The organism is Halorubrum salinum (genome assembly GCF_024494575.1).
Lineage (GTDB): Archaea > Halobacteriota > Halobacteria > Halobacteriales > Haloferacaceae > Halorubrum > Halorubrum salinum.
On record NZ_JANHDO010000001.1, the window covers coordinates 391161 to 445669 of the forward strand.

Consider the following 54509-nt stretch of genomic DNA (forward strand, 5'->3'; position numbering starts at 1 on the left):
CACTGGTCGTCGAACTCGCGGAACGCCGCCGTGAGCCACTGCTCGTGGCGCGTCTGTCCCTCGATGTAATCGCGCAGACGACCCGACCGGATCCGCTCGCGGACGCGCCGAAGCTCGGCTCGCAGGGCGTTTTCGTTGTGCTCGGCACAGTCCGCACGGCCGAACGACTCGCGGGACTGCGCGCAGGCCGGACAGGCGCAGGGGAGTTCGTCGAGGTCTTCGAGGAAGTGTTCGGCGTCGCTCGTGAGGTACATCCCCTGCGTGCCCTTCGTCCGCGCGAGCGACGCGTCCACGAGGTCGACGCCGGCGTACGCGAGGAGCGCGACGTTCCGAGGGGTCGCAACGCCGGCGAGGCCGAGGGCGGTGTCGGCCGGCAGCGCCGATTTCGCGCGCACGACGGCGTCTCTGAACGCCTCGCCGTGGCCGACGAACCCGGTCGCGTCGGAGAGCAGGTACGCGTCGACGCCGATATCGCGGGCGCTCTCGCTGTCGACGACGGCCGCCGCCGGGAAGTCGACGTCGGGGTGGTCCACCGCGAACGACTCGCGGACCTCCTCGCGGGTGCCCGCCGGGAACGCGCGGTGCGGCAAGAGGGTGAGCGCGTCGTCGTCGCCGTCGGGCACCTCGCGGTCGGCGGCCCAGAGGCTCCCCGCGTCCGTGAGGAACGGGTCCGTGAGCGCCGGCGTCGTCACCGGCTCTGCGAGGCGAAGCTCGCCGAGCCGGGCCGCGCCGTCGCGCTCGTGGACCTCGAAGTACTCGGTCATACGCCTCCTCGCGCGGGGACGGTCAACTCTCTTGTGTTCCCGACTTCGCCGCCCACTCTCACGTCCGATACCGACGGAGCAAACGTTATGCCGTTCACCGACTTCGCCGTGACCGATGGGGAATCGGTTCGACACGCGGGAGGCGAGCGTCGATCGACTGCGAGAGCTACTGGAGGCGCTCGGGGTGACGGCCCCCGATCAGGTCGCCGAGACGCCGGAGGGCGGACCGGCCAGGGTCGCGGCCGCTCTGTTCGTCTCGCTGGCCGGGTTCGCGCTTCTCATACCGAACGTCACTCCGCTCGTGACGGGCGGAGAGCCGCCGATCGGCGTCGTCTTGTCCGTGCTCGGCACGGTGTTGTCCGTCGCGCTGATACTCGTCGGCGCGCTGTTGTACCGGAGCACGTTCACGACGCGAAACGCCGTCCGAATCGCCGTCTGGAGCCTGTTCGGGATCGTCGTTCTCGGCGGGATCATGGTCGGGATCATCCGGTATCAGGCGGCGCTCGGATCGCCGATGATCGCGCCGACGTTCACGGTCGCGAAGGTGCTCGCGATCGGCGCGGTCGCGCACGTCATCATCGGCGTCTACGACGCTCGCCGGGTCCGCGCCCAGCAGCTCGCGAAAGAGCAGCGCAAACTCGCCGTGTTGAACCGCGTGATCAGACACAACCTCCGCAACGAGACCACCGTGCTCGGCGGACACGCCTCGATCATCGCGGAGCGCGCCGACGACCCCGACCTCCGCGAGTCCGCGGAGAAGGTCGCGGAGAGCGCGGCGACCATCGGCGGGCTCGCGGAGGACGCGAAGCGGCTGCAGGCGGCCTTCGAGCGCCGCCCGGACGCGCGCGAGCCGGTGACGGTGGCTCCGGTCTTGGACGCCGCCGCGACGGCGGCCCGCGAGGCCGGGGCGGCGTCCGTCGAGGTCGACGGCGACGACGCGGTGGCGCTCGCCGACGACCGGCTCGCGACGGCCGTCGAGGAGCTCGCGACGAACGCGGTCGAACACGGGGCCGACACGGTGGCGCTGTCCGCCCGCGATCGGGGAGACGACGTCGAGATCCGGGTCGCCGACGACGGACCGGGGATCCACGAGGCCGAGAGTCGCGTCATCACCGGCCGCGACCCGGAGACCCAGCTCGAACACGCCAGCGGGCTCGGCCTCTGGATCGTGCGGGCCACCGCCGACGCGCTCGGCGGCTGGCTCGCGATCGAGACGACGCGGTCCGAGGACGCGGCGGACGGCGAGAGCGGGACGACCGTGACGCTCGGCGTGCCCGCGGCCTGAGACGCGAGCTGCGACGCGGCGTCCGCCCCGGGACCGGCACGGCGACGACGCCCCACGAGACCGCCGGAACCATTAGGCCGTTCCCGGCCGATCCGTTCACATGGAGATCACCGGCCCGTGGGATCGGGAACGTGTCGACGAGTTCCTGACCGACGCCCGGGTGCCGGTTCGGATCGGCTGTCGAACCCCGAATGACGCCCCGTGGATCGTCTCGCTGTGGTTCAGGTGGGACGGCGCGGTCCACTGCGCGACGAGCGCGAACGCCGACCTCGTCGACTTCCTCGCGTACGACGACCACGTCTCGTTCGAGGTGTCGACGAACGATCCGCCGTACAAGGGCGTCAGGGGACGCGGGCGCGCGACGGTCGAGCCCGACGAGGGGAAGGACCTGCTCTCCGCCCTCCTCGTCCGGTACCTCGACGGGGTCGACAACCCGGTCGGCGACCGGCTCCTCCGCCCGGAGCGCGAAGAGGTCCGGATCCGGATCGATCCCGAGCGACTCCACACGTGGGACTACAGCGAGCGCATGGGCGGCGGGGACGACGACTGACGGGGCGATGGTCCCGCCCACCTGTCGGACTACCGTCCGAGCGTTCGGAGGTCCTCGGTGTCGACGCCGTCGGGAACGCGTTCGAGCGCCGCGGCACACCAGCCGTCGTGGCCGAGCGTGATCGCCGTCTCCGGGTTGGCGTCGGCGAGGCTCGCGACGCCCGCCGCGGCCGCGACCTGCGCCGCGTCGTCGACCCGATCCGGGACCTCCGCGGTGAGCGGGTACGTCTCCGAGAGCGCCCGCGGGAACGGGCCGAACGGCGGTTTCACGCGCCAGACCGCGTCGTAGTCGTGCGAGGAGGGCGCGTTCGACTCGGTGAGGAGCAACCGGTCCGGGACCGCGAGCCGCGAGAGCCGGTCGTGGTGGCGGCTGACCTCGGGGCGTCGCGCCGCCTCGTGGGAACTGTAAAAGAACGCGTCCTTCGAGACCGGATCCGTCCGCTCCAGTTCCTCGGCGTGGTCGAGCAGCGCGCGGTACCCGTCGAGCATGGCGGGGTGGCCGCGAGCGCGGCGGTCGACCAGATCGAGGAGCGTCCCCGACCGGATCGCGGCTTTCACGCGGCGGATCTCCTCGAACGTGACGTGGAGGTTGTGCTCGGCGAGCAGCCGCTCCGTCTCGCCGCCGCCGCGCTCGCGGACGTCCTCGGGCGTGTGGTCCGCACAGACCGGACACGAGCACGGGAAGTACGTCATCTCGTCTAGGTGTTCGGTCCCCGAGACGGTGAGGTACCGCCCGTCGCGGGCCATCAGCGCGTAGGCGGCCGAGTCGAACAGGTCGCAGCCGGCCGCGACCGCGAGCGCGAACATCATCGGGTGGCCCGCGCCGAACAGGTGGACCGGCGCGTCGGGTGCGAGCCCGCGTTTCGCCGCCCGGACCTGCTCGACCACGTCGGCGTACCGGTAGGCGTTCAGCAAGGGTACCATCGCGCCGACCGGAAACACGTCGAGATCGGTCGAGGCCGCGTGTCTGCCCGCGGCCTCCCGCAGGTCCGGGAACGTCGACCCCTGCACGGGCGCGTTCACCAGCATCTCGCCGGTGTCCGCGTCCTCCGCGTCCGCGAGCGCCTGTTTCGTGGTCTCTAGCTCTCGTTCCGCGCGCTCGCGGTCGACGTCCGGCGGCGTGGGCACGTCGACGGGAGTCGCCACGTCGCTGCCGATACGGCGCTGGAAGTCGAGGATCTCCGCGGTGGTCACGTCGATGTCGCCGTACTCGGCGAGCTGGAACGACCCGGAGTCGGTCATGATAGCGCCGTCGAACCCCAGAAAGTCGTGTAACCCTTCCTCTAGGACTCGGTCGCGGATCCGGTCCGTGCTCCGGATGATGTAGGAGTTCGTGATCAGCATCTCCGCGCCGAACTCCTCGCGGAGCCGCCGCGGCTCGATCGTGAGCACGTTGGGGTTGACGACGGGCAGTAGCGCGGGCGTCTCGACAGTGACGTCCGCGCGCGGGACCGACAGCCGGCCGATCCGACCGGCCGCGTCGTGGTCCCGGATCTCGAAGTGATCGCGCATATCCGGTGTCCGCGGAGCCGAGCGGTAAGGGTTGCGTTCGGATTCGGGCCTAAGACCGCGCTGCGTCGCCCGGGTCACGCCCCGCTCACAGCCCCGTCGGGTGCGAGACGTACACCGTCTCCAGCCCCCACTCCTCGGAGAGCGACTGCAACGACCGCACGCCGAACGTCTCGGTGGCGTAGTGGCCGCCGAGGAAGACCGTGAGTCCGGCCTCGCGCGCCTCGTGGTACACCTTCCCCTTCCCCTCGCCGACGACGAGCGCGTCCGCGCCGCGCTCCGCCGCCTCGTCGAGCCAGTCGGCACCCGACCCCGTCACGATCGCCACCCGCTCGATCTCGTCGGGGCCGAAGTCGACGACCCGCGTCGGCGCGTCCTCGTCGTCCGGCTGGCCCTCGAACGCGTCGAGCGTCTCGCGGAGCGCCGCCGTCGACCGCGGCGTCGCGGTCTCCCCGATCGTCCCGATCGTGACCGGGCCGAGCGTGCCGAACGGCTCGCGGTCGCCGAGCCCGATCGCCTCCGCGACGCCGGCCGCGTTGCCGAGGTCCGCGTGGCCGTCGAGCGGGAGGTGTGAGACGTATAACGCGATGTCGTGCTCTGCGAGCGCCGCGATCCGGTCGTACGTCGCGCCCGTGACGCGGTCGATCCCGCCCCACGAGAGCCCGTGGTGGACGACCAAGGCGTCCGCGTCCGCCTCGGCCGCGGCCTCGATCGTCGCCGCGGCGGCGTCGACCGCGAACGCGACGCGCTCGATCTCGGCGTCGTCCGGACCGACCTGCAGGCCGTTCGCGCTGGCGTCCACGTCGGCGTAGGCCGCGGTGTCGAGCCGGTCGTCGAGTCGCCCTGCGTACTCGGAGAGTTGCATGCGCGGCGGTACGCCGCCCGCGACGTAAAGAGCCGGGAAACGTACAGGTGCGTCCGGCCCCGATCGCGGATCGATGGACGACCGAATCGCGGAGACGCTGCGCGCGGACCCGACCATGGCGTCGCTCGTCGACCGGCACGGCCCGCTGACCGTGGAGCCCGCGACGGACGAGTTCGCCCGGCTGTGCACGTCGATCGTGAACCAGCAGCTCTCGACCGCCTCGGCGACGGCCATCCACGACCGCTTTCTCGACCGACTCGACGGCGAGGTGACGCCGGAGCGCGTGCTCGCGGCCGACGAGGAACACCTCCGCGAGACCGGGCTCAGCGGCACCAAAGTCGAGTACCTGCGGTCCGCGGCGCGGGCGTTCCGCGACGACGACCGCGACCTCACGCGCGAGGGGTTCGCGGACGCGACCGACGACGAGGTCGTCGAGGCGCTCACCGCGGTCCGCGGGATCGGCGAGTGGACCGCGCGGATGTACCTGATATTCGCGCTCGGCCGTGAGGACGTGCTGCCGCTCGGCGATCTCGCGGTGCGCAAGGGGATCGGGCGGGTGTACGCCGACGGCGACGACCTCGACCGCACGGCGATGCGCGAGATCGCCGAGACGTGGCGGCCCTACCGGAGCTACGGAACGCGGTACATCTGGGCCGAGTACGAGTCGTGAGGGCGGGCCGGGTGACGATCCGCCCGCGACGCCGACCGAAATAATACCCATACGTTATCGGTGGCTCTCCGTCCGGTATGTGGATATAGTATTGTACAAAAATCCCAAAACCATTATCACCGCGCGTCCGCTACGGTCGGGTGTATGACCGAATCCGACCCGGTACAGCCGTGTGGCGTCGCCGTCTTCGCGGGGCCCGCGGCGGAGGGGAGTCGATGACGGGAACCGAACTGCTCCCCGGCGCGTCGCCGTCGGTGGCGGCGCTCGCCGTCATCGCCGTCGTCCTCGCCGAGGCCGCGCTCTTGTACGCCGGATACGGTTTCCTCGAAGACAGGCTCGGACCGACGCTGTTCGACCGGCTCAGGCGGATATAGATGTTCGGACTGCTCGGGTTGAGCCCCGGCCTGTTCGGCCTCTTCGTCGTCTTCGGCTTCATGGTCGGCGTGTTCTTCGGCTTCTTCGGGATGGGCGGCTCGTTCCTCGTCACGCCCGCGCTCCTCATCCTCGGATACCCGGCACCGGTCGCCATCGGCAGTTCGATGACGTTCGTCTTCGGGACCGCCGTGATCGCGACGCTGAAACACCACGACGCCGGACAGGTGGACTACCGGCTCGGCGGGCTGATGTTCGTCGGGATCACCGTCGGCATCGAACTCGGCAGCCGACTGGTGTTCGGACTGGAGGTGCTCGGGATCGCCGAGGCCGTCGTCGGGGCCGCGTACGTCGTCCTGCTCGCCGCCATCGGTGCCCTGTTCACCCGGAGCGCGATGGCCGACGAGGAAGACGACGGCGCTGGCGACGGACGCGAGCGCGCCACCGAAAGTGACGGGTCCGAGCGCGACGACGTCCCCGCGATCGCAAAGCGGATCCAGTCGTACGAGATCCCGCCGATGATGACGCTTTCCGACGGGAGCCGGGCCTCGCTGTGGACGATCTCGGGCGTGGGCGGCGGCGTCGGTCTGGTGTCCGGGTTCCTCGGCGTCGGCGGCGGCTTCGTCCGGATGCCGGCGATCTACTACGTCGTCGGGACCTCGCTCGCCGCGGCCGTCGGCACCAGCCTGTTCGGCGGGCTGATGTCCGGCGCGGTCGGCGCGTTCACGTACGGCCGGGCGGGCGTGATCGACCTCGGCGTCGTCACCGCGCTCCTACTCGGCAGCGCGCTCGGTGCCCGGATCGGCTCGGGCGCGACCGCCTACGTGGACGAGGACGACGTGACGATCTACTTCGGCGTCATGCTGCTCCTCGCCAGCCTCGCGGTCGCGCTCGGCGAGGCGGCGACGTGGCTCTCGATGCCGGTCTTCGACCGGATCAGCTTCGTGCTCCTCGTCGGATCCGCGCTGTTCGTCTGCGCCGTGATACTCTACCACGGCGTGCTCGCCGTGCGCGACGAGCGGCGGTCCGCCCCGTCGGCGTAACGCCGAGACACGCCTTCCTCGGCCGGTGCGAGCGGCGTCAGGATGCGTCGTCCGCCTCCGCGCGCGCCGACCGCCAGCTCTCGAAGGCCGCGCTCGCGGGGTGGTAGTCGGGCTCGACGCCCGGCGGCTCCGGCGCGACGAGGTCGCCGTCGGCGTCGGACGGCAGACGCTTCTCGTACCAGACGCCCGCCGGACCGCGGAACAGGTCGGTACACACGAGGAACCGGCGGTGCCAGTCGCGGAGCCGCGCGGCCGTCTCCGCGTCGCCGCGGGCGACCGCGCGCTCGGTCAGCGCCGCGGCCGCGCCGATCCCCTCGGCGAGCGCCCAGCCGTACCGGTCCTCGACGATCGGCGAGCCGTCTGCGCGATGCGTGTAGACGAACCCGTTCTCCGCCCAGCCGTTCTCGACGGCGGCGTCGAACAGGTCGAGCGCGCGCCCGTACCAGCCGGTGTCGGTGCCAGCGCCCCCCTGTCCAAGCGAGTTCGGGACGGCGGCGTCGTACCGGTCGAGCAGCGCGAGGAACTTCGCCCACTCGACGTGGTGGCCCGGCTGGTAGCCCGGCGGGCGGAACTGGTGGCGCGGCTCGTCCGCGTTGTACTCGAAGTCGTGCTCCCAGTCGGTCGTGTAGTGTTCCCACAACAGCCCATCGGTGTCGGTCGCCAGATCGACGGTGACGGTCTCGGCGATGTGGCGCGCGCGGTCCAGATACGTCGCCTCGCCCGTGGCCTCGTAGGCCGCGACGTACGCCTCACAGGCGTGCATGTTCGCGTTCTGCCCGCGGTACGGCTCCAGTTCGGACCAGTCGGGGCTGCAGTCGCTCCGGAGCAGCCCCGCCTCGTCGCGGAACCGGTCGTCGACGAGGTCGTGGGTCGCCGCGAGCCCCTCTCGCGCGCCGTCGACCCCGGCGGCGGTCGCGCGAGCGTACGCCAACAGCGCGAACGCGTGGCCGTACGCCGACCGCGTCCGGTCGACGGGCGTGCCGTCCGCCTCGACGACGAGCCGATACCCGCCGTCGTCGCTCCCGTGTGCCTCCTCGAGGAACGACAGTCCGTGTTCCGCGGCGTCGAGACACCAGTCGGGGCCGTCGGCGAGCGCCCCGGCCGCGAAGTTCGCGACCGACCGGCAGGTGGCGACGAGGTGTCTGCGGTCGCCGGTGTAGTGATCGCCCGTCTCTGGGTGTAACAGCCGGTAGCCGCGCTCGGCGAGCGCGTCGGGGTACTGGACGCGGAGCGTCGCGAGCAGCCGCGCGCGGCTCGTCCGCGCCCGACGCTCGGCGTCGGCCCGCGTCCCGGTCATACCGCCCCGTCGTTGCCCTGTCTGCGGGCCGCAGAGAGCAGGTCGGAGACCGGCTCCGTGTACTCGTAGCCGGGGATGACGCCCTGGACGTAGGTCCCCTCCACGAAGTCGACGAGCGCCTTGGCGTCGTCGACGGCGCGCGCCGCGTTCTCGTCACGTAACTCGAAGGTCACGGTGACCCCGCCGTCGTCGACCGCGACGCGCGGGTCGAACTCCCCGTCGCCGCGCGTGACACCGCCCACGTCGACGACGCGGCGCTCGAACGTCTCCGTCCATCCCTCCTCGACCACGTCGGCGACCGTATCGGCCGTCACGGCGGAGAGGGTGGGCACGGTGACGCGCACGGTGAACCGCAGCCGCTCCGTCTCGGTCGGGTCGGCGCTGACCGCGGCGTCGAAGGCGGTGGTCGCGACACGCCACGCGTCGTCTGCGGGCTCGAACGCGTCGTGGTCGGCGAACGCCCGGCGAGCCCGGTCCGGAGGCTCGGCGTCGGCGTCGGTTGCCGTCATACGCTATCGGAGGCGAGCCGCGAGTAAAAACGCGTTGCGTCGGCACCGAAGCGGTCCACTCGTCCGTCTCGCGGAGGTCAGGGCGCGCGAGCGACGACGGCGAACGTCTCCGTGCGCGTCGACGCGTCCTCGATCGTGAACCCCGCCGTCTCCAGCATCTCGACCGCGACGGCGGCGTCGTAGCGCTCGTCGACCGGTGGCCCGTCGTCGCCGTCGCCGTCGGCCGACCAGTCGAAGATCGCGAGCCGCGCGTCGGTCGCGAGCACGCGAGCGAGTTCGGCGACCGACCCGGGCGTCCCGAACTCGTGGAAGGTCATCGTCGAGAACGCGCCGTCGAGGTCGGCGTCGCCGAACGGGAGGTCGCTCACGTCGCTCGCGACGAGCTCGACGTTCTCCGGGACGCCCTTCTCGCGATAGAACTCGTGCATCTCGGCTTGCACGTCGACGCCGTAGACGGTCCCGACGTGCGGGGCGACGTCGTCGGTGTAAAAGCCGGTGCCGCTGCCGAGATCCGCCACCACGGCGTCCGCGGCGGGAGCGATCCCGCCGATCACCTCCTCGGACGACACCCAGCGGTAGCGGACGCCGGGGCGCTCCAGCCGCTCCGCCTGATCCGCGTCGAACGTGTGGAAACCCATGTCCTGTATTGCACACCGAGTGCTAAAACGCGTCCGATCTCACCGACCCCAGTCGCTCACCACTCTCCGTCGAGCGCCTCGACGAGCCGGTCGACCTCCGACTCCGTACAGACGGCGTGGACGGACGCTCGAACCGCGTCCGGGTGGGGAAGCGACCGAACCACGATGTCCTCCTCGGCGAGCCGCTCGACGGTCGCCTCGGGGTCGTCGACGTCGATCGTGACGAGTCCGGTCTCGTACTCGCGGGGGCTCAACAGTCGGTCGTCCGGAACCCCGTCTTTCAGTCGGTCGGTGAGCGCTTCGATCCGCGCTTCGATCGCGTTGAGGCCGACCGCGTCGATCGCGTCGAGCGCCTCGACCAGCCCGACGTGGGCGGCCGCCGTCGCCGTGCCGACCTCGAACCGCCGCGCGCCGTCCGCGTACGATATCTCGTCGGCACTGGGGTCGTCGACGCTGCGGTACCCGACCGCGCGCGGCGCGAGGTCGGCCGCCGCGTCGCGGTCGACGTAGAGGAATCCGGCCCCCCACGGACCCAACACCCACTTGTGGCCCGCCGCGGCGACGGCGTCGGCCCCCCACGCCGACACGTCCATCGGGACGTGCCCGGGAGACTGCACCGCGTCGACGAGGGTGAACGCGCCCGCCTCGTCGGCGATGTCCACGAGGTCTGCGACCGGCAGTCTGGTCCCGTGGGTCCACGTGATCGCGCTGAAGCAGACGAGCCGCGCGTCGGCGACCGCGTCGGCGTACGCCTCGCGGTCGACCCGGCCGTTCTCGGTCTCGACGACGCGGACCTCGACGCCCTCGCGTTCGAGCCGCTTCCAGGGGAGAATCCCCGCGGGGTGTTCGAGGTCGGTCCGGACGACCACGTCGCCCGGCTTCCAGTCGATCGCGCCGGCGATCCGCGTGATCCCGTCCGTCGTGCTTTCCGTCAGCGCGATCTCGTCGGGCTCGGCCCCGACGAACGCCGCGATCCGCTCGCGGACCGTGTCGTACGTCCCGAAAGCGTACTCGTACGGATCTGTCGTCGCCGAACCGAACTCGTGGTCCTCGACGAACGACGCGGCCGCCTCGACGACGTAGCGCGGACTGGGTCCGTGCGCGCCGAAGTTGAAGTACGCCGCCTCGGAGAGCGCCGGGACGTCCGCGCGGAGTTCCCGCGGCGTCATGCCCTCGACCTCGGTGTGGGCGTGCGACATTCAGGCGACGTGCTCTGTGACCGCGTCCTGAAGCGCCGACTCGGTCTGTGCGCCGACCATCCGTTCCGCCATCTCACCGCCGGAAAAGACGAGCAGCGTCGGAATCCCCTGGACGCCGTACTCTCCGGCGAGGGCCTGATGCTGGTCCACGTCGACCTTCACGACCGCCGCGTCGGTGTCCGCCGCGACCGACTCCACTGCGGGCTCCATCATCTGGCACGGCCCGCACCAGTCGGCGTAGAAGTCGACGAGGACGGTGTCGTGCTCGGCCACGAGACCGTCGAAGTCGGCGGCGTCGTCCAGCTGTATCGGTTCCGTGGGGACGGATTCGGTAGAACTCATCACTACGGGGTACGCCCCGCGAGGGGATAATAGTTTTGGACGTATCGCACAATACACTGCGTTCGGTCCGACTCGGGAGCCGCGGCCGATCACTCGTCGTCCGCGTCGGGGAGGGTCCGTTCGAGGCCGGTCGCCGGGAAAAGCGAGTCGACGTCGACGTCCGGATCGACGAGCCGGTAGCGGCCTCCGTCGCGCTCTGTGACGCCGGCGGCCGCGAGGTGATCGAGGTGTGCGAACGCCTCGCCCGGCCCGTGGAGGATGTGAATCTCGCTCAGCGCGCCGAAAAGCTCTGCGGACACCTCCCACGGCGTCGCCGGGCCGACCTCGGCGAGAGCGTCCACCACCCGCCGCGTCCGCGTTCGGTGGTGTTCGAGGATGGTCGCCGCGCGCATCGAGGGCTCGTCGATCCGGTCGCGATGGCCCGGATACGCGACCGCGAAGTCGCGCTCGATCACCCGGACGAGGCTCCGGGCGTACGCGGCCAGCGGTTCGTCGACCCGGACGTCTGCCCCGCCGACGTTCGGCGTGTACGTCGGGAGGACGGCGTCGGCCGAGAACAGCCCCTCGGACGCGGTCTCCGCCGTCGAATCACCCACAGGCAGGTCGAAGGCAAACCCCGTGAGCCCGGCGGTGTGACCCGGGAGGTGGACGGCTTCGAGCGTCACGCCCCCGACCGTGAGTTCGTCCCCGTCCGACAGTGTCGTCACGTCGGCGGGCGGTCCCGAGATGTCCGCGCTGACCGACGCGAAGAAGTCCGTCAGCTCCTCGCGGGCGTCGTCCGGCAGTCCCCACGCCTCGAACGTCTCGCGTTGCAGGTCGGCGTCCGCCATCAGCGGGGGAACGCTCCCGTCGACGAGGGGAGCGTCGGACGCGTGGACGAACACGTCGGCCCCGCTCTCGTCTTGGATCTCGCCCGCCAGCCCGGCGTGGTCCGGGTGCCAGTGTGTCACCACCACCTCGTCGACGTCGCCGAACGCGACCCCGTGGTCGGCGAGCCCCGACCGAAGCTCGTCGCGAACGTCGGGAAGCGCGACGCCCGTGTCGACGAGCGCCGTCGTCGGCCCGTCGAGCAGATAGACGTTGTTCGCGCCCTCGAAGACCGTGTTCCCGAGCTGGATACGGTGCACGCCTCCCCTTCGACGGCGGTCCGTTTGAGTATTTGCACCGCGGAACCGCGACCCGCCGTCGTGGGGCGCGCGACCACCGCCGTGGAACGCACACGACTCGCCGCGTTCACGCGCGATCGAGCGCGTGTCGCATCACCGCCGCTTCGGCCTTCCTGAGGTGTTCGGCCGCGGTGCCCGGAGCGATGTCGAACTCGGCCGCCACGTCGGACACGGTACAGGCGCGCGGCGAGTCGTAGTAGCCGCGCTCGACGGCGGCGGCGACGACCGATCGCTGGCGGTCGGTGAGCCGCGACGCCGCCGGTCCCGCTCGGCGGTGATAGGGACCGACCGACCGGACGCTCGCTCGCATACCGTCGGGGAGACTCTCGACGGCGGCGCTCACGTCGGCCGCGGGCCCCGCCACCGTCAGGTCGGTCGTGCCGTCGGGATTGAACCTGATCGGCGGGAGCACCACGAGCGACCCCCGGGCGACGGCACCGATGAACTCCTCGTCGGTCTCCGTCGCCCGCTCGCGCACGCAACAGTGGAACACGCCGTCTGACACCGGCGTGAGGCTGTATTCGACCGTCGACGGTCGCGACTCCAGCTTCGCGCGAAACGGGTCCGGATCCCCGCGGACGCGGAACACGAAGGTGTTCGTCTCGTCGAGGACCGTGTTCCAGTGACGCAGTTCGGCGCTGTCGATCCGGTCGTGTGCCATCTCGAAGGCGTGCATCGGATGGCGCGTCTCGGCCGTGTGGTGAACGCGCAGGCGGGCGTACTTCATCGGCGTCAGTTTGCGCCAGTATAAATAAAAACCTCATCCGTGAGGCAGCACGCCGGTCCGTTTCGAGCCGCAAGCACGACCCGTATGTCACCGACACGACTCGCGTTCGGCGTCGGCGTGCTCGCGGCCGTCGGCGTCACAGGCATGATCCTCGCGACGCTCGTCACCGATCGGGAGTGGTGGCCGCCCGGCGACACGACGCCGGCGTACTACTGCCACTGGACGCTCGTGGCCGCGTTCAACTGCTCGCTCGTTGCGACCGCCGTCCTCACGTGGGGCGATCTGGGACTCGGCGGGCCGGCGCGGGTCGCCGGCGGCGGTCTCACGCTCGTCGGGACCACCGTGTTCGCGTGGGGCGCACGGCCGATGGGCTCCGAGGAGACCATGGGCGTGACCGGCGACCTCTACACCGGCGGCCCCTACGCGTACACTCGAAACCCCCAGTACCTCGGCATGATCGCCGGCGTCACCGGCTTCGCCCTCTTGTCCGACTCGCTTCTCGTGGCCGCGCTCGCGGCGGCCCACGTCGGATGGGTGCTGCTTCTCCCGCGCGCCGAGGAGCCGCACCTCCGCGCGGAGTTCGGCGAGGCGTACGACCGGTACGCCTCCCGAGTGCCGCGGTTCGTCGGCCTGCGGACGGTCCGAACGGCGGTCGAACGACGGCTGCGCGACTGACGGACAGACGCTCCCGAGGCGGCCGCGACGCGTCCCATCGCCCGCCGCGCGAACCGTCATTCGTTTATAAATGGAGGCGAACGAGTAGGTATGAGCGAGACCGTCGACGCCGATCTCTACGCGCGGACGAAGGCCCTGCTCGAACCCGGCGACATCGACCTCGTCGGCTGTATCGTCCACACGGACCTCGGCGGCGAGGAGGACTTGGAGATGCACGAACTGACGGTCGCGGCCAACGACGTCATCGCCGAGCACGCCGAGAAGGGCGAGGCGTACATCGAAGCCGGAAACGACGACACCGATTTCTCGTCGAACCAGTTTCAGGGGCGCACCCTCGACGACGAGGCGTTCGTCTGGGAGTGCCAGCAGCTGCTCCGCGACGGCACCTTCGACCTCGTGTTCTACTACGAGGCGGGCGTCGACCAGGCGGCGCTCACGGACGAGCTGGCCGCACTGGACGGCGTCGACCGCGTGACGCAGGTCCCGTGACCGGCCCGCAACTACGACGCTCGGAGCCGCACGCGTGACCGACACCGTTCTCATTCCCGGCGGCCGCGACGTGCGCGCCAGCCTCGATACCGCCGCGAGCGACGGGAGCCGGTCGGACCGCGTCGTCGTCGCCTGCCCGCCGCACCCGCAACAGCGCGGCCACCGCGGCGACGAGCGACTGGTCGCCGTGAGCGACGCCCTGACCGATCGGGGGATCGACTGCCTCCGGTTCGATTACGGCGACTGGGACGAGGGGTACGGCGAGAGCACGGACGCGGACGAGGCGGTCGCGTGGGCGGTCGAGCGCTACGACCGCGTCGGGCTGTTCGGGTTCTCGTTCGGTGGAACTGTCGCGCTCGTTGCGGCCGCCTCACGCCCCGGACTGGCCGGCGTCTGCGCGCTCGCACCGACCGCGCGGCTGAATCCCGACGTCGACGCCGTGAGCGCGCTCGCGGAGGTCGACCGGCTCGGCGTGCCCGCGCGGATCTGTTATGCGACCCGAGACTCGACGGCCGACTGGAGGCCCGTCGTCGAGCGCGCGGAGGAGCTGGGGATAGAGACGGTCGCGTTCGAGTCCGACCACTTCTTCGTGGGGCGCGCCGGGGAGGTCGGCGAGGCCGTAGCGGCGTTTTTCCGACCGCGGCTGGGCGATGGGAGATAGACGGTTGTCGGTCGGCTGGTGGGATGTTCGACGGACGGGCCGGGCCCTCCGGACGTCCTCTGTGACTCGGCGTGGAGGATGGCTCGACGCCGATAGAGCCGTTCCTTCTCCGGTTCAGCATTTTCGAGGTGGAGCCCCCGACCTCAAGGAGCGAACGGAGTGAGCGAGTAGGTCGGGGAGGAAACCGACATGGGACGACACAACCGCCACACAGCGACCGACTGACTCCCAAGCGTATAAGTACCGTCGGGTACTCTCTGAAACTATGGGCGTGCGTCGAACCGCCGTCGTGAAACTCGCTGTTTCCGACGAGCAACGCGACGCACTCCACCGAACCGCCGAGCAATACCTGTACTGCGCGAACCGAACCGCCGACTACTGTTGGTCCGACACCTCCTACACTGAGTGTGAGACCAACAAGCGAGAGGTTCGTGACGCGCTCTATTCCGAACTTCGGGAGGAGACGGACCTACAGGCCCAACTTGTCCAAGCCGCTATCAAACGCGCTGTCGAAGCCGTCAAAGCGTGTGTCGAACGGTGGAAAAAGGGACAGCGCGTCTCTCAACCGACGTTCACCGCTGAAACGATGGACTACGACACGCGAAGCGCGACGTTCTACCGGAACAAGGTGTCGCTGGCAACTGTTGAGAGCCGAGTCGAACCGTCGTTCGTTCTCCCGGCAGACAGTCCGACGCCCTACGAGCGGTACGTACTCTCCGAGAACTACGAGTTCCGCGAGAGTACGCTTCGGTACGACGCGGCCACTGACGAGTTCTACCTCAACATTTCGACGCGGCGGATAGACAGTGACGATGAGGTTTCGGAAGATACCGGGCACTCCGACCAAACGGTCCTCGGTATCGACCTCGGCGTTAATAGCCTCGCCGTCTCCTCAACCGGTCGTTTCTGGCAGGGAGACGACTACGACCATTGGTGCCGCGAGTTCGAGAAGCGGCGTGGTGAGATGCAACAGCGCGGCACGCAGGCCGCACACAAGGCCCTGCTTCGCCTCGGGAAGCGTGAAGAAGCCTGGCGCAAACAGTACATCCACACGATCGCCAACGAACTCGTCTCGGAAGCTGTCGAACACGACTGCGACGTAATCGCGTTCGAGGACTTGAGCGACATTCGAGAGCGGCTTCCACAGGCGAAGTGGCACCACGTCTGGGCGTTCCGACGCCTGTTTGACTACGTCTCCTACAAAGCCCCTGAACAGGGAGTCTCCGTGGAGCAGGTTGAGCCGACCCATACATCCCAACGCTGTTCTCGGACGGACTGTGGCTTTACGCACGACGGCAACCGCCACGGCGAACAGTTCGAGTGCCAGAAGTGTGGGTATGAAGTGAACGCGGATTACAACGCCGCAAAGAATATCGGCGTGCGGTACGCTCGGAAGCGGCAACACAAACTCCGTTCCTCGCCCAAGTCGGGGAGCGGAGACGCACAAGTAGACGTGCGTGTGAATGGTGGGACGTTGAACGGTGAGAGTCACCAGCCTCTTGCTGGCGACTGATTGCCGGGAGTCCACATCAAAGCCCTACCCTCAAGGACCGAGGCGCGTAGCGCCGAGGGAGTAGGGTAGGGTAGTTTACTCGCTTCCCACTTTCGTTGTGACTCGGAATGTCTCCGGCGGGCTGACGATTCCGGCGACCGTCCCCATAGAGTGGATAACGGTGATCAGCGGGGCCAGCGGGACCGCGATCGCCCACTGGCGGTGCTTGTCGCCGTAGTAGCCGACGCCCAAGAGGAACCAGCCGATCGTACACAGCGCCAGCCCCATCGACGCCGCGAAGAACAGCCCGCTGTACGCGATCGTCACGCTCAACAGCGACAGCGGGACGACGAGCAGGGTGACGATCGGCGAGAGCGCCCACGCGTAGTTTCGCACCCTCGTCAACAGCTCGTACCGGAGCGGCAGCATCGCCGACGCCTGAAGGTTTCCTGCCGCCCAGCGGCGGCGCTGCTGAATGATCTCGTACAGCGAGGGCGGAGCCTCGTTCCGGCAGACCGCGTCCGACAGCGCGAACGTCACGTCGAGTTCCCGGAAGGCCGCCCAGACGAACGCGGTGTCCTCGACCAACGTTTCGCGGTCCCACGTCGTCGCGTCTTCCACCTCGGTGCGGACAGCGATGCCGCCGCCCCACGCGAACAGCGGGATCGAGAGACGCGCGAACGCGCGCTGTTCGATCTGAACGCCCATCCGGTACATGTCGGCCAGATAGCTGAGGTTGGACCCCGTGAGTCGGGGCTTCTCGCGGAGTTGAACGACGTCCGCGTCCGGCAGCCCGTCGAACGACTCGACGATGCTGTCTTCGTCGAGATAGAGGACGAACTCGGTCTGACAGTCCAGCGCCTGCCGGGCCCACTCCTGCGCGCGACCCTTGCGGACCGCGCGACAGGTGAATTCCTCAGGGACGGCGTGGACCGTTGCCCCGGTCACGTCAATGTCCGACTCCGCGATCACGTGGACGTCGTCGAGCCCATCGGGCAGGGAATCGACGGTGTCCTGAACGACCTCGGTGGCGTCGACGGTCATGATACGAACCTGTATCTCGTCGAGGCCGTACTCGTTCGGCGGGGGCTCGTAGCCCGCTCCCACGATCCCCGTGAGCACGAACCAGACGAGCGCGGTCGCCCCGAAGAGGAGCGTCACGCCCCAGAGCACGATTCCGAACAGCGACCCGAGTCCGCCGTCGGCGACGGCGGTGGTGGTCGCCGCTTGGGCGGGAGCGCTGCCCGGTCCGGAGACGACGGTCGGTGCGAAAAGCGTCGCGAGACCGCCGACGACGAGTGCCAGCGTGACCGCGACCAGTGCGATGCGTTCGGTGTTCATCGTGGCTCCCCCTCCCGCGCCGAGCCATATGAACCGCCGAAACGCTGTACCGGGATTGGGCCGCGTTTCGATCGGATTTACGACGGTAATCCGGACTAACTCGAATAAATCGATAGACTGCAAAGCCATGATGTGTGTTGGTGTGTGTCGAGGTATCGGGCTGCTCGATCAAGGAGTAAACCACCGATCAGGCGGGGCGACCACGTCGCGCGCGTCGGGGGGCCGAGCCGCTCCACCGCCAGCCGCCTGCCGCGGGGAGGCGAGCGCCCCCGTACGCAGGTGCGCCAGCGGCGCGACGGTGGATCCGCCCCGTTGGATCCACACCATCGAGCGCGGGGAACTGCCAGACGTGGACCTGCCAGTCGCCGGTGAGGTGATCGGGCGGGTGGACGAAGCCTCCACCCCGTGACCACTCCCCGTCGCGGTCAGTTGTAGCCGCGCCAGCGCCGTCCGCACTCTTTGCATTTAAAAAATCGCGTCGGCGGCTCGTCGGCCGCGCCCGTCTGTTTGATCGTGTACCACGCCTCGCCGTGGCCGCACTCCTCGCAGACGACGTCGGTCGCGGTGGGCTTCCCCTCGAAGTTCGCGCCCTCTTCCGTCTCGATCACCTCGTCGCCGGTCTGTTCGGCGGTGGATTCGAACTGCGCGGCGAGCTCCTCGTCGCGCTCGGTGGTCGCGCCGCAGTCGTCGTTTTGACACACCATCTCTCCTTCGACCGAGACCATCATCGAGCCACAGTCGTCACAGAACTGCATATGCGAGTAGGATACGGGATCGAGCGGTTTAGCTCCCGTGACTGCGCGCCGAACGAAGAGGGGCGGGCAGTGGGTGCTGGTGCGGTGACCTCCCGCAGTCTCACACCTCTCCAGTCTCACACCTCTCCAGCCTCACACCTCTCCAGCCTCACACCTCTCCAGCCTCACGCCTCCCCACCCTCGCGCTTCGCGCTCTGCGAGCGCTCACCGCGTCCAGCGAGAATCGAAGATTCTCTGGCAGCCGGCGCTACGCGCGGGCGACCACCCGGAGGCGCGCCAGCCGCGACCGGTTCTCGACATCCCTCCGTCTGTCACACACCGCGCTCCGCGTCGACGCGCTCCCACGCGAGGTGCGCGACCACGCCGAGCAGGAACGCCACGCCGAGGTTCGTCGCCAGCGCGAGGACGCCGATCCCGACCGAGAGCGCGAGGTTCCCGGAGTCGGTGACGTTGCGCGCGAGCGAGACGGCGACGATCGCGAGCAGCGCGCCGAGCATCGCCACGGGGAACGCGGCGAGAAGCGCGGGGGTCGCGAAGAGGGCGGCGGCGAGGTAGCCGGCCCCGAGAACGACGTTCGCGCCTCCCGTTCGCGCGCCGAACGCGTGCTTGCCGGCCACGCCGTCACAGCCGTGACACATGGGTATCCCGCCCATCGGAACCGCGAGCAGGTTCGTCACGCCCATGCTCGCCGATAGCTCGTCCGCCGTCACGTCGGCGTCGAACAGGTCGGCGAAAAGCAGGGAGGTCGCCAGCGCGGCGTTGCCGATCGTCATCGCGAGCTGGGCGAACACCCCGTCGAGCGTGCTCCGAGTGACGGCCGTTCCGAGGGCGGGCAGCGGCGGCGCGCCCGGCAGCCGGGGCGCGGGGACCCCCGCGGCGGCGAGCGCGACGACGACGCCGGCGACTGCCACCGCCAGCGCGCTCGCCTTCCGGTGTCCCGCGAGCGCGGCGGCGGCCGCGATCGCCACGCCGCCGAGCGCGAGGACGGGGTCGCCGAGCGCGAGGTCGACGCCCGTCTGGAAGAGGATCAGCCCGACGGCGAACTGCACCCCGCGGATCACGGGCTCGCCGATCCACCGCTCGACGCGCGCGAGCGTCCCGGAGAGTCCGATCACGAGCAAGAGGGCGCCGAGCGCGAGCCCGGCGAGCGCCAGCTCCGCGTACGTCAGCGCCCCGGCGATCGCGAGCGCCGCGAGCGCCTTCATCGGCTCGACGGAGACGGGCAACCCGTACCGCATACCCCAGACGACCTGAAAGACGCCGAACGCGACGAGCACGTGCGGCAGCGACACGTCGGTCAGGAGCGCGAGGGCGACGACGAGCGGAACGACAGTAATCGAATCTCCTATCGCTCCGGTCACCGACCCCCGATCGAATCGGATCTCGTGGTGTCGCTGCGTGACCGGTTCCAACACGAACGAGCGCCTCTCGGAGGCGAACACGCTTGAGTGTGTTCAGAAACCGAAGGCGACATCACCGCTGGCGTGTGTGTCCGATACCGGTTACGTGTCGCGCGCCGACTCGGCCGCCCGATCCGCCCTGGAGACCACCGGGCAGTTGCGAACGCGGAACTCGTCGACGTCGACGACTTCGACGATCTCCGTCCCCTCGTGCGTACAGGCGGCCTCGGGCGGCGCGGTGAAGTGCGGACACTGCTGGCAGTACGCGCGCTTGTCGACGGTGCGGTCGGCGCGCCCCGCGTCCGGCGCGTCGCCTCGACCCGGCGCGTCCGTCTCGCTCGGGCCGAACTCGGCTGCCGGACCGCCGACCCCGTCGGCGTCCCCGTCGAGCGACTCCCAGACGTCCCCGTCGCCGAGGTCGCCGACCTCCATCTGTTCGAACGCGTCGTCGAGGTCGTCGATGTCGCCCGCATCACCCGAGGCCGGACCGAGTTCGTCGAAGGGATCCGTCGCCCCCTCATTGAGAGGGTCCGCCGCTCCGTCACCGAAGGCGTCCGTCGCCCCGCCCGATCCCAACTCCGGGCCGGGTCCGTCGCGGTCGGGTTCGGTGAACTCGACCCCGTCGTCAGTGACGTCGTCCGCGCCGTCCGTGTCTGTGCCGCTCGTGTCTGCGCCGCTCGTGTCTGCGCTCCCCGCGTCACGTTCCGCCCCGTCGTCCCTGTCGGTCGGTCCGCCGTCGCCGTCGCTCACGGGTCTCCTCCGTTCTCGTCCGTTCCGTTCGCGCCGTCTCTAGCGCCCTCTGCGGTGTCGGCTCCGTCCACGTCGCCGTCGAGCGCCGGCCGGTCGGCGACGACGAGGCGTGAACTCTTGAAAAACCACGTCCGCGGGTCGATGTCGGCGAACGCTCGGCCGCAGTGGGGACACTCGGCGGTCGTCAAAAGCCCCAGTCTGACCGTCTCGCCGCAGTCGCCGCACGCCGCGGTCTCGACCCCGTGGCGGTTCGCGACGGTGGTCAAGGCGTCGAGCCGCTGGCGGTCGTCACGCTCGTCTTCGAGCGTCTCGATCCGGCGGCGGACGCGGAGGATCGCGCTCGCGACGCGAGAGAGCTTGTCCTCGACCGCGTCGACGTCGAGGTCGCCGACCTCCGCCTCCACGTCCGCGAGGCGGTCCTCCACGTCGGTCAGGTCGGTCGTGGCCGCATCGAGGTCGCCGGCCACCGAGTCGACCTCCGTCGCAACCTCGTCGAGACCGTCTTCGACCGAGCCGAGGTCGTCCTCGACCGAGTCGAGTCGGTCGACCGTCTCCTCGTGGACGTGGTCGGCAGGAGCCTTCGATTCGAGGTCGCGATACAGCTCCACGAACCGCTCTCTGAGGTCGGTCACCTTCTCGTCGACGTCGGCGTCGAGTTCGTCGAGCCGGGAGCGTATCGACGCCACCTCGTCCGCGTCCGGGACCGCGATCCCCTCGGACTCCGCGAGTCCGACGATGGCGCGTTTCAACGCCTCCTCGCGGTCGACGCCGACCTCGTCGGCCGCGGCCCCGACAGCGCGGTCACGCAGTTCCGCGTCCGACCAGCCGCCGGCGCTCGACTCGTCGCCGACGCCGGATCCGTCGCTGACGCTCGACTCGTCGCCGACGCCGTCGGCCGGATCGAGGTCGCTCATCGCGGATCCTCCGTCATCTACGGCTCGTAGAGGAGGGAGCCTTAAGTAATCTGCCGCGCCGTTCTCGGAATCGAGACTCGCGGCGTCACCTGATCTTCCGCACGTCGCTGATGTCGAACCCGCCGTCGTGGATCTCCGTCTCGAACCGGACGATGTTCTCCGATTCCAGCCGCGAGAGCACCCCGCGGAACTCGCGGACGAACATCGTTCGAGCGCGCTTCGAGCCGCCGCTCTCCCACGCGAACTGGAAGGTTCCGCCGGCGGCGTCGGTCAGCGCGCCGAACTCCCGATCGGTTATCGAGTCGGTGTTCACCAACACGAGGATGAGCCCGCCCCACTCGTAGGCCGCCTTCTTCAGCCCCTTCAACACCGTCGCGATGTCGCTCCACTCGGTGTCGCCGGAGACCATCGAGACGAGGTCGGTCACGGAGTCGATACAGACGAGGCTCCCCTCCGCGTTCGCGGACAGGTAGTCGCCGAACGCCGTGAGGACGTCCTCGTACTCTCCGCGGTCGCCCAAGTCCGTGATCGACGTCGTCTCGTCTTCGTACCAGTCTCGCGGGATCGGACTGAGTTGGAAGTACTCGGCAGAGAGGTCCCGAAACGCGATCTCGTCGATCGCGGCGTCGACGATCTCGTCGACCATCGTATATCCCATCTCCCGCGTGATCGGTCCCGTGCCGGCGGTAAACGAGAGGTAGTGCACCTCGTCGGGGAGCCTCGCCCCCTCCGGGAGGTCGCCGTAGTACAGATCGAACAGCTCCTCGTCGGCGCGCGCGAGCGCGTTCATCGCGGCGCTCGTGTAGAGGAACTCCCGCGCTCCGGCTCCCGACTCGCCGGCGAGCAGCACGACGCTCCCCGGCGGTGCGCCCCCGTCGAGTATCGAGTCGAGGCGGGCGACGCCGAACGGCAGGCTCGTCATGTCACTCATGGAGTCGCCGCTCCGCTTAGTGTTGTTGCTCGTCACCCCTCGCGTCGCCGCAGGTCATCCGTCGCGACTCGCGCGTCACCCGTCGAGCGACGCGTCACTCGCGCGTCACGCGCGCTCCCCGCGTCGCCGCTTCGACGACGGACACCGTCCCCTCGACGCCCGCCTCGTCGAGGGCGCGCTCGCCCGCGTCGGCGGCCGCCGCGACGTGATCCGCGTCGGTGACGCCGTAGACGGCCGGCCCCCACGAGGACTGCCCGGCACCGAACACGCCCGCGGCCCCCGACAGCGACGCCACCACGTCGCCGACCGGCGGGCGGTAGACCCCGCCCTGTTCGTCGGCGTACCACGCGCCGTTGAGCCGACCGATCTCCGCGACCGCGGCACCGAACCGCTCGGCGTTCCCGGTCGCGACGGCGGGGAGCACGCGCCGCGTGACGATCCCCCCGATCCGGTCGGCCAGCCCCGGTTCGGCCCGCTCGACCGCCGCGCGCATCGCGTCGTCTTCGCCGTCACCGCTCCGTCCGGGGTCGGCGTCCGGCCGCACGAGCAGGAAGCGCCAGTCGTCTGGCACCGCGTGTCTGGCCGCGACCGGCGGCACCGTCCACTCGCCGTCGTCGGGGCGGTCGGTCGTGAACCGCGCGGTGGGATGACCCGCGTCGAGGACGAACCCACCGTCCTCGAACGTCGCGACGCCGACGCCGGAGCGACCGCCTCGGCCGAAAAGCGGTGCGCGCTCGCGAACGCGGGCCGGCTCGCCGTGGGCGGCCGCGACGGCCGCGAGCGTCGCCGCGGCGAGTTGCGTCCCGCTCCCGAGCCCGGCGTGCCGCGGGAGCGACTCGCGGAGGACGACGCGCGCGCCGTCGACGCCGAGACAGTCGACGGCCGTGGTCGCGTGCGCACGGAGGTCGGCCGTCGTTTCCTCTCCGGCGTCGGACCGTAGCCCGTCAGCGCCGTCTGCGACCGCGACGCTCACTCCCTCGGCCGGCTCGGCGTCGACGACGACGCGCGGCTCGCGGAGGCCTAATCCGAGAGCCCCGTATAGACGCTCGTGTGAGAGGCTGAGGTTACAGAAACCGAAGTGGATCCGGGCTCCGGCGCTTGCGCGTGCCATTTGTGAGTCGGTGCTTCACGCCCGAATGCTAAATGGTGCGTGGCCGTGGCGGGCCTTGCCCGGTCCGGTCACAGACGCGTCGCCGTGGACCGGTCACGGACGTGTCATTACGGCCTCGGCGCGTCACCGCGACCCGATCACGCGTCGGCGGCCGGTCCGGTCTCTAAGTCGAACTCCCACTCCTCGTACCCGCCGGCCATGCTCGCGACGAGCACGTCCTCTTCGACGCCCTCGTAGCTCTGGATCAGCATCGCGGCCTGCTTCGACGACTGTCCGACGGGACAGGCACAGACCACGTCCGTGCCGTCCCAGTCGATGTCGGAGACGCGCGACGGGAGGTCGCCGAGCGGGACGTTGATCGCGCCGGGAATGTGGCCCTGTTCGTACTGCTCTGGCGAGCGCGTGTCGATGACGCGGACCTCGCCCGCCTGAACGCGCTCGTTGACTTCGTCGGGGGTGAGCTCTTCGACCATGATCAGTTCTTTCGCAGGAAGATCCGGTAGCGACCGTCGCCCGATTTCCACACCTTCGCGGTGGCGTCGTCGCCGACCGCCTTCGGGACGTTCTCGGTGCTCGGCACGTGGTCCGTCTTCTGGACGAGCACGTCGCCCGGGGAGAGCCCGGCGACGGCCTTCTTCGCTTCGACCTGCGGATACGGACACACCTCGCCGGTCATGTCCTGTACCTCGGTCGCGTCTTCGAGCAGTGCCTCGGCCGTCTCGTCGTCGAGCTCGTCCGGCATCTCGACGACGTCGTCCCACGATGGTTGGCTCATGGAGCCCGATAGGCCACTCGCCCGTTAACGGGTTACGTGACCGGCAGAGTTCTCCCGTATCTCTGACGAGCGATCCGACCGGTGTCGCCCGCGACGACACCCGAGACCGCCGTTTCCGTCGGACTCTTATCGGCCTGCGATCTACGGAGCGTATGAGCGATCACGCCGTCGACGAGTCGACGATCTTCGAGACGCCCCTCGTCGAGGTCGACCTCGGACTGCGGTCCGACGCGACCGTGTACGCGAAAGTCGAGTGGTTCAACCTCTACGCCGCCCCGCACGGCGGCGGATCGGTCAAATCGCGGATCGCGAAGGGAATGCTAGACGGTGCGGAGGCGCGCGGCGACCTCGAACCGGGCGACACCGTGATAGAGCCCACCTCGGGCAACACCGGCAGCGAGATCGCCCGGCTCGCGAGCGCCCGCGGCTACGACGTCGAGATCGTCATGCCCGACAACGCCGCTGGCGGGAAGGTCGAGGCCGTCCGCGACGCGGGCGCGGAGATACACTTCGTCGACGCCGACCTCGGCTACGACGCGGTGATCGAGCGCGCAGAGGAGCTAATCGCGGCCGACCCGGACGCCTACTACCGGCCGAACCAGTACGAGAACCCGGACAACCCCGGAACCCACGAGCGGACGACTGCACGCGAGATCCACGAGGCGACCGACGGGAAAGTGACGCACTTCGTCGCGGGCGTCGGGACGGGGGGAACGATCACGGGGACGGGCCGCGGACTGACCGAACTGACCGACGGCGGCGCGGCGATCGTCGGCTTCGAGCCGGACGAACCGCTCCACGCGATAGACGGGCTGAAATACCTGAAGACGGGCGACCACTACCACCCCGACACGTACGACGAGTCCGTGCTCGACCGACGGGAGTACGTCTCTACAGGCGACGCCTACGACCGGGCGCGGGCGCTCCGCGACCGGTATCAGGACGAGGCGATCCCGATCGCCGACCCCGGACAACACGACGCCGAGACAGTCCGCGAGCACCTCCGCGTCGGCGGCCAGTTCGTCGTGGGCACCTCCGCCGGTGCGGGCGCGGCCGCCGTGGCCGCGCTCGACGAGGCGGGCGATCTCGCGGACGACGACGTGGTCGTGTTCATGCTGTGCGACCGCGGGGACAAGTACGCCGACATCCCGCTGTGGGAGGAGTACCTGTAGGCGCGCGAGCCCGGCGAGACGACCGAGAACCGCCTACCGACCGCCGCTGGCCGCGGGGATGACGCGGACCTGCGCGTCGTCCGGGACCTCGGCGTCGAGCCCGTCGACGGGCGTGCCGTCGACGTAGACGTTGATGAACTCCTTGATCTCGCCGTCCTCGACGACGCTGTCTCTCAGTTCCGAGCCGTGTTCGGCGGCGTGGTTGTCGAACAGGTCACCGACGGTGTCGCCGTCGACTTCGACCTCGGAGGTCGACGACCCGCCGACGAGTACGGCCGGCAGCTTGATCGTAGCCATGTGCCCCGTTCGCGGTTCGGCACAAAAAAGCGTCCGCCGACGGCAACGTCGGCCACGGTCTCTGACGCCGGTGAACGGTGGCGTGTCCCCCGGCCGCCGCCCGGAGACTGACCGTTTGGTCCGACCGGGCGTCTCGCCGACCTGCGCGCTCTGCGCGCTCCTCCGAGATCGCGGCAGATCACACCGGTGGACGGCCGGCTTATGCGTCTGTAGCCGTTATGAGGGACAATGAGCGATCTCGATCTCGACCCGACCCAGCTTGACCGCTACTCCAGACACATCATCATGGACGACGTGGGCCCCGACGGACAGAAGGCCTTACTCGACGCGGAGGTGCTCGTGCTCGGTGCCGGCGGGCTCGGCGCGCCGATCATCCAGTACCTCGCGGCCGCAGGCGTCGGAACGCTCGGAATCGCCGACGACGACGAGGTGGAGCTGTCGAACCTCCAGCGACAGGTGATTCACGGGAACGACGACGTGGGGCGCAAGAAGGTGGACTCCGCCGCCGACTTCGTCGCCCAGCTCAACCCCGACATCGACGTGCGAAAACACGAGCTGCGCGTCACGCCCGACAACATCGAGGAGCTGATCTCCGGATACGACTTCGTCGTCGACGGCACCGACAACTTCGCGACGCGGTACCTCGTCAACGACGCGTGTACGCTCGCCGGGATCCCCTTCTCGCACGGCTCCATCTTCAAGTTCGAGGGGCAGGTGACGACGTTCGCGGGAGACGACGACTCCCCGTGTTACCGCTGTCTGTTCCCCGAGGCACCGCCCGCCGGGATGGTCCCGAACTGTGCGACCGCCGGCGTGCTCGGCGTGCTCCCCGGCACCGTCGGCTGTCTGCAGGCCACGGAGACGGTCAAACACGTCATCGGCGAGGGCGAGAGCCTCGACGGCTCCATGCTCTTCTTCGACGCGCTCGACATGGAGTTCGACAAAGTCGAGATCCCCAAGCGCGACGACTGCCCCGTCTGCGGCGACGACCCCGCCATCGAGTCGGTCCACGACGTGGAGTACACCGCCTCCTGTGCGATCGACGTCGGCGGCGACGACGAGTCCGAACCCGAGATCGAAGCGACCGACTGAGCCCCGACGCTCGGACCGCTTTGACGGTTCCGCGTTTCCGCGTTTCTGCGTTTCTCACGCGATCACTGACAGTGAGATCACATCTGAAAAGCGCGAGCGTCAGCGGCGACAGTTCGCACATAAATCAGTGCGGTGGCGCGTGCCCGTGAGCGGCCGCCCTCGGCGGCCGCGAACGGCACCGCGCGAGGGAGTCAGTCGCCGGAGCGAAGCGGCGGCGACTGACGAGGCTGGGGAGGCGTGAGGTGCTGTGCGGAGCGGTCGGGTGGGACTCGAGGGGCAGTCACGAGGACGAAGGCGACCCAGCGAGGTATCAGCAGACCGAATACCCGTTCCCGTGTTACCGCTCGCTCCGCACCGCGACCGTCTCCTGTTCGAATCCCGCGTCGTCGCCGCGCCAGCGCCACGATCCGACGAACGGGTAGCCGTCGAGCGCGCAGATGACGTACGAGTGGTCGGGCCACGTCGCCCGCGCCGCGTCCGTCTCGCTCGGGTGCGTCGGCCCGGTCGGGTGCGAGTGGTAGAAGCCGACCAGGTCGCGGCCGTCGCCTTCGACCGCTTCGATCAGTTCGAACTGCTCTTCGGGATCGATGAGGTAGCGGATCTCCGGCGTCTCCGCGACGTTCTCCGCCTCGTAGGTTTCGGTGACGACGCTCGGTTCGTCGCCGTCGCCGCGCGTGCCGGCGAGCACGCCGCAGATCTCGGCTTCCCCGCCGCTGTAGGCGTGATACACGATGTCGTCGTAGACCGCACGCGAGAGTTCGATCATGCGCGAAACGAGGGGCGTCCGCTCAATAAGTCCGTCCCGACCGGCAAAGGGTGTGCCGCGTCCGCGATAGCGGCAGGCGTTGTCCGGGCCGCCGCTAGCTCGACGCCTGCGGCGGCTCGGCCTGGTCGTACTTCTCTTCGAACTCGCGGATGAGCTGGCCCATCTTCGCGTACCAGTCGTTGAGCATCCGCTGCATCTCGTTCGTGATCTTCTCGGGATCGGTCGGCGAGTAGACGTGGTAGTAGCCGCCCTGGTCGTAGTTGATCTGCTCTTTCGTGATGAACCCGGTCTGTAAGAGCCGCTGGACCGAGCGGTAGGCGGTCGAACGCTCGCGGTCGACCGCCTCGGCGACGGCGTCGATCGTCATGGGTTCCTCGCTCTCGACGAGGACGGAGAAACACTCCCGGTCGAGCGGTTTGAGCCCGTGAAAACACTCCAAGAGCCCCTCACACTGCATGTCGCTCTGGAGCTGTTCGGACAGAGAGTCTGGCATTGTCTTACCGTGCGTATGTCGTACGCGCCTAAAAGGCTTGTGTGTGGATAATACAATTGTGCTTCGTTCTGATAACCGACACGGCCGACGCGCGAGCGTCCGCGTCGACGCTGATGGGCGACCGCGCCAGCGACTCGGCGCTCGCCGACCGCGCGCGTCGCGGGAGAGACGCTACGCCGACCGCGGCGGCGGAACGAGGAAGACGTTCCCGGTCGCCCGCGCGACCACCTCCTCGGAGACGCTGCCGAGGAGCAGCCGCCGGAGACGGCTCTGTCCGCGCGATCCGAGGAGAAGGGTACTCGGGTCGTGTGCCTCCTCGGCGGCGAGTATCTCGTCGGCCGGATCGCCGCGCCTGATCTCGGTTCGAGTGTCGATGTCCCACTCGTCGAGCCGCGTCGCGAGCTCTGACAGCCGCGATTCGGGGTCCTCGCCGGCGTCGTCTTTCGGCGACTCGACGTGTACTAGGGTCACTTCGGCGGTCGCGTGCCGGAGGTACTCGAACGCCCGAAATGCGCGCTCGGCGTTCTCGGAGAAGTCGGTCGCGAACAGCGTGCGCTCGAACAGGTGCCGCCGGATCGTGTCGGGGTCGTCGACCCCGCGCTCGATCCGATCGACGAGCAGCGGAACGACGGCCGTCCGCGCGAGGTTCCGCGCCGTCGACCCGATGACGCGGTTCTCGAGCGGGCTCTTCCCCCGCGACCCCACGAGGATCAGGTCGGCTGCGACCGAGTCGGCGATCCCGTTGATCCGTCGGTGCGGCGTCCCTCGGACGACGTGCGTCTCGACGGTGAAGCCGGCGTCTTCGACGCGCGATCGATAGCGCTGGAGCGCTTTCTTTCGCCGTTCTTGGAACTTCATTCCCGGCATTCCCGAGTGCACGTTCGAGGGGACGACCGTGACGAGGTGGATCCGGTCGACGCCGATCCGGGCGAGACAGTTCAACCCCGTCTCGGACTCGATCATCGACTCGCTGGCCGTCGACAGGTCCGTCGCGAGCACCGCCGACTTCCCGCGCGTGGCCGGCCCGTCGAACGCCGAGGCGCTGGCGCTCGGCCCGCCCGCCGTCATCGCCGGCCGCCCCCCGGCCTCTCTGCCGTCGCCCAGACAGTAATTCTCATATCACACAATACTCTCGGCGTGTTAATAAACCTCTCGGTCGGGAAATATAACCCACCCGGGACCGAACGCCCGAGTCATGAGCGACGACCCGATCGAGACGGCGGTCGAGCAGTTCCTCACCGAGGCCGGCTCCGCGCTGGACGACTACGAGCAGGGATACGCCGACGCCGACGCGACGCTGTCCGTGATCCGGTCCCGGATGGACGAACTGGAACACGCGGTGGACGAGGACAGCGGCGGCGACAGCGGCTGAGACACGCGGTGTCCGGAACACGGCACTCGGGGTGAGAACGGGCGAGCATGCGCCGCCCCGATCGCGGCTACTCGCCGGTCCCGATCAGGTCGCGGACGCGGGCGACGTGCTCGCCGAAGGCCGGATCGCCGCGCTCGCGGGGACGGTCGACGTCGACGTCGACGACCTCGCGGACGCGGCCCGGATCGGCCGCCATCACCACGATCCGGTCGGCGAGCGTCACCGCCTCGGCCACGTCGTGGGTGACGAAGAGCACGGTTTTCCCGGTCGATCGCCACACGTCGAGGAGTTCGCGTTGGAGCATCTCTCTGGTCTGCGCGTCGACCGCGCCGAACGGCTCGTCCATCAGCAGAAGCGCCGGGTCGACGGCGAGCGCCCGCGCGATGGCGACGCGCTGTTTCATGCCACCCGACAGCGACTTCGGGTAGGCGTCACGGAACTCGTCGAGGCCGACGAGTTCGAGCATCTCCGTCACCCGAGCGTCCCTGTCGGCCTCGGGTCGGTCGGTGCGGTCGAGGCCGAACCCGACGTTCTCTTCGACCGTGAGCCACGGGAAGAGGTGGTACTCCTGAAAGACCACGCCCATGTCGGTGGTCGGTCCCGTGACGGGCGCGCCGCCGAGCCGGACCGTCCCGTCCGTCGCCTCGATGAGCCCGGCGATGATCCGGAACAGCGTCGTCTTGCCACACCCGGAGGGGCCGACGAGACAGACGAACTCCCCGCGATCGACGGCGAAGGAGACGTCGTCGAGCGCGCGGACGGCGGTCTCGCCAGAGCTGGAGCCGGAGCCGCCGTACGTCTTTCCGACGCGATCGACCACGACCCCCTCGTCGGCCGCGCGTCGTCCGTCCGTCCCCGCGGTCGCGCCGCCGTTTTCCGTCCCTCCGGCGGTGTCGGTCGTGCCGCCGTTTTCCGTCCCTCCGGCGGTGTCGGTCGTGCCGCCGTTTTCCGCTCCTCCGACGTCGCTGGTCGACGCGCCGTCGCCGTTCACGCCTGCCATGCTAACACCCGCCTCTGGGTCGCGCGGAACGCCACGTCGACGACGAGGTACATCAGACTCAACACGAGGATGTACGCGATCGACGTGTCGACGAGCAGGTTGTTGCTCGCTCGGAGTATCTCGCGTCCGATGCCCGGAACGCCGAATATCTCCGCGGCGACGACGAGCATCCAACAGCGCCCGAGTCCCGTCCGGATCCCGGTCGTGATCCCCGGAAGCGACGCGGGGAGGACGACGGACCGGATCATGTCGAGGTCGTCCCGAACTCCGAGCGTTCGCCCCACGTCGAGGAGGTCCTCTGAGACGCCTTCGACGGCGCCGTAGGCCGCGTAGAAGTTGATCCAGAACGCGCCCACGGCGATGATGAAGGCGGCACCCGCGTGGTTGAGACCGAACCACGCTATCGCGAACCCGATCAGCGCGAGCGGCGGCACGGGCCTGAGCGCGCGCACCAGCGGAGCCGTCACGTCGTCGAGGACGCGGCTCCAGCCGAACGCGACGCCGGCCCCCACGCCGAGCCCCGTGCCGACGACCGTTCCCGGGATCCAGTGGCGAACGCTCGAAAGCAGCGCCGCGGTCATCGTCCCGGAGGCGAGTTCGACGACGAACGCCTCCGCGACCGCGGCCGGCGACGGCAACACGATCGGCGACGTCGTGAGAGACACGAGGTGCCAGACGACGACGAACCCGACGACGCCCCCGACGCCGCGCCGGAGCCGCCGAGTGTCGCCGAGTCCGAGGTCCGCGCGGAGCCCGGTCGCGCCGCTCACGTCCCCGCCCGCCTCGTCGAACCGTCCGCCGGTGTCAGTCGCCATCAGAGCGAGTCGTAGACGTCGAGGTCGAATATCTGGTCCGTCGAGAGCTGTTCGTCTATCTGGCCGTTCGCGGCCGCGAACTCGGAGAACACCTGCGTCGCGTCGGTGATCTCCGCGGGGTCGGAGATGAAGTTCGACAGCGGCGAGTCGAGCGCGCGTCGCGCCCGGTCAGCGGGCATCCCGATCCCCGCCTCGACGTGCTGGGCGGTCGCGTCGGGGTTCTCGTCGATGAACTCGGTCGCGCGGACGTGCTGTTCGAGGAACTGCCCGGCGATCGGCGAGTCGCGGACCGCGTCGCTCATCAGCGTGACGGCCGCGGGCTGACCGGGGAGGATATCCGCCGCGGTTCGGAGCATCGTCACGGACGATCCCTCCGCCTCCGCGATCGTCGGCACGGGTTCCATGATCGAGGTGCCGTCGATCTCGTCGTTCGCGATCGCCTGCCAGACCGCGCTCGCCCCGTTGATCTCGATGATCTCGACGGCGTCGTTCGTCGCCGGGTCGACTCCCGTCTCCTGTAACCAGTAGCGAAGCAACACGTCGGGGACGCTCCCCTGCGGGAACGTACCGAAGCGGAACGGGCGGCCCCGCTCCTCGCGCCACGTCTCGAAGGCGTCCGCCCCCTCCGACTCGAACGTCTCGTGGAACGACGACTCGGCCATGATCCCCATCGGTTCGCGGATGTTCGCGGCGGTCACCTGCGCCGGGATACCGCGGTCGATGACGATCATCGCCGGCACGATACCGAACATCGCGACGTCGATCTCGCCGCTGCCGAACGCCTGCACGATCGCCGGTCCGTCGGTGAACTCCTCGCCCGTGACCTCGGCGTCGATCTCGGAGAAATACCCCTCGCCCTCCATCACGTACCACTGGAGGTCGGGATAGATCGGCATGTGCGCGACCGTCAACTCGTCTACGCCGCCACCGCCGCCGAGACACCCGGCGACGCCGACGGTCGCCGCCCCGCCCGCGGCCGCGAGGACGGACCGACGGGAGGCAGACGCGTGTTCGTACATACCTCGTATGCGGGCTCCGCAGGCAACATCCTCTCGTCACCAGCAACGACCGCGTATTCCGATGACGCGGGGATCTCGGCGATAGCTCTCTTTGAGCCGCCACAGTAGACGTTTTTCGACCCTCCACCCTCGGAGGCGCGTCGCTGATCGATGCAATACTTGCTCGATCGGGGACGCGTGACCGTCGACCCGCCGTCGTTTATGAGTACGGCGGCCTACGGGGCGATATGGTCTCGGAGACATTCGACCCCGACGCGTGGGAACCGGTCACGGACGAGTTCGACGACATCACCTATCACCGGGGCGTCGACGTGCCCGTCGTCCGGATCGCCTTCGACCGCCCCGAGGTCCGCAACGCCTTCCGCCCCGGCACCGTCGACGAGCTGTACGCCGCGCTCGACCACGCCCGCAAGCAGGCCGACGTCGGCTGCGTGCTCCTCACCGGCAACGGTCCCTCGGAAAAAGACGGCGGCTGGGCGTTCTGTTCGGGCGGCGACCAGTCGGTCCGGGGCGGCTCGGGGTACGAGTACCGCGACGACGACGAGGCGGGCGAGGAGGACGACCCGCTGGTCCGCGAGGCGCGCGCCGGTCGGCTCCACATCCTGGAGGTCCAACGGCTGATCCGGTTCATGCCGAAGCCCGTGGTCGCGGTCGTGCCCGGCTGGGCGGTCGGCGGCGGTCACTCGCTACACGTGATCTGTGACCTCACGCTCGCCAGCGAGGAGCACGCGAAGTTCCTCCAGACGGACCCCGACGTGGCCTCCTTCGACGGCGGGTTCGGCTCGGCGTATCTGGCGAAGCAGATCGGCCAAAAGAAGGCCCGGGAAGTGTTTTTCCGCGGCAAGACCTACTCGGCCGAGGAGGCCGCGGACATGGGCATGGTGAACGAGGCGGTTCCGCACGACGACCTCGAGAGCGTGGCGGTCGAGTGGGCCGACGAGATGACGAAGAAGTCGCCGACCGCGATGCGCATGCTGAAGTACGCGTTCAACATGACCGACGACGGGATGGTCGGCCAGCAGGTGTTCTCCGGCGAGGCGACCCGACTGGCGTACATGACCGAGGAGGCCCAAGAGGGTCGCGACGCGTTCCTCGAAAAGCGCGAGCCCGGGTTCCGCGAGTTCCCGTGGCACTACTGAGCGCGACGCGCATCGGCACCGCTCCCGTCTGCGACGCGGTCGCCGCCCCCACCGACAGCGTTTTTCGGTGCCGCCGCCGAGGGCGGCCGTGAACGTTCGGGGACCGATCTGCTCCGTCGGCGAGGCGCGGACGGTGTCGACGTCGTACGGCGAGCGCGACCTCCGCGAGGTCCGGATCCGGCCCGACCGCGGCGCGGGCGACCCGGTCGACGTGACGCTGTGGGGTAAGTGGACGGAGACGGCCGAGCACGCGGAGACGGGGATGGAACTCCTCGTCACCGACGCCGAGGAAGACGAGTTCGGCGGCGAGACGGGATACGCCACCACGGGAGACTCGTGGGTCGTGCTCGAACCCGACTTCCTCGTCGACGTGACCGGGATCCGCTCGTGGGTGCAGTGTCCCCGCATGTATTATCTGAACAAGCTCTCCGGGATCCCGCTCAACTACCCGGTCGTCAAGGGGACGATCGTCCACGAGGTGTTCGGCGACCTGCTGCGCGGGATGGACCTCGACGACTCGGTCGAGGAGCGCGTCGCGGAGGCCGGCCTGGAACTCGGCCTGCTGGGGTACGAGCCCGCGGAGGTCGAAGACGAGGTGCGGCGGAACGCCGCCGCGATCGAGGGGTGGCTCGCGCAGGGAACTCTCGGCGACGAGGACACGTGGCGGTCGGAGTTCACGCTCATCTCGCCGACGTTCGGACTGAAGGGCAGAGCCGACGCGCTCCGGCGCGGCACGCCCGTCGAGCTGAAGACCGGGAAGAACACGAAGCGGGAGCCGCGCTTCCACGACAAGGTCCAGGCGGCCTGTTACGCGCTCATGTTGGAGGAGCGCGGCGTCGACCCCGACATCGGCACCCTGTTGTACACCAAAAACACCGCCGTAGAGCGCACCGAGGAGACCGGCGACCTCGCGCCGGCCAAGGAGTTCACGGTCGGGCGCGGCTTCCTGGAGTTCGTCGTGCGCGAGCGCAACGCCCTCGCCGCGATGGAGTGGCGCGCGCTCAACGACCCCGGCGAGCGCCCGACGGTCCCGACGGGCCACGAGGCCGACGCGAACTGCGGCTACTGCTTCGAGCAGGACGCCTGCATGGTCGTCTCCGGCCGCCTCGATCAGGAGTCGAAGGCCGGGCAGATCGGCACGCCCGTCCCCGACGAGGAGCGCGACTACTTCGACCGCTTCTACGCGGCCCTCGAAGAGGAGCGCCGCGAGACCCACGCCGAGTACCGGAAGCTGTGGGAGCAGACGCCGGAGGAGCGCGCCGCGGACGACCGCGCGCTGATCGACCTCGAACCCGTCGCGCAGACCGAGATCGACGACGCGCGGTGGCAACTGCGCGCCCGGAAGCCGGGCGACGCCGTCTCGAAGCTCCGCGAGGGCGACGTGGCGCTCGCGAGCGACGGCGACCCCGTGGGCGGCCACGCGGAGCTCGGCCGAATCACGTCGCTCGGGAGCGACGAGGTCGTCGTCGAGACGGACGAGCCGGTCGACCTCCGGCGGCTCGACGTGTACCCCTCCGAAATCTCCGTCGACCGCTCGCTCACCGCGCTCCACGACGCGGTCCTGAAGGGCGAGGCCGACCGCAAGGACGTGATCTTCGGTCGGCGCGATCCCGAGTTCCGTGACCCAGAAGCGCGGCCCGCGGGGAGCCCCGGCTCCGGCAGCCCGGACGCGCCGGACGCCTACATCGACAACAACGCCGCCCAGAACGAGGCGGTCGAACTCGCCGTCGACGCCGAGGATCTGGCGCTGATCCACGGGCCGCCCGGCACCGGGAAGACGTACACCATCGCCCGGACGATCCGCGCCCTCGTGGCCGAGGGGAACCGCGTGCTGCTGTCGGCGTTCACCAACCGGGCGGTCGACAACGCCCTCGACGCGCTCCGCGATCAGGGGTTCGACGACGTGTTGCGCGTCGGGAGCGAGACCGGCGTCCGCGGCGACATGCAGGACGTGCGACTCGTCCAGCGCGGCGACCCGAACGAGAAGGCGGCCGAACTCCGTGACGCGCCCGTCGTCGCCGCCACCACCGCGGCCTGCGGCTCCCGCGTCATGCGCGAGTGCGAGTTCGACGTGGCCGTCGTCGACGAAGCCTCCCAGCTCACGGAGCCCGGCACGCACGCCGCCATCACCCGCGCCGACCGGTTCGTCCTCGTGGGCGACCACGAGCAGCTCCCGCCGGTCGTCCGCGCGGAGAACGACTTACAGACCTCTCTCTTCCAGCGGCTCATCGAGGCGTACCCCGACGCGAGCGTCATGCTCACCAGCCAGTACCGGATGAGCCAGCGCATCCAGGCGTTCGCCTCCGCAGAGTTCTACGACGGCGCGCTCCGTCCGGCGACGCCCGAGGTGGCCGGGCAGACGCTCGCGGACCTCGGCGTCGACCACGACGCGCTCGCGCCCGGGCTGACCGGCGGCGTGAGCTTCGTCGACCCCGACGGCGAGCGCGACGGGAACCGGAACGTCCGGGAGGCCGAACGCGTCGCGGGGATCGTCGACGCCTACGTCGATGCCGGCGTCGACCCGGACGACATCGGCGTGATCGCGCCGTTCCGCGCGCAGGTCGCGGAGATCGGCCGCCGGACCTCGGTCACCGTCGACACGGTCGACCGGTTTCAGGGCTCCTCGAAGGAAGTCATCGTCCTCTCGCTCGTCGCGAGCGGCGGCCTCGACGGACCGATCTTCGAGGACCACCGCCGGGTGAACGTCGCGCTCACCCGCGCGAAAAAGCAGCTCACGATCGTCGGCGACGCGGCCGCGCTCGCCTCGGACCCCTTCTACGCTCGCATGCTCGACTGGGCGCGGCGGTGAGGCGGGCGGTCGGGTCGACTTACAGCTCGTCGACCGCCGCGAGCGCCGTCTCGACGTCTGGGACGTCGAACCACGCCGTCTCCGTGTAGGCGTTCGTTCCGGCCGCGTACATCGTCGAGACGGCCTCGACGACCTCGGCGGGAAGCGGGTCGGGCGACTCCGCACAGAGTTCCCGCCAGTCGTCGATCTCGCGGCCGTCGACCGCGGCCTTCGCCTCCTTTACGGCCTCGACCCACGCCGGGTCGTTCGCCTTGTACCACTGGCGGACGACCTCCTTCGAGACCCCTCGCCCGCCGTACGAGAAACGGTTCTCGTCGAAGGTGCCGACCACGTCCGCGACCCGGAGGTCCCCGTCGGCGTACAGGCACTCGATCTTCCCGTCCTCGTGGACGAAGCCGGCCGCCTCGGCGCGTTCCGTCACGACGCGGTTCACGTCGCGAGCGAGCGACTCCAGCGCCTCGATGTCGGCCGCGCCGGCGATCCGGTCGGCCTCCGCCCGGGTCAGGTAGCGGTCCTGCTCCTCGTACTTCGTCGAGAACTCCACCACGGGCTTCGGCAGGTCGACGGGTTCGTCCGGCCACTCGCCGTCCGGGCCCGCGAGCGCGTCGAGTCCGAACTCGCTCGGCTCCGTTCGCGTCCGGAGGCTGGAGCCGACCGGGACGCGGTTCCGGAACACCACCTCGAGCGGGACGAGGTAGTTGCCCCCGCCCGCCGCGTGGAAGGCGTCGTAGTCGTAGCCCGTTCGAGGCCCCTCGTAGGGGAGGTCCGGTACCTGCGTCAGTTCGATCGCCATCTGCGTCGGCGGCGCGGTCGCCTCGGCGAGCGGGACGACCGCCGGCTCGGCGTCTCCGTCGCCGTCCGGGACGCCCTCGGATCCCCCGGCTCCGCCCGGATCGACGACCCCCCGGTAGTGCGTCTCGATCCCGTCGTCTTCCAGCAGTTCGAAGTTGTACGCCCCCATCGCACAGAGGCTCGCCCCCTTGTGCGGGATCGCGTCGGGCATCTGCCCCCAGTCGAACACCGAGTACGCGTCCGTGAAGACGAACCGACCCCGTCCGGTTGCGTCGGCGGTCGCGGGCTCGTCGACGCGGAACTCCTTGACGCTCGTCATACGTCACTCGGCGACCGCCTCCCCCATGAATCTTTCATTTACGTGGCTATCCCGTTCCGCCATCTGCCAAAACGATCCACAATCGTGGTTCACACGCGGCGTCGAGTCGGCGGAACGCATCGAAAGGACCACACCCGTCGCCGCGCACGCTCCGGTATGCACGAGGCGCGCGAGGTCGTCGTCCTCCGGTACGGCCACCGCCCGGGACGCGACGACCGCATGACGACGCACGTGGGGCTCACGGCCCGGGCGCTCGGCGCGGACCGGGTGGTGTTCCCCGACAACGCCGGACAGTCGGCGGAGACGGTGCGGGACATCACGGACCGGTTCGGCGGACCGTTCGACGTCGAACTCCGCGCGGACCAGAAGGCGATCGTTCGCGACTTCGAGGGGATCGTCGTCCACCTGACCATGTACGGCGAGCGCGTACAGGACGTCGAGGCCGACGTCCGCGAGGCGGTCGGGCTCGACGACGCGGGGGAGGAGTCACGACCGCGCGACCTCCTCGTCGTCGTCGGCGGCGAGAAGGTGCCGTGGGCGCTCTACGAGCGCGCGGACTACAACGTGGGCGTGACGAACCAGCCGCACTCCGAGGTCGCCGGGCTCGCCGTCTTCCTCGACAGGCTGTTCGGGGGGACGGAGCTGGAACGCGAGTGGGCTGACGCGGACCGCCGGGTCCGCCCAGAAGCGACCGGGAAGACGGTGGTCGACGCGGACGGGGTCGACGAGGCGCGTGACGCGGGCGGCTCCGCCGAGGGCGACGCGGTCGCCGGCGACGACGAGCCGCGCGACCCCGGCGACGCCCGCGGCGCCGAGTGACCGGCTGACCTACTCGCGGTCGTCGTCGCCTCTCCGGTTCCGGCCGTCGTCGACGATCTCCGGCGTCCCGCTCAGGATCCCTCGCATCTCCGACATCGGCTCGCCGACCTTGATCCCGTGGCGCGTGATCTGGAACTCCCGGATCGTCCGCTCGAAGTCGCTGGTCCGCTTCTTCAACACGCCGAGCGCCTTCCGCATCTCGCCTTGCACCTCCAGGTGACGGAGGAAGATGATGTTGTCCGCGAGGTAGCTGATGTTCTCGACCGTCGCTTGGAACTCGCCCGTGATGTTCCGCGTCTCGTCGACGAAGATCCCCGTTACGCCCATGTTCTTGAGGTAACGACCGAGCGCGTGCATCTGCTGAAGCATCATCCCGTCCGCGCCCCGAAGCGTCAGCCGGTAGCCGGCGATCCCGTCGACCATCACGATGTCCGCGCCGCGGTCCTCGACCTCGTCGCGGACCATCCGCGCGAACTCCTGGGGCGACCGCTCTAACGCCTCGACTTCGTTCACCTGCAGCGCCCCCTTCTCTATCATCTCGTCGACGGGGATGTTCACCGCCCGCGACCGCGTGAGGAACGTCTCCTCGGTCTCCTCGAACAGGTAGATGACGGAGCGCTCGCCGCGGCCGGCCGCCTCCTTCATGAACTGCGTGCTCAGGGTCGTCTTGCCCACCCCGGTCGGGCCGCTGACGATACTGACGGTCCCCCGCTCGATCCCGCCGTCGAGCAGCTCGTCGACCTCCGGAACGCCCGAGGATATCTGTTCGAGGTCGTACTCGCCCGTGTGATCGCCGGGCTGGAGCGCCGGATACACCTCTATCCCCGCGTCGGTGACGCGGTAGGCGTGTTCACCGCTCTGCGTGGACGACCCGCGGAACTTCGGGACCTCGACCGTCTTGCCGTACTCCTCGCTCCCGAGCCCGATCGTCCCGTCGGTGATGAACTCCAGATCGTCCGTCGGCAGCGAGTCGGTGTCCTGCACGGTGAACATCACCGTGGCGTTTTGCGCCTTCAGAAACCGCATGAACCCGACGACCTGCTTGCGGAACTGGTAGTCGTCGGACAGGAGGAACCGGAGCTGCGTCAGCGGGTCGACCACGACTCGGTCCGGATCGGCCGCGGTCACGCCCTCGACTATCGCGTCGGTGAGCGGCTCTCGTTCGACCTCCTCGGGGGCGAACACCTCGTACGACTGGTCGTCGGTGAACACGTCCGCGCTCGGGCTGAGATCGAGGAACTCGATAGCGTCCGTGTCGAACCCGAGCGACTCCGCGTTCGCCTTCAGGTCGCTCACGTCCTCTTCGAGGTTGATGAACAGGCCCGTCTCTCCCGCGTCGAGCCCCGCCGTCAAGAAGTGGAGGCTGAGGATCGTCTTCCCGCTGCCCGCCCGTCCGCGCACCATGTAGCTCCGCTCCGGTATCAGCCCGCCCGAGAGGATCTCGTCGAGCCCGGCGATTCCGGTCGAGAGCCGATCGGATAGCGACGGTGTCATACTGTCGCATTACAGCCCGAGGAGCCATATAAATCCATAACTCTTAGTGACCGTAAACCCACTAGCGAAAGGAAATGGGCCCCGACTCCGAGGTGTCGTCTGGCACACACGACACCGATAGAGCGGCGCACGCCGAATCGGAGCCCGATCCCGGCCGATCGACGGACGCCGACGCGGTCTCGCGTCCCCGGAAGGTCCGTCCTCAGGCGGCGACCGGCGACCGCGACCGCGCCGCGCCCGCAGACGACCCCGCACGCGTCCTGTTGCTCATGCGCCCCGGCCGCGACCGCGACCTCGTCGCCGACGCCCTCGGCGAGCGGTACCGCGTCGACACCGCGACCGAAACGGGAGCGCTCGACCGCGCGTTCGACTGCTGCGTGCTCGACGACGCGGCCTTCGACCGCGTCGACGACGCGATCGCGACGCAGCGGGCGGCCGCCGACCCCGTGTTCGTCCCGTTCGCGCTCCTCGTGAGCGAGCGGTCCGACACCGTCCCGGCCGACGCGTGGAACCGCGTCGACGACGTGATCGAGCTCCCGGTGAAACGACGCGCGCTCGTCGCTCGGATCGACAACCTGATCCAGCGGCGGACCACCTCGCGCCGGCTCGCAGACACCGTCGACGAGCTTCGGCTGAAAGAGCGGGCGATGGACGAGTCCCCGATCGGCATCACCCTCGCGCGGTCGACGGAAGACGGATCGAACCCGCTCGTGTACTGCAACGAGGGGTTCGAGACGCTCACCGGCTACGGCCCGGAGATGCTCGGGAAGGACTGCCGGTTCCTGCAGGGCGAAGATACCGACGACGAGACGCGGGCGGAGCTTCGGGAGGCGATCGACGCCGAACGCCCGGTCGCCGTCGACATCCTGAACTACCGCGCGAACGACCAGAAGTTCTGGAACCGACTCACCGTCGCGCCGATCCGCGACGAGACGGGTTCGGTGACACACTACGTGGGGTTCCAGTCGGACATCACGGACCGGAAGATCCGGGAGCGCCGCCTGGAGGTGATGGGACGCGTGTTGAACCACAACCTCCGGAACAAGATGAACCTCATCGAGGGATACGCCGACCTCCTGCGGGCGGACATCGACGACGAGTCACACCGCCGATCGCTCGACGTCATCACCGAGACCGCGACCGACCTGATGGGGATCGCTCGCGCGGTACAGAAGATCGACGAGACCCTCGCGGACGCCGACCCGGCCCGCGTGGACCTACGCGACCGGCTGGTCGAACTCCGGAACCGCATCCACAGCCGCCACCCCGACGCCGAAGTCGAGGTGTCCTTACCCGACGACGACCCGGTCGTCGTGACCGTCGTCGGACTGTTCACCGCGATCGAGGAGGGCGCGGAGAACGCCGTCAAACACAACGACGCGCCGTCGCCGTGGGTGGCGATACGCGTCGAGCGGCTCTCGAACGAGTGGATACGGGTCGAGATCGAAGACGACGGTCCGGGGATCCCGGACCACGAGACGCAGGTCCTCGAACGGGGGGAGACCTCGCTCACCCACGCCGACCGGCTCGGGATCTGGCTCATGTACTGGGTCGTGAACCGGGCCGGCGGGGAGTTCACGGTGACCACCGGCGAGGCGGGGACGCTGCTCCGGCTCGACGTCCCCGCACACCCCTGAACGGAGCGGTCGACGATCGGAGCGGCCGCCGCTCGAAGCGGTCGACGATCAAAATGTCTACCGATCGAAACGCCCACCGATCAGAGCGCCCGCTTCGAGCGGAGCCGGGCGAGCCTGATCCGCGCTTCCTGCCGGCTCGTGCCTCTCACGCGGCCGGTCTCGCCGTCGGCCATCGAGACGAACGAGAGCCGGTCGAGGAGCGGAGGCCAGTCGGCGGCGCCCGCGGCGTCGCTGGCGAAGGCGACGGCGTTCCCGAGCCCGGTCCGCTCCCCTCCTCCGGCGCGTGCCACCGCGGCGTCCGCGTCGCGGCGTCCGCCCGCGACGGTGAGCCTGTCGCCGACGGCGGCGGGGACCCACGCGGGAGAGAGCAGCGCCCAGCACAGGACCCCGGCGACCGTGTACGCCCACGCCGGGACTCGCTCGCGGTCGGGTTCGTACCCGTGGATCCGGTTGACGCGGCGGTCGCCGGCCGTCCGTTCGCCGCGTCGGCCGACGAGGAGCGTCGCGAGCAGCGCCACCGTCTCGACGACGGCCACGGCGGGGAGGACGGCGGTAACGAGCAGCGGGTCGCGGGTCCGGAGCCGAACGAGCGCGTGTCTGAGCGCCGCGTCCCGGTCGGCCTCCGGGAGCGAGAGCAGCCGCGTGGAGACGACGAGCCGAGAGCCGCGGTAGCCGTCCGCGACGGCGACGTTCGCGGCCTCGGCGCGGACGACGGTGACCCGAGGCGCGTCGACCCCGACATCGTCGGCGAGCGTCGACACCCGGTCGGCGACGAAGTCCGCGGGGCGGTCGTCGAGGTCCGCCTCGGGCAGTCCCGCGACCCGGCGGTCGACGAGGAGCGGGCCGCCGAGCGCGGACCCGCCGAGGCCGACGACGACGGCCGCGAGGAGTCCGCCGACGGCACCCGGTCCGAAAAGACCGAGGCCGCCGGGGCCGAGCACGGCGGCGAGCGGGACGAGCGGCAGCGCGACGAGCACCACGGGGACGGAGAGGTACGCGAGCGCGCCGACCGCCCGGCGGCCGCGTCGGTCGCGCGTGCCGTCGTCTCCCGGAGCCATACGCACGAGTGGTGACACAGCCGACCTAAAGCTTTGCCGGACTACCGGACCCCGTCGCTCGCACTCGGCGGGCCGGCGACCGCGAGTTCGGGCACGCGCGCCGGCCGGGAGCGCGGGACGGCGAGGGGTGCCTCGCCGGCGGATCGTGGGGCTTTCGGAGGTTTTAATCCCGTTCCGCCACCAGTTTCCCGTAATGGCTTTTGAGGATCTACTGAACGACCCCGTCATCCAGAAGTACCTCCACGAGTTGGTGGGACCGACGGGGATGCCGGTCGCGGCCGCGCCGCCCGACGGCGAGGTCACCGACGAGGAGCTGGCCGAGGAGCTGGGACTCGAGCTCAACGACGTCCGCCGCGCGCTGTTCATCCTGTACGAGAACGACCTCGCGAGCTACCGCCGGGTGCGCGACGAGGACTCCGGCTGGCTCACGTACCTGTGGACGTTCCACTACGACAACATCCCGGAGAACCTCCAGGAGGAGATGTACCGGCTTCTCGACGCCCTAGAGGAGCGCGAGGAGTACGAGCGAACCCACGAGTTCTACCTCTGTGAGGTGTGTTCGATCCGGTTCGAGTTCGGCGAGGCGATGGACTTCGGCTTCGAGTGCCCGGAGTGCGGCTCGCCCGTCGAAGCGATGGACAACGACCGGCTCCGCGAGGCGATGGAACGCCGTCTCGAGGAACTCCGCGAGGAACTCAACGTGGATGTGACCGGCTGATGGTCGTCCTCGCAACCAAGTGCTACGTCGAGGGCGACGCCCGCGACCGCGCGCTCGACGGCATGGGCTCGCTCGTCGCGAACGACGTCGGGGACCTCCACGTCGACTGGCAGGTCGGCGTCCGCGACGACGGCTTCGTGCAGGTCGACGTGACCGGCGACGACGCCGAGGTCGCCCGCAACGTCCTCGCGGAGACGTGGGGCGAGATCGTCTCGCACGACGCGGGACTCGTCGCCGGCGAGACGTACGTCGGGACCCTCGAATCGTGGGACGACGACGGGTTCGTGCTGGACGCGGGCGAGGACGTGCTCGTTCCCGCCGACGGGCTCGGCCTCGGGGTCGGATCGCCGGAGCAGGTCGTCGAGCGGTTCGGACTGGTCCAGCACCTTCCCATGACGTTCGTCTACGGCGGCGACGTCGGCGACCCGGACGCGGAGCCGAGCCGCCTCGCCGACAGCGAGCGCGATCGGCTGTACGACTGGCAGCGCGAGAACGGCCGCGTGAACGTCAACTCCGCGACCCGCGGCGAGGTTCGCGCGACGGTGAACCGCGCGGGCCACGCCCAAGACATCGTCACGGTCGAGCGGCTCGGCCTCTTAGAACAGAGCATCGTCTGCACCGAGAACACGGACCCGCCGGGACTGCTGGCCGCGATCGGATCGTACCTCCCGGCGGAGATGCGGTGTGTCGTCTGAGGTGATCTGACCCCGTGAACCGACGCTTCGCCCTCGCGGTCGCCGTCGTCGCGCTCCTCGCGGTAAGCGCCGGCTGTCTCACCTACGTCAACGACGGCGGCGACGTCGCGAACGCGACCCTCGATGCCGATCCCCCGCGCGAGTACGACTTCGCGACGGACCGCGACGCCGCGTTCACCCTCTCGACGGGAACGCAGTACACGGCCGTCTACAACGTCTCCGGCGTGGAGGAGCTTCGCCTGTACCGACAGACGCCGTACGCGGGCGACCAGCCGCTGGAGTTCGAGGCGTTCCGCTACCGAACGACCGACGGCGAGGTGTTGAACGGCACCGAGTTCCGCGCCCGCGGCGGCGAGGTCGACCGGACGCCGGACGAGACGTGGATCCGGTTCGGCGACGGGCTGGGCGGCGGACAGGTGGCGTTTTCGGCGACCGGGTCGCCGCGGCGGTTCTCCACGCTCACCTACGTCGAGGGGTCGTACGCGGTGACGCTGCCGCCCGGATTCAGCACCGAGTTCCCGGTCGTCGGTCACATCTCTCCCCGGGGGTACGACGTCGAGACGGTCGGCGACCGCGACCGCATCGTCTGGGAGGACGTGACGAGCGGCTCCGTCGTTGTGCAGTCGTACCGCGAGACCGACCTTCTCGTCTTCGGCGTCATCCTCGCCGTCGCGATCCTCGCCGCGATCGTCGGGACGGTCTACTTCCGCCGACAGCTCGAAGCCCTCCGCGAGCGCCGCCGGGAGATGGGACTCGGCGTGTACGAGGACGACGAGTAACGCGTCGCCGCGAGCGCCGCCGGGAGATGGGACTCGGCGTGTACGAGGACGACGAGTAACGCGTCGCCGCGAGCGCCGACTGCACCGGCCGCCGCCTCCCGTGGTGGCCCTCGCCGGCCGCGTCCTTTTCTATCCCGCCCGCCTTGTGCGGGCATGGACGCTGCAATCGTCACCGTCGGGGACGAACTCCTCGTCGGCGACACCGAGAACACGAACGCGACGTGGCTCTGTGACCGGCTCGACGCCCGCGGGGTGCGGGTCCGCCGCGTGACCGTCGTCCCGGACGAGGTCGGCGAGATCGCGAGGGTTGTCAACGAGTATCACGCCGAGTACGACGCCGTGATCGTCACCGGCGGCCTCGGACCGACCCACGACGACGTGACGATGGACGCCGTCGCGGCCGCCTTCGGCCGCGATCTGGAGGCAAACGAACGGGCGGCCGGATGGCTCGCCGAAGAGGGATACAGCGCCGACGACCTGGCGGCCGAGACGACGCACCTCCCCGAGAACTGTCGGCCGCTCGAAAACGAGGCGGGCGTCGCGCCCGGCGCGGTCGTCGAGTCCGTGTACGTGCTTCCGGGCGTTCCGCGGGAGATGAAGGCGATGTTCGAGTCCGTCGCCGACGAGTTCGAGGGGACGCCGACGCACACGGTCGTCGTCGACGTCGACGAGCCGGAGAGCGCGCTGTTGGAGCGGTTCGCGGCGCTCGAATCGGAGTTCGACGTGAGCGTCGGGTCGTACCCCGGCGAGAGCGTGCGCGTGAAGATCACGGCGGCGAGCGCGGACGAGGCCGAGCGCGCCGCCGAGTGGATCCGAACCCGATCGACGCTGGTCGACTCGGCGTGATCGGGGCGGTCTTCGGCTCCCCGACGTGACGCGTCGCCGGCCTACCGGAAGAGGTACACGAGCCACGCGGCGGTGACGACGAGACTCGCGACGAGCACGGCGGTCGCGGTCGCGTCGATCGGCAGCGGTTCGGTCACGGCGGCTTCGAGTAGCATGGATCGGGGTTGTTCTGGGGGCGTCTTAAGTATTGATCTTCGCCCGTCGCGGCCCGGCTGCGACCCGGCGGAGACGCCGCCCGGCCGACGCGCCTCGCTTAAGTTCTCGCCGGCGAAGTGTCGGGTATGCACGTCGGATTCGTGATGAACCCGATCGCCGGTATGGGCGGTCGCGTCGGGCTCAAAGGCACCGACGGGAAGGTCGCCGAGGCGGTCGAGCGCGGGGCGACGCCGCGCGCGCCGGACCGCGCGCGCCGGGCGCTCGACCGCCTCGCGTCGGTCGCCCCCGAGACGCGCGTCTCGACCGCGTCCGACCCGATGGGAGAGCGGTTGGTCCGCGAGGCCGGCTTCGACCCCGTGCGCGTCGTGGACCCGTTCGAGGGCGACGCCCCGGAGCCGACCGAGACGAGCGCGGACCACACGGCTCGCGTCGTGCGGGCGTTCGCCGGCCTCGAACGCGAGACCGGACCCGGAACCGACACCGGCACCGAAGACGCGGGCGACGCGCCCGTCGACCTCGTCGTCTTCGTCGGCGGCGACGGCACCGCGACGGACGTGGCGACCGCACTGGAGGGGACCGATGTGCCGATGCTCGGCGTCCCGGCCGGGGTGAAGGTGTACTCGTCGGTGTTCGCGGTCTCGCCGGAGGACGCCGCGGAGGTCGCGGCGACGTTTTCCCGGACGGAGCGCCGCGAGGTGATGGACATCGACGAGGACGCCTACCGCGAGGGCGAGGTCCACCCGGAGCTGCGGGCGGTCGCCGCGGTCCCCGTCGCCGACGACCTCCAGTCGTCGAAACAGACCGCGAGCGGGACCGTCGAGTCGCTGGCCGAGGGCGTCGCCGACGACGTTCGCGCGCGCGACGGCGAGGGCGTCACCTTCGTGCTCGGACCGGGGTCGACCGTCGGCGCGATCAAGGCGGAACTGGGGTTCGAGCCGTCGCCGATCGGCGTCGACGTGTGGCGCGACGGCGAGGTCGTCGCCCGCGACGCGACGGAGTCCGAGATCCTCGACGCGCTCGGCGAGGAGAACGTGATCGTGGTCTCGCCGATCGGCGGACAGGGGTTCGTCTTCGGGCGGGGGAACCCGCAGCTGTCGCCCGCCGTCATCGAGCGCTGTGAGGTGCAGATCGTCGCGTCTCGGTCGAAGCTCGACGACGTGCGCGCGCTCCGCGTCGACACCGACGACCCCGCCCTCGACGCCGAGCTGGCCGGGTGGGTCCGCGTCCGCGTCGGGAAGTTCGAGACGCGGATGATGAAGATCGTCTGAGTCTGTCGGCGGCGACGGGACGCGCGAACCTGTTCGTTTAACCCACCGTGGATCGTGATCCGCGTATATGGTCGAGGTTCTGCTTCTCGTCGGACTCGTGGTCGCGGCGTTCGTCGGGTACAACATCGGCGGGGCGACGACCGGGCCGGCGTTCGGACCGGCGGTCGGCGCGAACGTGATCTCGAAGGCCGGCGCGGCCGCGTTGATGTCGGTGTTCTTCTTCGTCGGTGCGGGGACGCTCGGACAGCGCGTCGTGACGACGCTCGGCGAGGATCTCGTGACGGGCGCGAACGTCTTCACGCTGGAGACGAGCATCGTCGTCCTGTTTTTCATCGGCGGCGCGCTGTTCATCGGGAACTTCGCCGGCGTCCCCGCGTCGACGTCGATGACGGCGGTGGGGGCGATCGCCGGGCTCGGGCTGGCGACCGGGACGCTCGATCTGGCGGTGATGGGTGAGATCGCGATCTGGTGGATCGTCGCCCCGATCATCGGGTTCTGGGTCTCCGGCGTCGTCGGCCGGTACTTCTATCCGACCATCGACAAGTGGGTCGCGATCGAGAGCACCGAGGGCGCGCTGTTCGAGTTCGACCGCTCCGGCGTGATTCCGCGGCCCGTTCCCGGGCCGAACACGACCCGGCGCGAACTCGTCGGCGGCGCGGTCGTCATCGCCATCGGCTGTCTGATGGCATTCTCCTCGGGCACGTCGAACATCGCGAACGCCATCGCGCCGCTCGTCGCGCTCGACGGCGTCGAGATGGAGCCGATGATCCTCCTCGGGAGCGCCGCGGTCGCGGTCGGCGCGTTCACGATCGCCCGGCGGACGCTCGACACGCTCGGAAACGACATCACCGACCTGCCGCTCACCGCCGCGATCGTCGTCGCCTGCGTCTCCTCAGGGATCGTCATCACCCTCTCCGCCGTGGGTATCCCGGCGTCGTTCGTGATCATCGCGACGATGTCGATCGTCGGGCTCGGCTGGGGGCGCGCGACGCGGACCGTCACCGTCAAACAGGGGATACGCGGCGAGAAGGAGCCGACGGTCTCCGTCGGCGCGCTCGCCGCAGACGAGATGCCGGACATCGGCGAGGGCGACCCGTCGAACATCCCCTCCGCGGCGGATCTGTTCAACCCGACCACGAGCGCCCGCGTCGTCCTGATGCAGAACGTCGTGCCGCTCCTCTCGACGGTCGGCGCGCTGGTGACGTTCACGCTGCTCTTCCGGTTCGTCTGGTAGCCGCGTCGGCGCGCCGGGAAGCGGGGCGCGTCGAGCCGGAGCCGCCGACTCTCGGTTCGGATCTACCGACCGAACCGCCGCTGTCGATTCTGGTAATCGAGGACCGCACGGAGATAGTCGCGCCGCCTGAAATCGCGCCAGTTCACGTCGGTGAAGTACAGCTCCGCGTACACCGACTGCCAGATGGCGAAGTCGGAGAGCCGCTCCGCACCGGTTTTGATGACGAGATCGGGCTCTTCGGGGAACACGAGCCGGTCCGAGACGTCGGCGGCGTCGATCTCGTCCGGATCGACGGTGCCGTCGGCGACGTCCCGTGCGAGCTCCCTGACCGCGCCGGCGAACTCGGCTTTTCCGCCGAGCCCCACCGTCACCCGGATCGGGGCGTCTTCGGCGTTCGGGGGTGACGAGTCCGGGTCGTCGCGGTCGGCGTCCGCCGGCCCTCTGACGACGAGCGGCCTCGGGGCGTCGAGCCGCCGTAGTTCGCGCGTGAGCGCGGGCACGACGGACTCGTCGAGGACGGACACCGAGACGGTGACGCGCGCCGCGCCGTACTCGAACGCCCACCGGAGCGCGTCGGCGAGGGTGTCGAACGCGCCGTCGGCGAGGAGATCGCGCTCGGTGATGACGATCGCGACGTGCGACGGCGGCTCGCCGTCGTGGAGGCGGTGACGGAGCGCGAGGTAGCTGTCGTACAGTCCCACGTCGAACTGATCCCGTCGGTCGGGTATAAATCGTCGGCGTCGGGGCGGCGACGCGGACGCTCGGCGGCGCGGCGACGCGGGCACGACGGCGCGGCGATCGCACGGAGCGGGCGTGCCGCGCGGACGACGAGGGGTTTAATTCGCCGTCGCTCGTAGCGTGCGCGATGGCAGACAGCTATCGCGGCGTGTTCGGCGCGATCCCCTACGCGATCCGACACACCGAGTCGTGGACCATGCGGCTGTACGGCGTCGTCGGCGCGCTGTCGGCCGGGTTCATCGCGCTCGTCGTCACGCTCGGACTCGTCGTGTGGATGGGCGAGACCGTCGGCGTCGAGAGCGGGACGTTCCTGTTCACGCGATCGCTTTTCGTGGTCGCCGGCTTCGCCGCGGTCGCGCCGCTCCTCGCCCCGCTGCTTTTCGTCGCGCGCCGACACCGACGGGACGATCCGGTCAGCGACGGCTACGACCGGAAGCTAGCGTACGGCGGGTTCTGCTTTCTGGCCTCGCTGTACGTCGGAATGATAATCTCCACGCCGGCCGACCTGCGCGAGCCGACGGAGTCGGTCGCGTTGGGCGCGCTCTACGCGCTGCCGCGGCCGGCGGCGGTCGTCCCGCCGGTCGCGGCCGCCGTCCTCGTGTTCGCGCTCCACTTCCGGCTCCGCGTCGGCGGGGACCCGGCGGCCGACGACGCCCCCGAGACCGACGCCGCCTCGGAGTAGCGGACGAGGTCCGTCCGCGGCTCGAAACCCCGAAGGGGCTCGGCGGCGTACGCCTGTGCAATGACCGACGAAGCGGACCGCGGCGACGAGACGGCCCCCGCAGACGAGTCGGACCGCGACGGCGGGCGGGATAGCGACGGCGACCCCGACGCGGCCGCCGGCAAAGAGAGCACGTTCCTCGTCACTCACGTCGAGGCCGACTCGGCGGTGCTGAAGGACGTCCACGACGGGCAGGTCCACACGCTGAGTTCGAACCCCGGGCTCGCCGAGGACGACGCGGTCGAGGCGACCGTCGCGCCGGACCCGCCGATGGAGGTGACCTATCGGGTGATCGAGGTGAGCGAGCGACGGAGCCTCTCGATGGCGGAGAGCGAGGAGCCGCCGACGGTCCACGAGCGCGACCTCGCGGCGGAGACGCCGACCGGCGAACTGGCTCGCGAGCCCCGCGCCGGTGTCGGCGAAGTCCACGTGCTGACGCCGCCCGAGGGGGACACGCGTGACGCGGTCGCGGACGTGCTCGCGGACCGCGAGGGGACCCTCGCTCGCGCGGCTCGGCTCGGCGTGAACCGCGTCGAGATACGGTCGGAACCCGGCGTCGTGAGCGTGCGATACCTGCCGTGAGCGTACGTGCGACGCGTCGGGCGGCGGCGCTCGCGCGCGCCCGAGTGAGAAGGCTTATTCGAGCCCGCCCGGGAATCGGTGATTATGGTAGCGATCGAGGTACCGGAGATAAACTACACCGAGTACTCTAACCGGCAGCTCGTGGCGGTCCCGCTCGCGGTCCTCGTTCTCGCGCTCGCGATCATCGGCGGGTGGTATCTCGCCACCGGCGCGCCGGCGGACCTCGGGTTGGAGTTCACGGGCGGCGTGGAGCTCCGGATAGCCGACGACGGCGGCGACGTGGAACAGCAGATCGAAACCGCATTCGAGCGACAGCCGGACTCGGTCCGGTCGATTCCCGCCGACGACGTGTACGTCGTCACCTTCCGCGCGGCCGACGACGACCCCGAGGGGCTCGCGAACGACCTCTCGACGCAGGCCGACGAGGCCGGGCTCTCGACCGAGGCGGTCGACCAGGTCTCGCCGAGCTTCGCCAGCGACACCGCACGCACCGCCGTCTTCGGGGTCGGGCTCGCGTTCCTCGGGATGAGCGTGCTCGTGTTCGCGCTGTTCCGGACGTTCGTCCCCTCCATCGCGGTCGTCGCCTCCGCGTTCTCCGACCTCGTGATCCCCGTCGCGGTGATGAACCTGCTCGGGATCCAGATGACGCTCGGCACGATCGCGGCGCTTCTCATGATCATCGGATACAGCGTCGACTCGGACATCCTGTTGAACAACTCCGTGTTGCGTCGGACCGGCGACTTCTACGAGTCCGTGAGCCGCGCGATGCGGACCGGCGTGACGATGACGCTCACGTCGATGGCGGCGATGATCGTCATGGCGGTCGTCGCGGCCGTCTTCGGCGTCGACCTCCTCCGGAACATCGGGATCATCCTCGCGGTCGGGCTCTGTGCCGACCTCATGAACACGTACCTCCTCAACGTCTCGCTGCTCCGTTGGTACAAGTTCGAGGGGGTGAGCCGCTAAATGCTCGAACCGGTCAAGAAGAACTGGCGCATCCTGCTCTTGGTCGTCGTCGTGGTCGGCGCGACCGTGGCGCTTTTCGCGCCGCAGTTCGGCCCACAGACCGCGCCGGGCGAGAACGCGACCGAGGCCCAACAGGGTGTCACGAACCTCCAGTACGGGCTCGATCTCGCCGGCGGGACGCGCGTCCGCGCTCCGCTTCTCGGTTACACCGCGACCGGCGTCGACTTCGGCGGCGACACGCCGGTGGAGGTCGAGGAAGCGGTCGCCGCGGAGCTCGACGATACCGGCGCTCGCAACGTCGGCACGTACGTCGAAGACGACGCTCGACAGGTCGAGGTCACCGACGCCTCGGTGAGCGAAGACCAGTTCCGCGCCGCGATGGAGGCGGCCGGGTACGCGTACGAGGACGTGCGGCCGGGAGTCACCCCGGAAACGCGTGATCTCGCCCAAGAGATAATCCAGGGCAAGATCAACGAAGCGGGTCTCTCGGGCGGCAGCGTCCAGCAGGTCCAGTCGATCACCGGACGGTACTTCATGCTCGTCGAGGTGCCCGGTGAGGGCCGAGAGGACGTCGTCTCGCTTCTCGAAGAACGCGGGACTGTCCAGATCGACATCGCGTATCCGACCGACAACGGCACCGCGGTCGAAGAGGCGGTGTTGATCCAGGACGACTTCGAGAACATCGGCACGGCAACGCAGCGCGAGGGGACGACGCAGTCGTACGTCCCGGTCACGGTCCGGAACACCGCGGCCGGCGGCGAGCAGTCGCCGGCGGCGGGCTTCCAGCAGGCGGTCGCCGACCGCGGGTTCCAGTCGGCGTATCAGACGGAGACCGACCGGTGCGAGTACAACACCGAGACGGGCGAGATCGGGAACGACAACCCGTGTCTCCTCCTCACGGTCGACGGTGAGGTCGTCAACTCGTTCGGGATGGACCCGGACCTCGCCGCCAGCATGGCGAGCGGCGAGTGGGCCGAGACCGGGAGCTTCCAGCTGACGACCGGCGACTTCGCGACCGCGGAGACCATCTCCGTCAACCTGCGCGCCGGTGCTCTCCCCGCCGAACTGGACATCAGCGGACAGGGGACATCGAGCACCATCTCGGCCGCACAGGGTGAGAGCTACAAGACCTACTCGCTGGTGACGGGGATCCTCGCGGTGTTCGCGGTCGCGGGCATGGTGTTCCTCCGCTACCGCGAGCCGGCCGTGGCGCTGCCGATGATCGTGACCGCGCTCGCCGAGGTGTACGCGCTCCTCGGGTTCGCGGCGCTTCTGAGCTACCCGCTCGAACTCGCGGTGATAGCCGGGTTCATCGCCGTGGTCGGGACCGGCGTCGACGACCTCGTGATCATCGCCGACGAGGTGATGAGCGAGGGCGAGGTGAACTCTCGGACGGTGTTCGACTCCCGGTTCCGCCGCGCGTTCTGGGTCATCGGAGCGGCCGCCGCGACGACCATCGTCGCGATGTCGCCGCTCATGGTGCTCTCGCTCGGCGACCTCTCCGGGTTCGCGATCTTCACCATCCTCGGCGTGCTGATCGGCGTGTTGATCACCCGCCCCGCCTACGGCGACATCCTCCGCCGGCTGCTCACGATCCGGTGAGGTCCCGTTCGGGACGCGCCCGCACCGCACACCCGCTCCCGTCGGTCCGGATCGACCGCTGACCGCTTTTTGTCGGCTTCGCTGTTTCACGTCCTCCCCTTCGCCGTCCGTGGTCGACCCTCGCTGTCGCGCCGTTCGCGGCCGGCTCTCCCTGCTCCCCTGAGGTCACTGCGCCGTCGGAGACTCCGCCGTGCCGTGTCCGATCGCCGGAGTGTCCCCGACGAGCATCGATCACCCACGATTCTGAGTGGCCAACCGACAAACTATTAGTTTAGACCAATCTAAACCGAGTATGCCGACCGACACCGTCGAAGACTATCTCAAGGCGATCCACCGGATCGAGTCGCGGACGGGACCGCCCGTCTCCACCTCGGCGATCGCGGAGGCGCTCGGGAAGGCCCCGGCGACCGTCACGAGCATGCTCGAAACGCTCTCGGACCGCGGTCTCCTCACCCGCGAGAAGTACGCGGGCGCGGAACTCACGCCGGCAGGCGAGGTCGCCGCGCTCGAAGTCGTCCGCCGCCACCGGCTCATCGAGGCGTTCCTCTCCGAACAGCTGGGATACGAGCCGAGCGAGGTCCACGACGAGGCCGACGCGCTCGAACACCACGTCAGCGAGGAGTTCACCCGTCGGGTGGAGCGCACGCTCGATTACCCGACCGCCGACCCCCACGGCGATCCGATCCCGCCCGCAGACCTGTCTACGCCCGAGACGTCCGGGACCGCGGTGCTCGCCTCGCTCGAACCGGGATCGCTGGCGACGGTCGCCCGGGTGAGCGACCGCGACCGAGACGTTCTGGAGTTCCTCTTCGACGCGGGCATCACACCGGAGACGACCGTCGAAGTCGTCGACGTCACGTCGTTCGGGATGATGACGGTCAGGACCGAAGACGAGGCCGAACACGACCTGCCGGAGGCGGTCGCCGAGCGCGTTCACGTCGCGCGGTCGCCCGAGGCCGCCGGAGTCGACGACGGCGTGGAGGCGGGAGGCGCATGACGGGGTACGCGGAGATCGTCGTGATCGCCTTCGCCGCACAGCTCGCGGTGCTTCCGGGCGAGAAGGTCCAGTTGATGATCGCCGGGCTCGCGACGCGCTACGACCCGAAGGTCGTCGTCGCGGCCGCGGGGTCGGCGTTCGCGGGCTGGACCGCCGTCGAGATCGCGTTCGGCCGGGCGCTTCAGGCCGCGCTGCCGCCGCTCGCGCTCGACGCGGTGACCGCGGTGCTGTTCTTCGCCTTCGCGGTCCTCTTGTATCGGTCCGCGCCCGCCCGCAACTCCGGCTTCGGAGACGCAGAGCGGACCGACGGCGGACTCGCCGCGTTCGACGACCTCTCGCTACCGGGTAGCCTCGACCGCTACTCGGAGTCGTTCGGCGGCTTTTTCCCCATCTTCCTCCTCACCGCGACCGGCGAGTTCGGCGACAAGACGCAGCTGGTCACGATCGGGCTCGCGGTACAGTACGGCGCGACCTCGGCGATCTGGTTCGGCGAGATGCTCGCCATCATCCCGGTGAGCCTCGCGAACGCGTACCTGTTTTCGACCTTCGCCGGCCGGTTCGACATGCGGCTCGCGCACTTCGGCTCCGCGCTGCTCTTCGCCTTCTTCGGTGCCGACACCGTGCTCTCGATGGCCACCGGATTCTCCGTCTGGGAGGCGTTCGTCGGCGCGGTCGGCGGGCTCGCGTCCGGGCTGTTCTGAGTCGGTAGGCGTTTGGTAGGCGGTCGTAGGCGTCCGGTAGGCGTCGCGGTTTCGCCCGCTCGACGGCCGTTGCGGTCCGCCCGCCCGGCGCAGCATGTTATATACCTGCGTCGCCTCCCTACGGGAATGGGACACACACGCATTCTAGTCGTTCTCGCCGTTGCGGCGGTTGCCATCGGTGCCG

At 69.6% G+C, this 54509-nt stretch carries 59 protein-coding genes (2 of these 59 cut by a window edge); 29 read left to right on the forward strand and 30 right to left on the reverse strand.

Annotation, left to right across the window (positions count from 1 at the left end):
• A protein-coding gene (arcS, locus tag NO930_RS01960; RefSeq protein ID WP_256402304.1) for an archaeosine synthase subunit alpha crosses the window boundary here: on the reverse strand, window positions 1-764 show its beginning. Its footprint begins 1072 nt before the window's first position; 764 of the gene's 1836 nt are visible here — the first part of the coding sequence; its start codon is at window positions 762-764; the stop codon falls past the left edge of the window.
• 115 nt (window positions 765-879) lie between these two features.
• Between arcS and NO930_RS01965 the strand changes: the two genes are divergently transcribed.
• Window positions 880-2049, forward strand: coding sequence for a sensor histidine kinase (locus NO930_RS01965; protein ID WP_256402305.1), 1170 nt, complete (start codon window positions 880-882; stop codon window positions 2047-2049).
• A gap of 100 nt (window positions 2050-2149) precedes the next feature.
• Window positions 2150-2599 (forward strand): pyridoxamine 5'-phosphate oxidase family protein, encoded by a 450-nt coding sequence (locus NO930_RS01970; protein ID WP_137783445.1) that lies wholly within the window; start codon window positions 2150-2152, stop codon window positions 2597-2599.
• 29 nt (window positions 2600-2628) lie between these two features.
• Here the strand turns inward: NO930_RS01970 and tgtA are convergent, their stop codons facing one another.
• Together tgtA and NO930_RS01980 are read right to left on the reverse strand one after the other, a co-directional pair.
• On the reverse strand, window positions 2629-4110 hold the full coding sequence (tgtA, locus tag NO930_RS01975) for a tRNA guanosine(15) transglycosylase TgtA (protein WP_137783444.1): 1482 nt from the start codon (window positions 4108-4110) through the stop codon (window positions 2629-2631).
• 85 nt (window positions 4111-4195) lie between these two features.
• Complete coding sequence (locus tag NO930_RS01980) at window positions 4196-4972, reverse strand: Nif3-like dinuclear metal center hexameric protein (RefSeq protein ID WP_137783443.1); 777 nt, start codon at window positions 4970-4972, stop codon at window positions 4196-4198.
• 73 nt (window positions 4973-5045) lie between these two features.
• On the opposite strand from NO930_RS01980, the gene NO930_RS01985 reads away from it, so the two are divergent.
• The 3 genes from NO930_RS01985 (at window position 5046) to NO930_RS01995 (ending at window position 7057) form a co-directional block, all read left to right on the forward strand.
• Entirely contained in the window at window positions 5046-5642 is a 597-nt protein-coding gene (locus NO930_RS01985; RefSeq protein WP_256402306.1) for a DNA-3-methyladenine glycosylase family protein, read from the forward strand.
• A gap of 215 nt (window positions 5643-5857) precedes the next feature.
• The gene (locus tag NO930_RS01990; RefSeq protein ID WP_196219620.1) at window positions 5858-6016 is read left to right on the forward strand and encodes a DUF7512 family protein; all 159 of its coding nucleotides are present in this window, start codon (window positions 5858-5860) and stop codon (window positions 6014-6016) included.
• Complete coding sequence (locus tag NO930_RS01995; RefSeq protein ID WP_256402307.1) at window positions 6017-7057, forward strand: sulfite exporter TauE/SafE family protein; 1041 nt, start codon at window positions 6017-6019, stop codon at window positions 7055-7057. It abuts the gene before it with no gap.
• A gap of 37 nt (window positions 7058-7094) precedes the next feature.
• Here the strand turns inward: NO930_RS01995 and NO930_RS02000 are convergent, their stop codons facing one another.
• The 7 genes from NO930_RS02000 to NO930_RS02030 all read right to left on the reverse strand — a co-directional run bounded on the left by NO930_RS02000 (window position 7095) and on the right by NO930_RS02030 (window position 12935).
• Window positions 7095-8354 carry an AGE family epimerase/isomerase gene (locus NO930_RS02000; RefSeq protein ID WP_256402308.1) on the reverse strand — a complete coding sequence of 420 codons (1260 nt, stop codon included), beginning with the start codon at window positions 8352-8354 and terminating at the stop codon, window positions 7095-7097.
• Window positions 8351-8863, reverse strand: a complete 513-nt coding sequence (locus NO930_RS02005; protein WP_256402309.1) for a DUF5813 family protein — start codon at window positions 8861-8863, stop codon at window positions 8351-8353. Before NO930_RS02005 ends, NO930_RS02000 begins: the two co-directional genes overlap by 4 nt.
• Before the next feature lie 77 nt (window positions 8864-8940).
• Window positions 8941-9501 carry a class I SAM-dependent methyltransferase gene (locus NO930_RS02010; protein ID WP_256402310.1) on the reverse strand — a complete coding sequence of 187 codons (561 nt, stop codon included), beginning with the start codon at window positions 9499-9501 and terminating at the stop codon, window positions 8941-8943.
• Window positions 9502-9557: 56 nt separating this feature from the next.
• The gene (locus NO930_RS02015; RefSeq protein ID WP_256402311.1) at window positions 9558-10670 is read right to left on the reverse strand and encodes an aminotransferase class V-fold PLP-dependent enzyme; all 1113 of its coding nucleotides are present in this window, start codon (window positions 10668-10670) and stop codon (window positions 9558-9560) included.
• A 30-nt stretch (window positions 10671-10700) separates the two neighbouring features.
• Window positions 10701-11042, reverse strand: coding sequence for a thioredoxin (gene trxA, locus NO930_RS02020; RefSeq protein ID WP_137783545.1), 342 nt, complete (start codon window positions 11040-11042; stop codon window positions 10701-10703).
• 89 nt (window positions 11043-11131) lie between these two features.
• Entirely contained in the window at window positions 11132-12169 is a 1038-nt protein-coding gene (locus NO930_RS02025) for an MBL fold metallo-hydrolase (RefSeq protein ID WP_137783546.1), read from the reverse strand.
• A 106-nt stretch (window positions 12170-12275) separates the two neighbouring features.
• A complete protein-coding gene (locus NO930_RS02030) occupies window positions 12276-12935 on the reverse strand; it encodes a helix-turn-helix domain-containing protein (protein ID WP_137783547.1) in 660 nt (219 codons plus the stop codon).
• Between the two features lie 84 nt (window positions 12936-13019).
• Here NO930_RS02030 and NO930_RS02035 point away from each other — a divergent pair, with 84 nt between their 5' ends.
• The 4 genes from NO930_RS02035 to NO930_RS02050 all read left to right on the forward strand — a co-directional run bounded on the left by NO930_RS02035 (window position 13020) and on the right by NO930_RS02050 (window position 16273).
• Complete coding sequence (locus NO930_RS02035; protein ID WP_256402312.1) at window positions 13020-13610, forward strand: methyltransferase family protein; 591 nt, start codon at window positions 13020-13022, stop codon at window positions 13608-13610.
• A gap of 90 nt (window positions 13611-13700) precedes the next feature.
• A complete protein-coding gene (locus NO930_RS02040) occupies window positions 13701-14099 on the forward strand; it encodes a DUF5778 family protein (RefSeq protein ID WP_256402313.1) in 399 nt (132 codons plus the stop codon).
• Between the two features lie 34 nt (window positions 14100-14133).
• Window positions 14134-14760, forward strand: coding sequence for a CocE/NonD family hydrolase (locus tag NO930_RS02045; RefSeq protein WP_256402314.1), 627 nt, complete (start codon window positions 14134-14136; stop codon window positions 14758-14760).
• A 265-nt stretch (window positions 14761-15025) separates the two neighbouring features.
• Window positions 15026-16273, forward strand: a complete 1248-nt coding sequence (locus NO930_RS02050) for an RNA-guided endonuclease InsQ/TnpB family protein (RefSeq protein WP_137784041.1) — start codon at window positions 15026-15028, stop codon at window positions 16271-16273.
• A 75-nt stretch (window positions 16274-16348) separates the two neighbouring features.
• Here the strand turns inward: NO930_RS02050 and NO930_RS02055 are convergent, their stop codons facing one another.
• The 9 genes from NO930_RS02055 to NO930_RS02095 all read right to left on the reverse strand — a co-directional run bounded on the left by NO930_RS02055 (window position 16349) and on the right by NO930_RS02095 (window position 24229).
• Window positions 16349-17593 (reverse strand): glycosyltransferase family 2 protein, encoded by a 1245-nt coding sequence (locus NO930_RS02055; RefSeq protein WP_256402315.1) that lies wholly within the window; start codon window positions 17591-17593, stop codon window positions 16349-16351.
• 425 nt (window positions 17594-18018) lie between these two features.
• The gene (locus NO930_RS02060; RefSeq protein ID WP_137783582.1) at window positions 18019-18348 is read right to left on the reverse strand and encodes a transcription factor S; all 330 of its coding nucleotides are present in this window, start codon (window positions 18346-18348) and stop codon (window positions 18019-18021) included.
• Between the two features lie 311 nt (window positions 18349-18659).
• Entirely contained in the window at window positions 18660-19760 is a 1101-nt protein-coding gene (locus NO930_RS02065; RefSeq protein ID WP_256402806.1) for a putative sulfate/molybdate transporter, read from the reverse strand.
• 90 nt (window positions 19761-19850) lie between these two features.
• Window positions 19851-20498 carry a DUF8135 domain-containing protein gene (locus NO930_RS02070; RefSeq protein ID WP_256402316.1) on the reverse strand — a complete coding sequence of 216 codons (648 nt, stop codon included), beginning with the start codon at window positions 20496-20498 and terminating at the stop codon, window positions 19851-19853.
• Window positions 20495-21412: a hypothetical protein gene (locus tag NO930_RS02075; protein ID WP_256402317.1), complete on the reverse strand. Its 918-nt coding sequence runs from the start codon at window positions 21410-21412 to the stop codon at window positions 20495-20497. Before NO930_RS02075 ends, NO930_RS02070 begins: the two co-directional genes overlap by 4 nt.
• 85 nt (window positions 21413-21497) lie before the next feature.
• Entirely contained in the window at window positions 21498-22334 is an 837-nt protein-coding gene (locus NO930_RS02080; protein WP_137783907.1) for an RAD55 family ATPase, read from the reverse strand.
• Window positions 22335-22437: 103 nt separating this feature from the next.
• Window positions 22438-23454 (reverse strand): beta-ribofuranosylaminobenzene 5'-phosphate synthase family protein, encoded by a 1017-nt coding sequence (locus NO930_RS02085; protein ID WP_256402318.1) that lies wholly within the window; start codon window positions 23452-23454, stop codon window positions 22438-22440.
• 137 nt (window positions 23455-23591) lie between these two features.
• Window positions 23592-23927, reverse strand: a complete 336-nt coding sequence (locus NO930_RS02090) for a rhodanese-like domain-containing protein (protein ID WP_137783904.1) — start codon at window positions 23925-23927, stop codon at window positions 23592-23594.
• A gap of 2 nt (window positions 23928-23929) precedes the next feature.
• On the reverse strand, window positions 23930-24229 hold the full coding sequence (locus tag NO930_RS02095) for a sulfurtransferase TusA family protein (RefSeq protein ID WP_137783905.1): 300 nt from the start codon (window positions 24227-24229) through the stop codon (window positions 23930-23932).
• A 152-nt stretch (window positions 24230-24381) separates the two neighbouring features.
• Between NO930_RS02095 and NO930_RS02100 the strand changes: the two genes are divergently transcribed.
• A complete protein-coding gene (locus NO930_RS02100) occupies window positions 24382-25401 on the forward strand; it encodes a PLP-dependent cysteine synthase family protein (protein WP_256402319.1) in 1020 nt (339 codons plus the stop codon).
• 33 nt (window positions 25402-25434) lie between these two features.
• On the opposite strand, the gene NO930_RS02105 is transcribed toward NO930_RS02100, so the two are convergent.
• Entirely contained in the window at window positions 25435-25698 is a 264-nt protein-coding gene (locus tag NO930_RS02105) for a MoaD/ThiS family protein (RefSeq protein ID WP_137784729.1), read from the reverse strand.
• Between the two features lie 228 nt (window positions 25699-25926).
• Here NO930_RS02105 and ubaA point away from each other — a divergent pair, with 228 nt between their 5' ends.
• Window positions 25927-26790 carry an SAMP-activating enzyme E1 gene (gene ubaA / locus NO930_RS02110; RefSeq protein ID WP_256402320.1) on the forward strand — a complete coding sequence of 288 codons (864 nt, stop codon included), beginning with the start codon at window positions 25927-25929 and terminating at the stop codon, window positions 26788-26790.
• A gap of 337 nt (window positions 26791-27127) precedes the next feature.
• Here the strand turns inward: ubaA and NO930_RS02115 are convergent, their stop codons facing one another.
• The 3 genes from NO930_RS02115 to NO930_RS02125 all read right to left on the reverse strand — a co-directional run bounded on the left by NO930_RS02115 (window position 27128) and on the right by NO930_RS02125 (window position 29117).
• The gene (locus NO930_RS02115) at window positions 27128-27556 is read right to left on the reverse strand and encodes a desampylase (protein ID WP_137784693.1); all 429 of its coding nucleotides are present in this window, start codon (window positions 27554-27556) and stop codon (window positions 27128-27130) included.
• A gap of 94 nt (window positions 27557-27650) precedes the next feature.
• Window positions 27651-28049 carry a helix-turn-helix domain-containing protein gene (locus NO930_RS02120; protein ID WP_137784692.1) on the reverse strand — a complete coding sequence of 133 codons (399 nt, stop codon included), beginning with the start codon at window positions 28047-28049 and terminating at the stop codon, window positions 27651-27653.
• Window positions 28050-28220: 171 nt separating this feature from the next.
• Window positions 28221-29117, reverse strand: a complete 897-nt coding sequence (locus NO930_RS02125; RefSeq protein WP_256402321.1) for a universal stress protein — start codon at window positions 29115-29117, stop codon at window positions 28221-28223.
• A gap of 127 nt (window positions 29118-29244) precedes the next feature.
• Between NO930_RS02125 and NO930_RS02130 the strand changes: the two genes are divergently transcribed.
• Window positions 29245-29421: a hypothetical protein gene (locus tag NO930_RS02130; protein ID WP_256402322.1), complete on the forward strand. Its 177-nt coding sequence runs from the start codon at window positions 29245-29247 to the stop codon at window positions 29419-29421.
• Window positions 29422-29488: 67 nt separating this feature from the next.
• Here NO930_RS02130 and NO930_RS02135 read toward each other — a convergent pair whose 3' ends face one another.
• Genes NO930_RS02135 through NO930_RS02145 form a run of 3 tightly spaced genes read right to left on the reverse strand, consistent with a single transcriptional unit; the run spans window position 29489 to window position 32255 of the window.
• Entirely contained in the window at window positions 29489-30421 is a 933-nt protein-coding gene (locus NO930_RS02135) for an ABC transporter ATP-binding protein (protein WP_256402323.1), read from the reverse strand.
• Entirely contained in the window at window positions 30409-31236 is an 828-nt protein-coding gene (locus tag NO930_RS02140; RefSeq protein WP_137784375.1) for an ABC transporter permease, read from the reverse strand. The genes NO930_RS02135 and NO930_RS02140 overlap by 13 nt, the downstream gene beginning before the upstream one ends.
• A complete protein-coding gene (locus tag NO930_RS02145) occupies window positions 31236-32255 on the reverse strand; it encodes an ABC transporter substrate-binding protein (protein ID WP_256402324.1) in 1020 nt (339 codons plus the stop codon). The genes NO930_RS02140 and NO930_RS02145 overlap by 1 nt, the downstream gene beginning before the upstream one ends.
• Before the next feature lie 227 nt (window positions 32256-32482).
• Between NO930_RS02145 and NO930_RS02150 the strand changes: the two genes are divergently transcribed.
• Window positions 32483-33394, forward strand: coding sequence for a 1,4-dihydroxy-2-naphthoyl-CoA synthase (locus NO930_RS02150; RefSeq protein WP_256402325.1), 912 nt, complete (start codon window positions 32483-32485; stop codon window positions 33392-33394).
• 88 nt (window positions 33395-33482) lie between these two features.
• The gene (locus NO930_RS02155; RefSeq protein WP_256402326.1) at window positions 33483-36203 is read left to right on the forward strand and encodes an AAA domain-containing protein; all 2721 of its coding nucleotides are present in this window, start codon (window positions 33483-33485) and stop codon (window positions 36201-36203) included.
• A 19-nt stretch (window positions 36204-36222) separates the two neighbouring features.
• Here the strand turns inward: NO930_RS02155 and NO930_RS02160 are convergent, their stop codons facing one another.
• Window positions 36223-37314, reverse strand: coding sequence for a phosphoribosylaminoimidazolesuccinocarboxamide synthase (locus tag NO930_RS02160; RefSeq protein WP_256402327.1), 1092 nt, complete (start codon window positions 37312-37314; stop codon window positions 36223-36225).
• Between the two features lie 156 nt (window positions 37315-37470).
• On the opposite strand from NO930_RS02160, the gene NO930_RS02165 reads away from it, so the two are divergent.
• Window positions 37471-38133 (forward strand): tRNA (cytidine(56)-2'-O)-methyltransferase, encoded by a 663-nt coding sequence (locus NO930_RS02165; RefSeq protein WP_256402328.1) that lies wholly within the window; start codon window positions 37471-37473, stop codon window positions 38131-38133.
• Between the two features lie 9 nt (window positions 38134-38142).
• Here the strand turns inward: NO930_RS02165 and NO930_RS02170 are convergent, their stop codons facing one another.
• Window positions 38143-39627 (reverse strand): ATPase domain-containing protein, encoded by a 1485-nt coding sequence (locus NO930_RS02170; protein ID WP_256402329.1) that lies wholly within the window; start codon window positions 39625-39627, stop codon window positions 38143-38145.
• A gap of 74 nt (window positions 39628-39701) precedes the next feature.
• On the opposite strand from NO930_RS02170, the gene NO930_RS02175 reads away from it, so the two are divergent.
• Window positions 39702-41264, forward strand: coding sequence for a PAS domain-containing protein (locus tag NO930_RS02175; RefSeq protein ID WP_256402330.1), 1563 nt, complete (start codon window positions 39702-39704; stop codon window positions 41262-41264).
• Window positions 41265-41344: 80 nt separating this feature from the next.
• Here NO930_RS02175 and NO930_RS02180 read toward each other — a convergent pair whose 3' ends face one another.
• Window positions 41345-42322 (reverse strand): hypothetical protein, encoded by a 978-nt coding sequence (locus tag NO930_RS02180; protein WP_256402331.1) that lies wholly within the window; start codon window positions 42320-42322, stop codon window positions 41345-41347.
• Window positions 42323-42515: 193 nt separating this feature from the next.
• Here NO930_RS02180 and NO930_RS02185 point away from each other — a divergent pair, with 193 nt between their 5' ends.
• From NO930_RS02185 to NO930_RS02210, 6 genes are all read left to right on the forward strand, one after another.
• Complete coding sequence (locus NO930_RS02185) at window positions 42516-43040, forward strand: transcription factor (protein WP_137784274.1); 525 nt, start codon at window positions 42516-42518, stop codon at window positions 43038-43040.
• Window positions 43040-43735: a DUF2110 family protein gene (locus tag NO930_RS02190; RefSeq protein ID WP_256402332.1), complete on the forward strand. Its 696-nt coding sequence runs from the start codon at window positions 43040-43042 to the stop codon at window positions 43733-43735. The genes NO930_RS02185 and NO930_RS02190 overlap by 1 nt, the downstream gene beginning before the upstream one ends.
• Before the next feature lie 14 nt (window positions 43736-43749).
• Window positions 43750-44514, forward strand: a complete 765-nt coding sequence (locus tag NO930_RS02195; RefSeq protein WP_256402333.1) for a DUF5803 family protein — start codon at window positions 43750-43752, stop codon at window positions 44512-44514.
• 153 nt (window positions 44515-44667) lie between these two features.
• Window positions 44668-45360, forward strand: a complete 693-nt coding sequence (locus NO930_RS02200; RefSeq protein WP_256402334.1) for a competence/damage-inducible protein A — start codon at window positions 44668-44670, stop codon at window positions 45358-45360.
• A gap of 281 nt (window positions 45361-45641) precedes the next feature.
• Window positions 45642-46784 (forward strand): ATP-NAD kinase family protein, encoded by a 1143-nt coding sequence (locus NO930_RS02205; RefSeq protein ID WP_256402335.1) that lies wholly within the window; start codon window positions 45642-45644, stop codon window positions 46782-46784.
• A 67-nt stretch (window positions 46785-46851) separates the two neighbouring features.
• A complete protein-coding gene (locus tag NO930_RS02210; RefSeq protein WP_256402336.1) occupies window positions 46852-48018 on the forward strand; it encodes an inorganic phosphate transporter in 1167 nt (388 codons plus the stop codon).
• A 62-nt stretch (window positions 48019-48080) separates the two neighbouring features.
• Here NO930_RS02210 and NO930_RS02215 read toward each other — a convergent pair whose 3' ends face one another.
• Entirely contained in the window at window positions 48081-48719 is a 639-nt protein-coding gene (locus tag NO930_RS02215) for an undecaprenyl diphosphate synthase family protein (RefSeq protein ID WP_256402337.1), read from the reverse strand.
• Window positions 48720-48883: 164 nt separating this feature from the next.
• Here NO930_RS02215 and NO930_RS02220 point away from each other — a divergent pair, with 164 nt between their 5' ends.
• The 7 genes from NO930_RS02220 to NO930_RS02250 all read left to right on the forward strand — a co-directional run.
• Entirely contained in the window at window positions 48884-49438 is a 555-nt protein-coding gene (locus NO930_RS02220) for a DUF8056 family protein (RefSeq protein WP_137784492.1), read from the forward strand.
• 60 nt (window positions 49439-49498) lie between these two features.
• Window positions 49499-50059, forward strand: a complete 561-nt coding sequence (locus NO930_RS02225) for a DUF5812 family protein (protein ID WP_241997087.1) — start codon at window positions 49499-49501, stop codon at window positions 50057-50059.
• Window positions 50060-50143: 84 nt separating this feature from the next.
• Window positions 50144-51025 (forward strand): protein translocase subunit SecF, encoded by an 882-nt coding sequence (gene secF, locus NO930_RS02230; protein ID WP_137784302.1) that lies wholly within the window; start codon window positions 50144-50146, stop codon window positions 51023-51025.
• On the forward strand, window positions 51026-52627 hold the full coding sequence (locus NO930_RS02235) for a preprotein translocase subunit SecD (RefSeq protein ID WP_256402338.1): 1602 nt from the start codon (window positions 51026-51028) through the stop codon (window positions 52625-52627).
• A gap of 292 nt (window positions 52628-52919) precedes the next feature.
• Complete coding sequence (locus tag NO930_RS02240; protein ID WP_256402339.1) at window positions 52920-53624, forward strand: metal-dependent transcriptional regulator; 705 nt, start codon at window positions 52920-52922, stop codon at window positions 53622-53624.
• Window positions 53621-54325, forward strand: coding sequence for a TMEM165/GDT1 family protein (locus tag NO930_RS02245; RefSeq protein WP_256402340.1), 705 nt, complete (start codon window positions 53621-53623; stop codon window positions 54323-54325). Before NO930_RS02240 ends, NO930_RS02245 begins: the two co-directional genes overlap by 4 nt.
• Window positions 54326-54451: 126 nt before the next feature.
• Window positions 54452-54509, forward strand: the 5' portion of a protein-coding gene (locus NO930_RS02250; RefSeq protein WP_256402341.1) for a hypothetical protein. The gene runs 416 nt beyond the window's last position; the window shows 58 of its 474 coding nt (coding positions 1-58); the start codon lies at window positions 54452-54454; its stop codon lies beyond the right edge, outside the window.

Excerpts from the sequence above, each read along its gene's own strand:
- NO930_RS02085 (WP_256402318.1), bottom strand. The coding sequence starts at position 23,454 with ATGGCACGCGCAAGCGCCGGAGCCCGGATCCACTTCGGTTTCTGTAAC.
- NO930_RS02220 (WP_137784492.1), top strand. The coding sequence starts at position 48,884 with ATGGCAGACAGCTATCGCGGCGTGTTCGGCGCGATCCCCTACGCGATC.
- NO930_RS01990 (WP_196219620.1), top strand. The coding sequence starts at position 5,858 with ATGACGGGAACCGAACTGCTCCCCGGCGCGTCGCCGTCGGTGGCGGCG.
- NO930_RS02055 (WP_256402315.1), bottom strand. The coding sequence starts at position 17,593 with ATGAACACCGAACGCATCGCACTGGTCGCGGTCACGCTGGCACTCGTC.
- NO930_RS02090 (WP_137783904.1), bottom strand. The coding sequence starts at position 23,927 with ATGGTCGAAGAGCTCACCCCCGACGAAGTCAACGAGCGCGTTCAGGCG.
- NO930_RS02040 (WP_256402313.1), top strand. The coding sequence starts at position 13,701 with ATGAGCGAGACCGTCGACGCCGATCTCTACGCGCGGACGAAGGCCCTG.
- NO930_RS02185 (WP_137784274.1), top strand. The coding sequence starts at position 42,516 with ATGGCTTTTGAGGATCTACTGAACGACCCCGTCATCCAGAAGTACCTC.
- NO930_RS02125 (WP_256402321.1), bottom strand. The coding sequence starts at position 29,117 with ATGACGGCGGGCGGGCCGAGCGCCAGCGCCTCGGCGTTCGACGGGCCG.
- NO930_RS02140 (WP_137784375.1), bottom strand. The coding sequence starts at position 31,236 with ATGGCGACTGACACCGGCGGACGGTTCGACGAGGCGGGCGGGGACGTG.
- NO930_RS01985 (WP_256402306.1), top strand. The coding sequence starts at position 5,046 with ATGGACGACCGAATCGCGGAGACGCTGCGCGCGGACCCGACCATGGCG.
- NO930_RS02115 (WP_137784693.1), bottom strand. The coding sequence starts at position 27,556 with ATGATCGAACTCTCGCGTGCGGTCTACGACGACATCGTGTATCACGCC.
- NO930_RS02015 (WP_256402311.1), bottom strand. The coding sequence starts at position 10,670 with ATGACGCCGCGGGAACTCCGCGCGGACGTCCCGGCGCTCTCCGAGGCG.
- ubaA (WP_256402320.1), top strand. The coding sequence starts at position 25,927 with ATGAGCGATCTCGATCTCGACCCGACCCAGCTTGACCGCTACTCCAGA.
- NO930_RS02170 (WP_256402329.1), bottom strand. The coding sequence starts at position 39,627 with ATGACACCGTCGCTATCCGATCGGCTCTCGACCGGAATCGCCGGGCTC.
- NO930_RS02050 (WP_137784041.1), top strand. The coding sequence starts at position 15,026 with ATGGGCGTGCGTCGAACCGCCGTCGTGAAACTCGCTGTTTCCGACGAG.
- NO930_RS01970 (WP_137783445.1), top strand. The coding sequence starts at position 2,150 with ATGGAGATCACCGGCCCGTGGGATCGGGAACGTGTCGACGAGTTCCTG.
- NO930_RS02080 (WP_137783907.1), bottom strand. The coding sequence starts at position 22,334 with ATGACGAGCCTGCCGTTCGGCGTCGCCCGCCTCGACTCGATACTCGAC.
- NO930_RS02210 (WP_256402336.1), top strand. The coding sequence starts at position 46,852 with ATGGTCGAGGTTCTGCTTCTCGTCGGACTCGTGGTCGCGGCGTTCGTC.
- secF (WP_137784302.1), top strand. The coding sequence starts at position 50,144 with ATGGTAGCGATCGAGGTACCGGAGATAAACTACACCGAGTACTCTAAC.
- NO930_RS01995 (WP_256402307.1), top strand. The coding sequence starts at position 6,017 with ATGTTCGGACTGCTCGGGTTGAGCCCCGGCCTGTTCGGCCTCTTCGTC.
- NO930_RS02175 (WP_256402330.1), top strand. The coding sequence starts at position 39,702 with ATGGGCCCCGACTCCGAGGTGTCGTCTGGCACACACGACACCGATAGA.
- NO930_RS02060 (WP_137783582.1), bottom strand. The coding sequence starts at position 18,348 with ATGCAGTTCTGTGACGACTGTGGCTCGATGATGGTCTCGGTCGAAGGA.
- NO930_RS02180 (WP_256402331.1), bottom strand. The coding sequence starts at position 42,322 with ATGGCTCCGGGAGACGACGGCACGCGCGACCGACGCGGCCGCCGGGCG.
- NO930_RS02145 (WP_256402324.1), bottom strand. The coding sequence starts at position 32,255 with ATGTACGAACACGCGTCTGCCTCCCGTCGGTCCGTCCTCGCGGCCGCG.
- NO930_RS02245 (WP_256402340.1), top strand. The coding sequence starts at position 53,621 with ATGACGGGGTACGCGGAGATCGTCGTGATCGCCTTCGCCGCACAGCTC.
- NO930_RS02075 (WP_256402317.1), bottom strand. The coding sequence starts at position 21,412 with ATGAGCGACCTCGATCCGGCCGACGGCGTCGGCGACGAGTCGAGCGTC.
- NO930_RS02190 (WP_256402332.1), top strand. The coding sequence starts at position 43,040 with ATGGTCGTCCTCGCAACCAAGTGCTACGTCGAGGGCGACGCCCGCGAC.
- NO930_RS01965 (WP_256402305.1), top strand. The coding sequence starts at position 880 with ATGGGGAATCGGTTCGACACGCGGGAGGCGAGCGTCGATCGACTGCGA.
- NO930_RS02030 (WP_137783547.1), bottom strand. The coding sequence starts at position 12,935 with ATGAAGTACGCCCGCCTGCGCGTTCACCACACGGCCGAGACGCGCCAT.
- NO930_RS02135 (WP_256402323.1), bottom strand. The coding sequence starts at position 30,421 with ATGGCAGGCGTGAACGGCGACGGCGCGTCGACCAGCGACGTCGGAGGA.
- NO930_RS02160 (WP_256402327.1), bottom strand. The coding sequence starts at position 37,314 with ATGACGAGCGTCAAGGAGTTCCGCGTCGACGAGCCCGCGACCGCCGAC.
- NO930_RS02095 (WP_137783905.1), bottom strand. The coding sequence starts at position 24,229 with ATGAGCCAACCATCGTGGGACGACGTCGTCGAGATGCCGGACGAGCTC.
- tgtA (WP_137783444.1), bottom strand. The coding sequence starts at position 4,110 with ATGCGCGATCACTTCGAGATCCGGGACCACGACGCGGCCGGTCGGATC.
- NO930_RS02100 (WP_256402319.1), top strand. The coding sequence starts at position 24,382 with ATGAGCGATCACGCCGTCGACGAGTCGACGATCTTCGAGACGCCCCTC.
- NO930_RS02150 (WP_256402325.1), top strand. The coding sequence starts at position 32,483 with ATGGTCTCGGAGACATTCGACCCCGACGCGTGGGAACCGGTCACGGAC.
- NO930_RS02105 (WP_137784729.1), bottom strand. The coding sequence starts at position 25,698 with ATGGCTACGATCAAGCTGCCGGCCGTACTCGTCGGCGGGTCGTCGACC.
- NO930_RS02240 (WP_256402339.1), top strand. The coding sequence starts at position 52,920 with ATGCCGACCGACACCGTCGAAGACTATCTCAAGGCGATCCACCGGATC.
- trxA (WP_137783545.1), bottom strand. The coding sequence starts at position 11,042 with ATGAGTTCTACCGAATCCGTCCCCACGGAACCGATACAGCTGGACGAC.
- NO930_RS01980 (WP_137783443.1), bottom strand. The coding sequence starts at position 4,972 with ATGCAACTCTCCGAGTACGCAGGGCGACTCGACGACCGGCTCGACACC.
- NO930_RS02000 (WP_256402308.1), bottom strand. The coding sequence starts at position 8,354 with ATGACCGGGACGCGGGCCGACGCCGAGCGTCGGGCGCGGACGAGCCGC.
- NO930_RS02200 (WP_256402334.1), top strand. The coding sequence starts at position 44,668 with ATGGACGCTGCAATCGTCACCGTCGGGGACGAACTCCTCGTCGGCGAC.
- NO930_RS02235 (WP_256402338.1), top strand. The coding sequence starts at position 51,026 with ATGCTCGAACCGGTCAAGAAGAACTGGCGCATCCTGCTCTTGGTCGTC.
- NO930_RS02035 (WP_256402312.1), top strand. The coding sequence starts at position 13,020 with ATGTCACCGACACGACTCGCGTTCGGCGTCGGCGTGCTCGCGGCCGTC.
- NO930_RS02120 (WP_137784692.1), bottom strand. The coding sequence starts at position 28,049 with ATGCCAGACTCTCTGTCCGAACAGCTCCAGAGCGACATGCAGTGTGAG.
- NO930_RS02225 (WP_241997087.1), top strand. The coding sequence starts at position 49,499 with ATGACCGACGAAGCGGACCGCGGCGACGAGACGGCCCCCGCAGACGAG.
- NO930_RS02130 (WP_256402322.1), top strand. The coding sequence starts at position 29,245 with ATGAGCGACGACCCGATCGAGACGGCGGTCGAGCAGTTCCTCACCGAG.
- NO930_RS02010 (WP_256402310.1), bottom strand. The coding sequence starts at position 9,501 with ATGGGTTTCCACACGTTCGACGCGGATCAGGCGGAGCGGCTGGAGCGC.
- NO930_RS02005 (WP_256402309.1), bottom strand. The coding sequence starts at position 8,863 with ATGACGGCAACCGACGCCGACGCCGAGCCTCCGGACCGGGCTCGCCGG.
- NO930_RS02205 (WP_256402335.1), top strand. The coding sequence starts at position 45,642 with ATGCACGTCGGATTCGTGATGAACCCGATCGCCGGTATGGGCGGTCGC.
- NO930_RS02165 (WP_256402328.1), top strand. The coding sequence starts at position 37,471 with ATGCACGAGGCGCGCGAGGTCGTCGTCCTCCGGTACGGCCACCGCCCG.